Annotated in this window: 40 protein-coding genes (2 of these 40 only partly in view); 17 read left to right on the top strand and 23 right to left on the bottom strand. The window is 37.2% G+C overall.

The features are described from left to right. The 3 genes from QM524_RS01465 to QM524_RS01455 all read right to left on the bottom strand — a co-directional run. Positions 1 to 1,121, bottom strand: the start of a protein-coding gene (locus tag QM524_RS01465) for a TonB-dependent receptor (RefSeq protein ID WP_283343152.1). 1,417 nt of this gene lie to the left of the window's left edge; 1,121 of the gene's 2,538 nt are visible here — the first part of the coding sequence; its start codon is at positions 1,119 to 1,121; its stop codon lies beyond the left edge, outside the window. 352 nt (positions 1,122 to 1,473) lie between these two features. Next, positions 1,474 to 5,763 carry a T9SS type A sorting domain-containing protein gene (locus tag QM524_RS01460; RefSeq protein ID WP_283343151.1) on the bottom strand — a complete coding sequence of 1,430 codons (4,290 nt, stop codon included), beginning with the start codon at positions 5,761 to 5,763 and terminating at the stop codon, positions 1,474 to 1,476. 500 nt (positions 5,764 to 6,263) lie between these two features. Then, on the bottom strand, positions 6,264 to 10,577 hold the full coding sequence (locus QM524_RS01455; protein ID WP_283343150.1) for a T9SS type A sorting domain-containing protein: 4,314 nt from the start codon (positions 10,575 to 10,577) through the stop codon (positions 6,264 to 6,266). 655 nt (positions 10,578 to 11,232) lie between these two features. On the opposite strand from QM524_RS01455, the gene dinB reads away from it, so the two are divergent. From dinB to QM524_RS01440, 3 genes are all read left to right on the top strand, one after another. Further along, positions 11,233 to 12,387 carry a DNA polymerase IV gene (gene dinB / locus QM524_RS01450; RefSeq protein WP_283343149.1) on the top strand — a complete coding sequence of 385 codons (1,155 nt, stop codon included), beginning with the start codon at positions 11,233 to 11,235 and terminating at the stop codon, positions 12,385 to 12,387. Positions 12,388 to 12,447: 60 nt separating this feature from the next. Next, the gene (locus QM524_RS01445) at positions 12,448 to 13,107 is read left to right on the top strand and encodes a cyclase family protein (protein WP_283343148.1); all 660 of its coding nucleotides are present in this window, start codon (positions 12,448 to 12,450) and stop codon (positions 13,105 to 13,107) included. A 204-nt stretch (positions 13,108 to 13,311) separates the two neighbouring features. Beyond that, complete coding sequence (locus tag QM524_RS01440) at positions 13,312 to 14,487, top strand: MFS transporter (RefSeq protein ID WP_283343147.1); 1,176 nt, start codon at positions 13,312 to 13,314, stop codon at positions 14,485 to 14,487. Here QM524_RS01440 and QM524_RS01435 read toward each other — a convergent pair. Then, on the bottom strand, positions 14,484 to 15,095 hold the full coding sequence (locus tag QM524_RS01435) for a helix-turn-helix transcriptional regulator (RefSeq protein WP_283343146.1): 612 nt from the start codon (positions 15,093 to 15,095) through the stop codon (positions 14,484 to 14,486). The genes QM524_RS01440 and QM524_RS01435 overlap by 4 nt on opposite strands. A gap of 250 nt (positions 15,096 to 15,345) precedes the next feature. On the opposite strand from QM524_RS01435, the gene QM524_RS01430 reads away from it, so the two are divergent. Together QM524_RS01430 and QM524_RS01425 are read left to right on the top strand one after the other, a co-directional pair. Next, entirely contained in the window at positions 15,346 to 16,149 is an 804-nt protein-coding gene (locus QM524_RS01430; protein WP_283343638.1) for a sterol desaturase family protein, read from the top strand. 71 nt (positions 16,150 to 16,220) lie between these two features. Then, entirely contained in the window at positions 16,221 to 17,006 is a 786-nt protein-coding gene (locus tag QM524_RS01425) for a sulfite exporter TauE/SafE family protein (protein ID WP_283343145.1), read from the top strand. A 209-nt stretch (positions 17,007 to 17,215) separates the two neighbouring features. Here QM524_RS01425 and QM524_RS01420 read toward each other — a convergent pair whose 3' ends face one another. From QM524_RS01420 to QM524_RS01405, 4 genes are all read right to left on the bottom strand, one after another. Beyond that, the gene (locus QM524_RS01420) at positions 17,216 to 17,986 is read right to left on the bottom strand and encodes a winged helix-turn-helix domain-containing protein (RefSeq protein WP_283343144.1); all 771 of its coding nucleotides are present in this window, start codon (positions 17,984 to 17,986) and stop codon (positions 17,216 to 17,218) included. A 427-nt stretch (positions 17,987 to 18,413) separates the two neighbouring features. After that, the gene (locus tag QM524_RS01415) at positions 18,414 to 20,741 is read right to left on the bottom strand and encodes a glycoside hydrolase family 65 protein (RefSeq protein ID WP_283343143.1); all 2,328 of its coding nucleotides are present in this window, start codon (positions 20,739 to 20,741) and stop codon (positions 18,414 to 18,416) included. 319 nt (positions 20,742 to 21,060) lie between these two features. Beyond that, positions 21,061 to 21,711, bottom strand: coding sequence for a beta-phosphoglucomutase (gene pgmB, locus QM524_RS01410; protein ID WP_283343142.1), 651 nt, complete (start codon positions 21,709 to 21,711; stop codon positions 21,061 to 21,063). Between the two features lie 263 nt (positions 21,712 to 21,974). Beyond that, complete coding sequence (locus tag QM524_RS01405) at positions 21,975 to 23,879, bottom strand: glycoside hydrolase family 13 protein (protein ID WP_283343141.1); 1,905 nt, start codon at positions 23,877 to 23,879, stop codon at positions 21,975 to 21,977. Positions 23,880 to 24,338: 459 nt separating this feature from the next. Here QM524_RS01405 and QM524_RS01400 point away from each other — a divergent pair, with 459 nt between their 5' ends. From QM524_RS01400 to QM524_RS01390, 3 genes are all read left to right on the top strand, one after another. Next, the gene (locus QM524_RS01400) at positions 24,339 to 26,057 is read left to right on the top strand and encodes an alpha-amylase family glycosyl hydrolase (RefSeq protein WP_283343140.1); all 1,719 of its coding nucleotides are present in this window, start codon (positions 24,339 to 24,341) and stop codon (positions 26,055 to 26,057) included. Positions 26,058 to 26,163: 106 nt separating this feature from the next. Further along, positions 26,164 to 27,492, top strand: a complete 1,329-nt coding sequence (locus QM524_RS01395; protein ID WP_095164592.1) for an MFS transporter — start codon at positions 26,164 to 26,166, stop codon at positions 27,490 to 27,492. Between the two features lie 246 nt (positions 27,493 to 27,738). Then, positions 27,739 to 28,539: an N-acetylmuramoyl-L-alanine amidase-like domain-containing protein gene (locus QM524_RS01390; RefSeq protein WP_283343139.1), complete on the top strand. Its 801-nt coding sequence runs from the start codon at positions 27,739 to 27,741 to the stop codon at positions 28,537 to 28,539. Positions 28,540 to 28,665: 126 nt separating this feature from the next. On the opposite strand, the gene QM524_RS01385 is transcribed toward QM524_RS01390, so the two are convergent. The 7 genes from QM524_RS01385 to QM524_RS01355 form a co-directional block, all read right to left on the bottom strand. After that, positions 28,666 to 29,610: a universal stress protein gene (locus QM524_RS01385; protein WP_095164596.1), complete on the bottom strand. Its 945-nt coding sequence runs from the start codon at positions 29,608 to 29,610 to the stop codon at positions 28,666 to 28,668. A 181-nt stretch (positions 29,611 to 29,791) separates the two neighbouring features. Further along, entirely contained in the window at positions 29,792 to 30,223 is a 432-nt protein-coding gene (locus QM524_RS01380; RefSeq protein WP_095164597.1) for a hypothetical protein, read from the bottom strand. A 270-nt stretch (positions 30,224 to 30,493) separates the two neighbouring features. Next, on the bottom strand, positions 30,494 to 31,771 hold the full coding sequence (gene nhaD, locus QM524_RS01375; RefSeq protein ID WP_283343138.1) for a sodium:proton antiporter NhaD: 1,278 nt from the start codon (positions 31,769 to 31,771) through the stop codon (positions 30,494 to 30,496). A 36-nt stretch (positions 31,772 to 31,807) separates the two neighbouring features. Beyond that, entirely contained in the window at positions 31,808 to 32,059 is a 252-nt protein-coding gene (locus QM524_RS01370; RefSeq protein ID WP_283343137.1) for a hypothetical protein, read from the bottom strand. 148 nt (positions 32,060 to 32,207) lie between these two features. Next, positions 32,208 to 33,614, bottom strand: a complete 1,407-nt coding sequence (locus QM524_RS01365; protein WP_095164600.1) for an aldehyde dehydrogenase family protein — start codon at positions 33,612 to 33,614, stop codon at positions 32,208 to 32,210. Between the two features lie 111 nt (positions 33,615 to 33,725). Beyond that, positions 33,726 to 34,922 (bottom strand): MFS transporter, encoded by a 1,197-nt coding sequence (locus QM524_RS01360; RefSeq protein WP_283343136.1) that lies wholly within the window; start codon positions 34,920 to 34,922, stop codon positions 33,726 to 33,728. Between the two features lie 40 nt (positions 34,923 to 34,962). Beyond that, positions 34,963 to 35,358: a carboxypeptidase-like regulatory domain-containing protein gene (locus QM524_RS01355; RefSeq protein WP_283343135.1), complete on the bottom strand. Its 396-nt coding sequence runs from the start codon at positions 35,356 to 35,358 to the stop codon at positions 34,963 to 34,965. A 269-nt stretch (positions 35,359 to 35,627) separates the two neighbouring features. Between QM524_RS01355 and QM524_RS01350 the strand changes: the two genes are divergently transcribed. From QM524_RS01350 to QM524_RS01340, 3 genes are all read left to right on the top strand, one after another. Next, on the top strand, positions 35,628 to 36,209 hold the full coding sequence (locus QM524_RS01350; protein WP_095164606.1) for a TetR/AcrR family transcriptional regulator: 582 nt from the start codon (positions 35,628 to 35,630) through the stop codon (positions 36,207 to 36,209). 327 nt (positions 36,210 to 36,536) lie between these two features. Beyond that, positions 36,537 to 37,067: a molybdopterin adenylyltransferase gene (gene mog / locus QM524_RS01345; RefSeq protein ID WP_095164608.1), complete on the top strand. Its 531-nt coding sequence runs from the start codon at positions 36,537 to 36,539 to the stop codon at positions 37,065 to 37,067. A 119-nt stretch (positions 37,068 to 37,186) separates the two neighbouring features. Continuing rightward, positions 37,187 to 37,969 carry a response regulator transcription factor gene (locus QM524_RS01340; protein WP_283343134.1) on the top strand — a complete coding sequence of 261 codons (783 nt, stop codon included), beginning with the start codon at positions 37,187 to 37,189 and terminating at the stop codon, positions 37,967 to 37,969. Positions 37,970 to 38,037: 68 nt separating this feature from the next. Here the strand turns inward: QM524_RS01340 and QM524_RS01335 are convergent, their stop codons facing one another. Continuing rightward, complete coding sequence (locus QM524_RS01335; RefSeq protein ID WP_283343133.1) at positions 38,038 to 39,120, bottom strand: helix-turn-helix transcriptional regulator; 1,083 nt, start codon at positions 39,118 to 39,120, stop codon at positions 38,038 to 38,040. Between the two features lie 137 nt (positions 39,121 to 39,257). Beyond that, a complete protein-coding gene (locus QM524_RS01330; protein WP_283343132.1) occupies positions 39,258 to 40,880 on the bottom strand; it encodes a S8 family peptidase in 1,623 nt (540 codons plus the stop codon). 340 nt (positions 40,881 to 41,220) lie between these two features. Between QM524_RS01330 and QM524_RS01325 the strand changes: the two genes are divergently transcribed. Together QM524_RS01325 and QM524_RS01320 are read left to right on the top strand one after the other, a co-directional pair. Continuing rightward, positions 41,221 to 42,480 (top strand): MFS transporter, encoded by a 1,260-nt coding sequence (locus tag QM524_RS01325; RefSeq protein ID WP_283343131.1) that lies wholly within the window; start codon positions 41,221 to 41,223, stop codon positions 42,478 to 42,480. A gap of 225 nt (positions 42,481 to 42,705) precedes the next feature. Next, a complete protein-coding gene (locus QM524_RS01320) occupies positions 42,706 to 43,851 on the top strand; it encodes a MalY/PatB family protein (RefSeq protein WP_283343130.1) in 1,146 nt (381 codons plus the stop codon). A 121-nt stretch (positions 43,852 to 43,972) separates the two neighbouring features. On the opposite strand, the gene QM524_RS01315 is transcribed toward QM524_RS01320, so the two are convergent. From QM524_RS01315 to QM524_RS01305, 3 genes are all read right to left on the bottom strand, one after another. Beyond that, positions 43,973 to 44,695, bottom strand: a complete 723-nt coding sequence (locus QM524_RS01315; protein ID WP_283343129.1) for a sulfite exporter TauE/SafE family protein — start codon at positions 44,693 to 44,695, stop codon at positions 43,973 to 43,975. Between the two features lie 188 nt (positions 44,696 to 44,883). Continuing rightward, positions 44,884 to 45,333 (bottom strand): FixH family protein, encoded by a 450-nt coding sequence (locus QM524_RS01310; protein ID WP_205749709.1) that lies wholly within the window; start codon positions 45,331 to 45,333, stop codon positions 44,884 to 44,886. Positions 45,334 to 45,457: 124 nt separating this feature from the next. Beyond that, positions 45,458 to 45,910: a hypothetical protein gene (locus tag QM524_RS01305; RefSeq protein WP_283343128.1), complete on the bottom strand. Its 453-nt coding sequence runs from the start codon at positions 45,908 to 45,910 to the stop codon at positions 45,458 to 45,460. Positions 45,911 to 46,028: 118 nt separating this feature from the next. Here QM524_RS01305 and QM524_RS01300 point away from each other — a divergent pair, with 118 nt between their 5' ends. Then, on the top strand, positions 46,029 to 48,971 hold the full coding sequence (locus tag QM524_RS01300; protein WP_283343127.1) for a DNA polymerase III subunit alpha: 2,943 nt from the start codon (positions 46,029 to 46,031) through the stop codon (positions 48,969 to 48,971). Positions 48,972 to 48,995: 24 nt separating this feature from the next. Then, positions 48,996 to 50,120 carry a vWA domain-containing protein gene (locus QM524_RS01295; RefSeq protein ID WP_283343126.1) on the top strand — a complete coding sequence of 375 codons (1,125 nt, stop codon included), beginning with the start codon at positions 48,996 to 48,998 and terminating at the stop codon, positions 50,118 to 50,120. Positions 50,121 to 50,281: 161 nt separating this feature from the next. Here QM524_RS01295 and QM524_RS01290 read toward each other — a convergent pair whose 3' ends face one another. Together QM524_RS01290 and alaS are read right to left on the bottom strand one after the other, a co-directional pair. Then, positions 50,282 to 51,283, bottom strand: coding sequence for an aminodeoxychorismate synthase component I (locus QM524_RS01290; RefSeq protein WP_283343125.1), 1,002 nt, complete (start codon positions 51,281 to 51,283; stop codon positions 50,282 to 50,284). 373 nt (positions 51,284 to 51,656) lie between these two features. Continuing rightward, complete coding sequence (gene alaS / locus QM524_RS01285) at positions 51,657 to 54,293, bottom strand: alanine--tRNA ligase (RefSeq protein ID WP_283343124.1); 2,637 nt, start codon at positions 54,291 to 54,293, stop codon at positions 51,657 to 51,659. A gap of 360 nt (positions 54,294 to 54,653) precedes the next feature. On the opposite strand from alaS, the gene QM524_RS01280 reads away from it, so the two are divergent. Beyond that, positions 54,654 to 55,004 (top strand): MerR family transcriptional regulator, encoded by a 351-nt coding sequence (locus tag QM524_RS01280; protein ID WP_095164627.1) that lies wholly within the window; start codon positions 54,654 to 54,656, stop codon positions 55,002 to 55,004. A gap of 85 nt (positions 55,005 to 55,089) precedes the next feature. Continuing rightward, a complete protein-coding gene (dprA, locus tag QM524_RS01275; protein WP_283343123.1) occupies positions 55,090 to 56,199 on the top strand; it encodes a DNA-processing protein DprA in 1,110 nt (369 codons plus the stop codon). On the opposite strand, the gene QM524_RS01270 is transcribed toward dprA, so the two are convergent. Then, positions 56,196 to 57,671, bottom strand: partial view of a histidine kinase dimerization/phosphoacceptor domain -containing protein gene (locus QM524_RS01270; protein ID WP_283343122.1) — the 3' portion only. 327 nt of this gene lie beyond the right edge of the window; the window shows 1,476 of its 1,803 coding nt (coding positions 328-1,803); the start codon falls outside the window, past its right edge — the gene reads right to left on this strand; its stop codon occupies positions 56,196 to 56,198. The genes dprA and QM524_RS01270 overlap by 4 nt on opposite strands.

Raw genomic sequence — 57,671 nt, 5'->3', positions numbered from 1 at the left:
CTAAACCATTGCGTATCTGTCTTAAAACTGCGGTCGATATTTTCGGCCATCGAACGAATATTATAAGAATCTCCCGTGTTTTCGGTTGTCATATATCCACGCAGAATAAGTGACTTGTTTTTGTAAGTCAGAATATGCTGAGATACCCAATAGTTATCTAACCTAAAGCGATTGGTGCGTTGATAGATATTATTGAGATACCCCATTCTAAAGGTATAATTCAATTCAGAATTGACGCTCGGTTTGAAAGCAAATGTCAAATCTGCCTTGAGATTTTGGATAGAAAAATCAGCAATATCTTTTTCTGTATAGCCTGTACGCGCAACAGAATAGCGCTTGCCACCAAGTGTTAAAGTTTGGCGGTTAGACGATTCGTTACCGTAAGAATTAATGCCATCGTAAGCAGGATTGTCTAAACCAAGCAAGCCCAATGAAGCATTACCATTGGGATTCAAATCTTGGTTGTTATCCGAAATCCAATCGTATCCTTTCAAGTAATTGAGATTTAGCTTTATTGCCCATTGATTATTCCAAGCCTTTGCCCAACGCAGGGAAGTTTCTGTAAAAAGTTGGGCAGAAGCATTGGCATCGCCCAAATGATTGACCCCAGTTTTTTGTTGAAAAGAAAAACCTTGATGCTCAAAAGGGTTTTTAGATAAAATTTGTACCATACCATTCAAGGCATTCATCCCATACAAAGCCGAAGCCGTACCTGGAATAAGCTCGACACGGTCGATGTCCAAATCGGTGGGCGCCAAAGCACTACCAATAGGCGCACCAATATGAGGCGCTTGATTGTCGGCACCGTCTACCAATTGTACAAATCGAACATTGGTCGGGTTGGCAAAACCACGCGTATTGTACACCTTAAATCCTAAACTAGAGGTAAGTAATTGTACACCCTTCAGATTTTCGATTGCTTCAAAATAGCTTGGTGCAGGCGATGATTTTATTGCACGAACATCCAACAACTCTATACTCACTGGCGATTTCATGATAGACATCGGCAAACGAGAGGCTGTCACAACTACCTCAGAAAGGTGCGTTGTGGTGTCTTTGGTGGTTTGAGAGAATGTTTGATAAAAGCATAGTAAACTAATTATGGTAATCAGTTTTTTCATATCATTATAGTTTTGAAAATATTTCGATGAAAATTTTTTATCCATAATACCTATGATACGAGTACTATGTTAATGTCGTTTAGAATTCTTGCAGGAACTTACTTTTTCAAAAGATAATGAATCAAAACGTTATGTTTTGAAGAAAATAGCGATGTATCAAAAAAGAGCCTTTATCAAAGGCTACTTTTTTACAAATATAAAGAACAATTGTATTTTATCAAGGTAAAAAATAAATGTTCAACTGAATTTCATTACCCTACATTTTCGGAAAGAGTCTATTTATTTTCACTAAAAACAATAGACATTTAAACAAAAAAAATCCCGACCACTCTTCGTAATCGGGATGTAATATTTAGAATTTCAAGACTTTAAAAGTTCCAGATTTATTTCCTTTGGAAACTTTGAGATGATACACTCCATTTCCAAAACTTTGAAGGCTGATTTGATTTTTACCCGCATGAAGCTCAGTATCAAATACCGACTGTCCCATCATATCAAAAATTTCAGCTTTAACATTTGGTTCATCACTTGTGATGGTGATAAAATCACTAGCAGGATTTGGACCTACCAAAACGCCTAGAGATTGTAGGTCATCAATCCCTGTGATTACTGCAAGTTTAGCAATATTTTTAGCACCAACCGTTCCTAAACCACATTCACCATTGGCTACTTCAAATATTTGATACGAAGTACCTGCAGTAGCATTAACAGAGGCCACAAATGGTAAAGTATTGACGGTATATACTTTAGCTGTTGTCCATGTTTCGCTAAGACGCACGTAGAACGGTGTTTTACCCGATAAGTTCACTTTCAGACTAACAGGTTTGTCGGTTGTGAAGTAATATTGCGTGGTGTCAAACTCTGCTTTGATGATCGAGCTTAGCGTCAAAGGCATCGTTGTTGAACTACTAGCAGTATTAGCTTCCGAACTTATAATCTTAACATGATAGTCGCTTCCAGCAGGCAAATCAAATGGTACTGAAAAGCTTAGCGTATTTGGCGTTGAAGAAACGATATCTGAGCTTATGGTTTTAAAATTTTGTCCATTTTTATCAGAAATTTGAACATCAAATTTGGCATTTGCTCCAAATGTTCCCTTGGTGTTATATGAAATCACATAATTCCCGCCTGCGCAAACTTTTGAAATTACTTGCTTATTCACTAAGATATTGTTGGTTTCAATCGTCTTATCCGAACTTGCATTCAACGTAATAGTGGCTGAACCACTCACAACCCCTACACCACATTGGTTACTTACTTTGGTCACTGTAAAGCTTTTCGTTCCTGTTACAGTTACAGGAATCGCTCCAGGTGATATTGCTGAATATTGAACTGTTCCTTTCGTGCCATCATTCAATTCGTAGCTAACCGTTTGCAAATAAGCATCGTTGATAGAAGCTACTTGTGGCTTGATATACAAATAGGCCGTTTGAGACGGATTCAAGGTTGCAGTACCAGTTAAAACTAAAGCAGGTGTAGATGACAAATTCACTGATGTAGCGGTATTGGTACTAGTAATAGTGCCACTTTGGGCTGTCAAAACTAAGCTATAGCGACCTGCATCCACACTTTTGGGAATCGTTACCATTTGAGGTCCCGTCTTGGTCGTTTCAAAGATAATCTGTTGTAAAGCACCACTATTCATGATAAGTGAATATTTATTGCTCACATTTTCACTGCCTTGTGCATTAATATTTACTAAAAACGAATCGCCATTACAAGCATTAATTGATGTATTGGCCAATGAAGTACTCCAAGTAATTTTAGGATTTACCGTCACATTCAAGGTTAATCCATTATCGCTTGTTCCACACTCATTATATAAAGTATTGAGTTTGTAAGTACCCGAACGAACAGGAGTAAATGTTTTATAATATTGAAACTCCAAAATACTTGTGTAATAATTGTTATTATCAACCCAGAAACCATCAAAAGGAGTAGCATTAGGATTATCCACTTTCAATTGGATACTTTCACCATAATTAAGATTAAAGTCTGTTTTACCTGTACTCGTGGTTATCTTGAAATTAGGCACTCTATTATAGACAATAACATCATTGTCTGTCATTATCAAGGTATCTTGTTCTTGCACTAACCTAATAAAGTTCGATCCGTTCGGGGTAGTTGTAGGTAGCACTACACTAAACTGTGATTCTGAAATTCCCGTTTTAACAACAGTACGGTTTAAGAAACTGATACTTGAGGATATTTCTAAGCGATAAGTTTTAGGCTCATCTTTGAATGTTGGCGTATAATTAACTACATAATAGTTTAATGAAATACTTTGCCCTTCACACACTCTTTGAGCTTGAACTTCTGAACTTTTATTAAAAAATACTTTTTGAGTAATTACCTTCAAGTTGTAAGTCAAACTCGGTGTGATTTCTCCACAAGTATTAGAAATCGACTTTACTCGATAAGTAGTAGTGGTATTACCTGCCAAGGTCAATGTAATATTAGAGGATCCATAAAACTTAGCATTATCGGCAAAAGTAACCACCGAATTAAGTGGAGAAGAGGTAAGTAAATTGAAAGTAGCTTGCCCTGGCGATGACAAGGTATAATTGACTACGCTATTGCCAGTGTACTGTGGCTTTTTACCAATTTTAACTCTTAATTTATCACCAATTATGGTAGATGAACTTGAACTCACCTGCAAAACCAGTGTGCTAGGCAAACTTGCATCGTCTGGCACAGTCCATTGTAATTGGTTGTTTACAAACTCACCCACAGAGGATTTTACGGCTACGCCTGCTTCATTCAGATAATTTAGATAAAATTTAGTATCTGTTGGAATACTTACGCTACTGCCGATATTCAATGTATAGCTTGAACCTACACATAATTCCGCCTCGTTTTTAAATGGCGCCGATAATGTAATTACTGACGGACTAGCAACTGTGATATTTAACGTATTTGAACCTATATTTGAAATACCGCAACTATTTGAAATACTTGTAATACTGAAAGCTGTATTCTTGTTGATATACGTTTGTCCAAAAATCTGCCCTCCCAATAATTCAGACGGCGAAAACTGTGTTTCTCCTTGCGAAGTTGTAAGGTTATATGGACCGCCACCTTTTACATTTACCACATAACTAAAGCTTCCTTGTACAGCCAACGTAGTAGCGATATTTGATGGACTTATTGTACTAACTGAAGGAATTGTGCGTAAAATGGCAGCTCTTTCCAAAAAAGTTTTAGTTGGTAAACTACTCGTAAAGAGCGCTAAAGCAAACACTTGTGCATCTGCCGAAATAGTTTTTGGCAACATAAATAATGCTACACCCGTACTGAGGACTTTTCCTGATAGAATTAAATCGTTTGATGAAACCACATCTCCTAAACGAAGATGGGCACTTATCTCTGAATTCACACTAAGGCTAGGAGAACTTGTAAAGTTTACGACCAACGAATCACCAGGACAGTAGGCCGTTTTTGTCGTTTTATCTGCCATCAAACTTGCATTGGCAGTCACAGCGTATTGTCCTGTACCAACTCCTGTACCACAGGAATTTGAAAAACTACTTACTTTGAATGTCTCTGAACCAGTAACTTTTTTATTGTACTGGGCCGTTGATGTAAAAGAATTTACTACAACTTTATTACCATCAGACATGGTAATTGTCATGGGAAAAGCACCTTTTACATTCATTGTCATAAAAGCAGACTCTCCCACGTTTAAAGTCTTGCTACCAGACACTAACTCCACAGAAGATTCGTCACGTATCAATACTGAGTTTACAGTCATTGATGAAGTTTCTGGGCTTGTAGCATATATTCTTGTAGAATAATATTTCTCTACCACAATATCGTCTGGCAGTTTGGCTGAAACAGTATTATCTTTCAAGGTTGCTTCCAACTGGTAGGATTTCGTTTCGTTGAGTTTGAGCTCAATATAAAACTTATTGTTATTTTGCCAAGTACCGAAGGAATTTACACTAAATGAAATATTACCACCTTTACAAAAAGTCTTTGGTCCAAAACCAGCGTACTCCAAAATATTTGGTGTACTTACAATATCAACGCTTCCTGTAATTTTGCCAACACCACAAGCATTTTGTACCGACTTAAATGAAAACGCACCCGTCTTTTGTGGATGCATATAGGCAACATAAGCTCCAGGATTTCTCACACTCGTCATTTCAAAAATCTCATTTTCGGAACTCACAAAAGTCATCGGTAAAGGTAAATATGGGCGTCCTTCGATTGAGATACTGGCTGCTGCTCCTTGTAGGGTGTATATCTTTGCTGAACTTACTGTCAACACTGGCAAAATGCCAATATTATAGTTTGAAGTACTAGAAGAATTAACTGCTGGAGAACTTGAAATAATGCGAATTTGGTAAACTGGTGTAAAGGGACCAGATAAATTTTCCTCAATTGAAGCAGGAATTTTACCCACCAAAAACCCTGAAGAATCTTTGGTTTCCAAGTTTATTGATGTGTTAGAAACAAGCTGAATAGTAAACTTATTATCTGCGTTGAAAGCTCCGTTTGTATGGTAAGCAAGTACGACATTCTTGCCTGCACATAGATACTCCTTGGATGGCTCAATAACAGCATCTAAGCTTACACTTTGTGTCCATGCTGTGAGAGAAAGCAAGCAACAAAGCATTACCGAAAGTAGATGTTTAAACATAAGATTGAGTTTGTAGTAAATGTGAAATTAGAACAGTTAAATTGAGAGGAAAGCGTGTAGTAAAACCTCTAAAATAAGCCATGAATAAGGCGAAATAGTCGGAGAAATAGGTTTGAACGACATTCGTTTGCTGTATTTTAAAGGTGTGCAAAAATTACAGAAAGACTTTCCACTTTTAATAAACTTAGAGATATTTAAGTAATCGTGCAGAATAAGATTTAAGTTATGTGTTTTAGGTATAAGGCAACAGGCACAAGGCACAGAGTGTTAAAATGTTTTAACGATCACGGACATGCATTTTTCCCATAGCCCACCGCCGAAAGCCGATACCTGAAAGCTCAAAGCACAATCTTAAACTTTATTTTGCTTACTAACTTAATACAAAATAAATGAAAATTATCGAAACCCAAAAAATCAATGATTAAATAGAAATCTGTTTATGACTTCTGGATAAAAATCTCCAATATAAAGCCATAAACAGATTTCCTTCGGGTCAGTTTTTAGTTCGTTTTTATGAGTTTAAACACAGCAATCTTGTTTGCTTTAGAAATTTTAACATGGTAAACTCCACTATTAAATTTCTGTAAACTTATTACATTGGTACCCGATTGTAGGAGTTGTTCCGATACTTGATTTCCAAGCATATCAGTCAGTTCGCACTTGATATTTGGTTCATCACAGTTGATGGTAACATAGTCACTAGCAGGATTTGGACCTATTACCACACCTAGAGATTGTATATCTTCTAAACCTGTCACTAGCTCCAGAGTTGCTATGGATTTTGCTCCTACCGTACCTTCGCCACATTCGTTATTGAGTACTCTAAATATTTGAAACTGTTTTGCTGTACTTGCCAAAAATGGGATTTCAAACGGGGAGCTGCTTATTACATAGTACTTTGAAGTCAAGCCATCAGGACCAATATAAACACCTATTGGAAATTTCCCTTTGGCATTAACTTTTAAATTTACTGGCTTATCTGATGATGAGTAAAAATATTTTGTCGTATCAAACTCAGCCATTATCACAGAAGCTACCGAGAGAGGACTCATAGTCGATGCTCCCGTCGAATTTGCTTCGTTACTAATCACTTTGAAACGATACTCATTACCTTCAGGCAAGTCTACTGGTAAAGTCGCTAACAGGTAGTTAGTAGCATTCGGAATCGGAGCAGAATTGATTGTTTTATAATTCAGTCCATTTTTGTCAGAAATCTGTACCTCAAATTTGGCATTGCTTGCAAAGCTTCCTGTTGTTGAATACATAATTTCAACTTTACTTCCTGCACACATCTTTGTTCGAAAAGGCACAAAATGTTCAATTTGTTTACTCGACTCTGGATTGACAGTTACTTGTGCGCTTCCTTTCACCTCTCCTAGTCCACACATATTTGATATTTTGGTAAACGTAATATTTTGATAAGTTCTCGGAGATACTATTACTGAAAAGCTTGAATAATTGTAGTTCGTGAAAGTTCCAACAGCACCATTACTCAATGTATAACTAAAAGTTTGGTAAGGATTAATTGGCGTAATTTGAGGAACAAGCGTCAAGTTTCCTGTTTGACCATAATTAATCGTAATATTCCCCAACATGTTCATCATTGGAGGAGAATTCACATAAAATGAACGCTGTGAATCAAGGTTAGAAACATCGCCCTCTTGCACTATCATTTCTAGTCTGTAATAGCTGTAAGGAATTGTTTTAGGAATTTCTGCCCATTGCCAACCCGTTTTTGTCGTTTCAAAAATATCAGTTTTTACTCCCGTCTGATTTGATAAACGCAAGGTATATTTATTACTAGCAGTAGGGTCGGTAGAATTCACATAAAACAGTATTTTCGTACCTGTACAAACACTTTCGTTATTGATAACAAGATTACTTCGCCATTCTATAATGGGAGAAACTGTCACTTTAATGCTAAGAGGATTGTCAATCTTACCACATTGATTTATTGAGCTACTAATCTTATACACTCCACTAACTCTTGGCGTAAACCCGCTTCGATCACCTGTGGCATTCATTAAAAAGCTATACCCCTGTTCATTATAGACATACTCTTCTGTAGTCGGGTCTTTTTTAAGAACAATACTCTGATTCAACTTAATAGAATATGCAGTTTGTCCATCAATTGTTGAAACAGGAGTCGGTGGTAATTGATAGACAATCAACTTAACTGGCGAAGAAATCGCTGGAGTTTGCTCATCTACCAATCTCATGTAGTAATTACCAGCTTCCAAGCCTTCTGGCATTGACACACTAAGTTCTGTTTCAGCAATATTATTTTTGATAACAGTAGGATTAGAAAAACTACTTTCTCTTGAAATTTCCAACCTATAATTAGGCGTAGTTACAGGGTAGTCACTCGAAGCATACGATTCGTAGTATTTCACATTTAATTTTTGTCCTTTACAAAGTGTTTGTTTGAAGCTATTGTCATAATTTCCTTCGTAAAAGCCCACGTATTTATAGATATAGCTGATATTAAATTTCACATTCAAATCTGTAGTCCCGCACTGGTTACTAAGCGATGTAACGGCAAAAGCTGTACTTTTTTTGGTATCCACTTCAAAGTAAACAGTACCAAAACCATTACTTGTAAATGTGTTTCCATTCGATAATTTAGCAGTATAGTTATTGGCATTATCACAAATTATCGATGGAGTTTCGTTATATCCTCCCTTGGTATAATTAAAGTTAAAGGTTGTCTGACGTGAATACTCTGGCTTTTTTATTGTTGCTACGGCAATCTTCTGCGCTATCGTGTAAGGGCTCGTCGCACGAACCTGTAAATATGCTTTTTGTGGGTAAAAGCCATTGGACGATGCAACATTCCAAACGGTTTTATTATTAATAAATTCGGCTACGCCCTCCTTCAATACATATCCACTTTCATTCACCAAATCCAAATAAAACTTACAATCTGCATTGAATGTACCAGTAGTCTGTATTTCCAAATTTATTTTGCTGTCTGCACAAATCTCAGCTCCATATTGAAAAGGTGTTAGCAATCTAATTTTATCGGGATTCTTAACAATGACCGTGAAGACGTTACTAGGCGTGTTGTTTACTCCGCATAAATTAGACACTGAAAGAATTTGGATAGAAGTAGTTTCCTGATAGAAATTATCAACAGCACTACTATTCAGTGAATTCAATGTGAATGTTTGATTAAGTGAGTTACGATAGGTTACCATATCTCCACCCGAAAAAGTAGCTCTGTAGGTAAAAGTACCTGATTTATCTAAAATCGGGATAGCATAATCCGCTGCAAAGCTAGTCACAGCGGGTATCTTATTAAGCGTAGCGACGTCTTTCGTAAAAAGAAGATCTTGAATACTAGTATTGTTTGCTGTCAGTGCCATAGAAAATGCCTGCGCAACAAAGTCAAGACTTTTAGGTAGCATAAATTCGGCTACGCCATCTTGCTTAACCACCCCCGAAAGTTCTACATTTGTATCAGGATAACCACTCAATTTGATCACTCCTTTAATCGGTGTTCCCTTTATTAAAGTTTTACTACTTACAAAAGTAGCTCTTAGTGTATCTCCAAGACAGTATTTCTTACGTTCTGTGCTTTTCACCACTATGCCCTCTTTTACAGTTACCGCAAATTCGCCTAAACCGACTCCAGTACCACATACGCCACTTACGCTCTTGAATTTGTACGTTTGCGAGGTTTGAGGATTTACGGTTATTTCAAAAGAGTTTCCATAAGAATTTATAAGCCTTCCTTTTGTACCATCAGACAATTCAAATAAAATTGGAGAAGCTCCTGTAACTCCAACATTCAAAACAACACTCGTCCCAAATGTAATAGAGCTTTCACCGACACTTCGAAGCGTCAACTGCGTGGCATCAAATATACTAATGGTATAAGTAGCAGTTGCAGCTTCAGGACTTGTGGTATACACCCTTACAGTATAATTGCCCGTATTCAACAAGGTTGGCACTTTGCCTGTCACTAGACCATCTTTTTCGGTAGCCTCTACGGTGTAAACCGTACCGCTAAGCTCGCTGGTCAATTCAATAACATACTTATTGTCGGCATTCCAGTTACCAATCTTATTAATAGGCAATTGCATATTTGCTCCTTTGCAGAAAAAACGATTATCCAAAGAAGCAAACTGTAGAGAGTTTTCGGTTACGACTGCCTCAATTTTGCCACTAATCTTACCTATACCACAACCATTTTCAATCGTTGAAAAAGTAATTGTTTCAGATTTTTGAGAACTTAGCACCATTTGAGTCTCATTGATTCCACCCGGACCATAATTCCCTGATGCCACAAATTTTCTCCCATCCGAAGTAGTCAAAGTGTAAGGCGCCGACCCTCTACCTCTCAGAGTGACTGTTGCAGAACCATTCTGAGGCATATAAACCTTGCCAACTTGCTTAATAGTTTGGTCAGGAAGCTCTCCTACTGGAAGATACCCACTACTCCCACCCAATGTGGCTGAGACTACTGGAGAACTAGAAACTACACTCACAGTATAATATGGAGTCTCATACTCCTTCATATATTTTGTAATTGAAGCAGGAATTTTGCCGACCAAAAAGCCAAGAGAATCCTTAGTTTCTAGTGTTAATACCTCTTTGGTAGAGTTTAGATAACTATCATACTCAAGTTGAATAGAAAATTTGTTATCCGCGTTGAACGCTCCTGAGGTTAGATAGGCAACTACCAAGTTTTTATTAGGGCATAGATAGCGACTTGAAGCAGGTTCGACAATACTAATGACAGAGATGTTCTGACCAACAGAAGTGATTATGGAACAACACCATAATGAAATTAGGAGTAAAAGACGGTACATAAATTTAATTGATTAAAGCAATTTCTAGGCTCAGAATATCTTTCCAACAATTGATAAAATAAGTGTGTTTATACAAATTTAATTTACACATTGGTGTAAGATAGTTTCATCGTTGTCTAGATTTTAGCAATATGAACATTACAAGTTATAAGTTCAAATCTATAATAAAAAAATCCTATAAACAACGGTTATCCTTGATTTTCTGACATTCATTGAAACCAAGCGGAGTCTATTGCTTTATAATTACTACATGCTAATAGTCTAGTAAGTTAGTGGTAAAAACAAAATTAATTTTACCCGAAATAGGCATTAATCTATATGCTGTAAGCACATGATAAAAGTATTTCTAATAAAATCCTGACTACATTTTTTGACTACAACCTAAAGCGCATTAATGCCACATTATACAATACACAATCATTTTTATCCAGACTTTTATCCAACCTCCAATTTAGAAATAGACGATTCACTTTACCACTATTTTTCTGCAATGCTACATCATACTCTCCTTCTTATCTTTCTGTACTTCAGTAGCATAAATTTTAGCTATATTTTTTATTTTAAAATAAAAAATATAGCTAAATAGGCTTTGATATATATTTTTAGCTTACTTTTGTATTCAAATTAATCTGTTTGAATATATTTTGTAGCTAAAATGGAGAGAGCTATTGTACACATGGACCTTGACTGCTTTTTTGTATCTGTAGAAAGATTAAGAAATAGTCAGCTAAATAATAAACCTGTTATTGTGGGTGGTATGTCCGATCGTGGTGTTGTATCAGCCTGTAGTTATGAAGCTAGGCGCTTTGGTATACATTCGGCTATGCCTATGCGTATGGCACGACATCTCTGTCCTGAGGCTATAATAGTCAGAGGTGATTATGAATCTTACTCTCAATATTCAGACATGGTTACTGAGGTTATTGTGAGCAACGCCCCGCTTGTTGAAAAAGCATCGGTCGATGAGTTTTATCTTGATATGACTGGTATGGAAAAATTCTTTGGAACTTTTTCCTATGCTCAAAAGCTCCGCAAAACGATTATTAAAGAAACAGGGCTTAGTATTTCCTTTGGATTGTCTACGAACAAAACAGTTTCTAAAGTAATAACCAATGAAGTAAAACCTGCCAACTTTGACCTTGTACATATTGGAGCAGAAAAGGGATACTTAGCTCCTCTTAATATTAATAAACTTCCGATGGTTGGCGAAGTGACAGCTCAAACATTGCGAAATATGGGGATATCTAAAGTAGGTACTTTGGGAGAAATGCCCTTTAAGGTACTTGAGCGCACTTTCGGCAAGATGGGGAAAGTGCTGTGGGAAAAAGCCAATGGAATAGATTTAACACCCGTAATTCCCTATTCTGAACCCAAAAGTATGTCCAAAGAAGTAACTTTTCAGCAGGATACAACAGATATTATTTACCTCAGATCTGTTATAATACGTCTTACCGAACAATTAAGCTATGAGTTACGGCAAGAGGGATATTGTACCGCTTGTGTTACGGTAAAACTGAGATATTCGAACTTTGATACACATAGCAAACAAATAGTCATTGCAAGTACTTCTGCCGACCATATTCTGATACCACTAATCCTACAACTTTTCGAACAACTCTATGAAAAACGTCTTTTGATAAGACTAGTTGGAGTGCGTTTTACCAAATTGGTTCGGGGTGTCCAGCAACTCAGCTTGTTTGATCAAAGTGCCAAAATAGCACCGCTATATACTGCTATGGATAATATTCGTAGTCGATATGGAATAAAAGCTGTTGGAAGAGCAATGGGACAGTCGCCCAAACGTGAGTAATTTGGTAAACTTTTCCGTACATTTATTCTTCAATGTTTATCAAATTTTACTTTACTGCTCATGAAATTCATCGACTTAAGCCATACCATCGAAGATGGTACTGTTACATACAAAGGACTTCCTGCACCAAAAATTTGTGATTATTGGACTCGTGAGGAATCTAAAAATTGGTACGATGAAGACACTTCATTCCAAATTGGAAAAATCGAAATGGTCTCGAATACAGGAACTTATATCGATACGCCATTTCACAGATATGAAGATGGGAAAGATTTATCCGATATTTTAATAGAAAAGACAGCTCTCCTCGACGCTGTCATAATCAGAGTTCCCTATCAAGAACGTAAAATGATTGATGTCGCTATTTTCAAACAATATGACATCCATAACAAAGCTGTATTGGTACACACAGGCTGGGATGAACTTTGGGAACAGGAAGCATATTATTCAGAAAACCCTTATTTAACCGCAGAGGCTGCCCAATATCTGGTAGATCAAAAAGTGATTTTGGTGGGGATAGACTCGTACAATATTGATGATGTATCTGGAAAAACTAGACCAGTCCATACGATTTTACTCAAAAACGAAATCTTGATTGTCGAACATCTCTGTAATCTAAAGCAAGTTCCTGATGGAATATCAATAAAATTTTGTGCAACACCACCGAAGGTTAAAGGAATGGGAACCTTTCCAGTTAGAGCCTATGTAGTTGTGGAATAAGTTTGTGCTTGCATTAGGCTATAAGCTCTATGCCATAGGCTTTATACTTTCGGTATCAGCTTTCGGCAGTGGGCTTTGGAAAAAGGCATGGATTGGGTTATTAAAAACATGTTAAAACTCTTTGCCTTGTACCTGTTGCCTAGTGCCTGAGCATTTTAAATCTTATTTTGCATGATTACTCATTAGTATTTGAGAAAATAGACTATGTTAAATTTTATAAAAAATCCTAAGACCATAACGCCAATAGTGGTTTTTGCTCAATTTTCGGGAACTTCTCTTTGGTTTGCAGTCAATGCCATTTTAAAGGATATTCAACCGCTATTTCCGCAAAACAATCATTTTTTAGGCAACATGACTTCAGCTGTGCAATTAGGTTTTGTTTGTGGTACTCTTTGTTATGCCATTTTGGCAATTAGTGATCGATTTTCACCCAAATGTGTATTTGTTTTCTCTGCACTTTTAGGGGCACTAATCAACCTTCTTACGCTTAGGAGTATTGGAAACATGACCTTGCTTTTAAGCATAAGATTTGGAGTAGGATTTTTTCTAGCTGGTGTATATCCTGTTGGCATGAAAATCATGAGCGATTGGCATCAAAAAGGATTGGGGAAAGCCTTAGGATATCTGGTAGGTGCGCTGGTATTGGGTACTGCCTTTGGTCACTTTTTAGCAGCAATACAATGGCATTTTGATTGGCAAACTATCATTATTGCAGCATCTGTCTTATCGTGTAGTGGAGCTTTATTGATAGCAGTAGGAATAACGGATGGACCCTATCGTCAGAAAATAGGAACTTTTAGCCCAAAAGCTATATTTGAAGCATTTGCCAATCCCAATTTCAAACAATATGCTTGGGGCTATTTTGGACATATGTTCGAGCTATATACTTTTTGGGCTTTTGTGCCAGTCATTTTACAACACTATCAAAGCCTGCACCAAGAATCGTTTTCTATTTCAGCATGGTCATTTGGCATAATAGGTATGGGTATTTTGGGATGTATATGCACAGCAGAACTCTCCCAACAACGTTTCACAAGTCATCAGTTAGCGTACTTTTTCTTAATTGTTTCTGGATTTTGTTGTTTACTAAGCCCTTTTATTTGGCAGTTACCATTTGGAATTTTTATAGGCTTACTATTAATTTGGGGTTTCAGCGTAGTGGCAGACTCACCTCAATTCTCGACGCTTATTTCACAAAATGCGCAACCTGTATATCGTGCTTCAGCAATAACCATCGTCAACAGCATAGGCTTTGCTATCACAGTTATTAGTATCATGCTTTTGCAAAATCTACAAGCCATAATCGGGATTGAATGGCTATTTTTTCCACTTTCGCTTGGTATGATTACTGGCATCATTACAAGAAAAAGAGGTAACTAATTTTTGGACTTATAGGAGTACTCCGTTTTAAACTTGCTCTGAACGAATTTTATCAGTTCTCTTTCGTTTGGCACCGACAGCTTTTGATAAATATTCCGCTTATGCGTGTTTACAGTATGGACACTAATAAACAGCTTTTCAGAAATCGACTTGCTAGACTCTCCTTGCATAACATAAGCGATTACCTGAGCTTCACGCAGAGAAATTCCATATTTACTAAAAAATGGTGTTTGATGAATTTCGCTAATTCTTTTCTGAGAAGAGTTTATACTCAAAGCATTCAGTTCAGCAAGTAAATCTTGCAATCCATTATTCATCTGGAAAACTTTGGTAACCGAAGAAGGATTGGGAAACCATTGCTTTCCTCCTATCAAAAAAGTAGCTGGTTTAGTATTTTGTACAGACAAGTCATCAAGAACATTAGCTAATTGCAAATGATACTGCTGACAATCAATCAATAAAACATCTGGCGCAATAGACTGGATACTCTGTGCAGAAACTTGTTCTAATGAAAGTAGACTAACAGATAAAATACTAGGGTTGGGCTCAAGAATAACTTTAAGGCCATCAGCCAATAACTGATGCTCATAAATGATTAATAAATTCATATAATTAAGGCTAATATTAGTGATAAAACTTTATTTTGAGTGATTAACACAAAAGTAAGCTTTGTTTAAAAGTGGTGGTATTAGTTTTTATTTTACGGAACAAAGATATGATAATCGTTGATTTTCATACACTATTGCATGATTTTTTTAAAGTAAAATTTTATAATTTAATCACGAATAAGACAACTTAAAATAGATATATTTATATTAATAATCTTTATTCAAAAAAATCTTGAAAAAGTATATTAATATGGAAAGGCTCGTAAACTATTTTTCTACTATTCCTTCATCACATCGCTCAGTAATTTTGGTGGGTGGCATCACTTTTTTTTGGTTGATTGAATCAACCTTACCACTATTCAAATTTTCCTATCATAAATGGCGTCATGCTGGTGTTAATATCTTTTTTACGATAACAACCATCGTGGTCAATTTTATTTTAGCATTTATTCTTCTAAAATCTTCAGATTGGGCAGTTAGTAACCAGTTTGGTATCATTAACTGGCTTCCTGATATTCCTCTCTGGATATATGCTATTTTGGGGTTGTTATTATTGGACTTTATAGGCGCTTGGTTTATCCACTGGCTTGAGCATAAAGTCAAATGGATGTGGCGATTTCATATTATTCATCATAGCGATATGCAAGTAGATACCACTACTGCTAATCGACATCACCCTGGAGAGAGTGTTTTTAGATTTGTATTTACAACCCTTGCTGTAGTAATTACTGGTGCACCTATGTGGATTGTGATGATGTATCAATCTTTGTCGGTGTTGCTATCACAGTTTAATCATGCCAATATTACTTTGCCTTCGAAAGTAAACAAAATCTTAAGCTGGCTCATTGTCACACCCGATATGCATCACGTACATCATCATTATGTACAACCGTACACGGATTCTAATTATGGAAATATTTTCTCTATTTGGGATCATTTATTTGGTACATTTTCAGAAATCAACCCAAAAGAGATTGTCTATGGAGTCGATACCCAAATGAATGCGTCCAAAAATGACTCTATTACCTCTTTACTCAAAATGCCCTTCGAATGATTTGGGTGTAGTTTGAGAAAAATCTGAAGAGTTTGAGCTAATTTTGTAAAAATCATCAACCCTAATTGCTCATGCTTCTTGACGATATTAGTCTTCAAACTCTTTCTTTTTTACTAATTTTTGCCTTCTCTGCTGGATTTGTTGATTCGATTGTTGGTGGTGGAGGAATGATCCAACTACCTGCATTATTGATTTTTTTACCGCAGTTTTCTATTCCTACTATTATTGGCACACACAAATTAGCATCTGTGTCAGGTACTTTAGTAGCAGCCTCACAATATATAAAACAAGTTAAGGTGGATTGGAAAGTGATGCTGCCTGCTGTAGCCTTCACAGGAATATTTGCCCTGATGGGTGCTCGATTAGTCAGTTCACTTGACAAAGAAACCCTACGCCCCATTATTTTGGTGTTATTGGTATTGGTTTTAATATATACTTTGGTCAAAAAAGATTTAGGAACGCATCATGCGCCCAAATATCATGGTAAGGTATTTTTCTGGGGAGTCATGCTCACTGGAGCTGTTTTAGGATTTTATGATGGCTTTTTCGGGCCAGGTATGGGAAGCTTTTTGATATTTACTTTTGTATCAATCTTTTACCTAGACTTTTTACACGCCTCCGCTTATGCCAAAATCATGAATTGCGCTTCTAATGTGCCTGCTATTATCTATTTTATGTCATCGGGGGATGTGTTGTACAAAGTAGCAATTCCATTGGCGATTGCCAACATTCTTGGATCAATAGTTGGAACTAAATTAGCGCTTAAAAAAGGGAGTGCTTTTGTAAGAATCTTCTTTGTGGTCGTTGTAATAGGTGTGATTTTACGCTTTGGCTATGATATATTCTTTAAGCATTGAGTGAGGTGGAGGTTTAGTGAATTAGTGATTGTTTGCATTAATGCGGAACCACAAAATAAAAGACAAATAACTAAAAATCAAATAATTAAACTATTCAAAGTCAGTTTTTTTCCTTATAGGATACGATTTAAATCGTATCCTATAAGGAAAAGTATAGTCTATGACCTAGCACAGGAAAGGTTCATGCTTACAAGTATGATTTTCGAAGCTTAGTAAGAAGTGCTTATTTCTGAAAGAATCTGTTGAATTCGTTTTCTTTTTAAATCAGGATCCTCGACTTGCTTGAATTCTAAGCCTGATAGTAGTGTTCTAGAATCTCGATTCTGCTTTGGCTCAAGTGTTTCGATGAGTAAAACTTGCATAGTTTCAACAATATCTTGAATTGAAATTTCTCGATTTGATTCCTGAACTGAAAATATTGTACCTTCAAAATCTGGCTCATAAATACCGAACCACGAAAAGCGATTCCATCTTCCTTCAAGATAATCATTAGTATGACCAAATAATTTCTCTCCAATCGTTTCTTCTATTGCTTGCCCTACATAAAGAATATTTGGACCATCATTAAGTATGTAAATGCCTTTTTGTTCCTTAAAGTTAGTTATCGAGTTAGTTTCTAACTGCGTACCATATAAATCAGGTCTTTCATTCCAGAATACTTGATTCCTATGCCAGAACATACCATAGGAATTTATTACAGAAGTATAACTAATTTCGCTCTTTTTAAACTTTTCCTTAGAAGTATTTGATCTTTCACGCAAGGTAAAAGTCCCCATCGCTACTTTAATAAAAATTGAGTCGTCCCCAAAATCACGAATGTCATTACTGATATACGCATTGACTGTGGTAGCAGGTGTGGAACCAACGGATGATCTGTAACCATTTTCAAGTATTTGCTCTGCAATCTCTGTGTAGTGTAGTGGTCTACTATGTTCTTTAAGAACACGCTCAATCGCTTCAATCCATTTTAATTCTCTCATATGAACTTATTTTAAGTGTATTAAAACTATAAGTATAGCAAAAATAATGCTACTAATAAATAATGGCATCTCTTTTTTAAGTGTAGATTCCATTGAGCTAATCTAAGAGTCGTAATAATAGCAAAAATGGATGCTATTGGAAAATATGCCTATTGATACAGTTTAAACTTTCATAAATTGCTTGATAAGCAATGAATTTATCCTGTTTGAAGGCAGCGAGGTAGAACGCCACTCCGATTATAAATTCTCGATTTTTTGTGGCAACCGATGCCTTACTTTTTGTTTTTAGACGGGAAAGTATAAAAACAAAAAGTAAGGCTAGTAATTAATCAATAAAATATATTTTTGAAAAGTTTAAAAAGCTTCATAAACAAAAAGCTAGCCACCTTTTACAAGGAGGCTAGCTTCCAGGAGTATTTTTTTACCATTACGCCAATTCCGTAGCGCCTAAGGCAACCACAACCGATGAAGTAGCTTTTACCTCATAAGCTTCTGACCCAACATTAATAGTAATATCTCCACCTTCAAGATTTTCGATGGTTACATTGTCGGATGTCGTAATAATATTTAGGATATTATTTCTGAATCTAATTTTGAAAGCGAATGATTTCCAATTTTCTGGAACAAATGGATTCAAGAAAATTTGACCATTTCTCACACGCATGCCTCCAAATCCTTTGATAACAGACATCCATGTTCCAGCCATTGAAGTAATGTGCAAGCCATCTTCTGTATCATTGTTGTAGTCATCCAAATCCAGACGAGCCGAACGCTGATAGAATTCATAACTACGTGGTTTATCTCCCAATTTTGCGGCAATGATTGAGTGTACACATGGACTCAATGAAGACTCGTGTACAGTCATTGGCTCGTAGAAATCATAGTTACGACGGATGGTTTCGATATCAAAATCATCTTCGAAGAAGTAAATTCCTTGCAAAACGTCTGCTTGTTTGATGAAACAAGAACGAAGAATTCTATCCCAAGACCATTTTTGGTTGATAGGACGGTCTGAAGCTGCAAGGTCTTTTACTTGAATTAATTCTTTATCTAAGAATCCATCCTGCTGTAAATAGACGCCTAATTCTTTATCTTCTGGCAAGTACATATTGTCGATGATGTGTTGGAACTTACCAAATTCAGCCTCCTCATTCAAACTCAACAGACCAACAAGCTCTGCAAAACGAGCACTGTCAGTAGATTTGATATATTCTGCGGCTTCTTTGGCATATTTCAAACACCAAACGGCAATGTAACTTGTGTACCAGTTGTTGTTTACGTTGTTTTCGTACTCATTTGGTCCAGTAACGCCCAACATAACATACTGCTTTTTAGCAATTGACCAGTTGACACGTTGCGCCCAGAAACGAGCAATACCTAACAATACTTCAAAGCCATATTCAGCTAAGTAAGCTTTATCGTCAGTATAGTTGATGTAATCGTAAATCGCATAGGCAATAGCTCCATTTCGGTGGATTTCTTCAAAAGTGATTTCCCACTCATTGTGGCACTCTTCTCCGTTCATCGTAACCATTGGGTATAATGCAGCACCATCTTTAAAGCCTAGTTTACCAGCATTTTCGATAGCACGACCTAATTGTTTCCAACGATATACCAACAAGTTACGAGCTACTTGAGCATCAGCTGTAGCCATGTAGAAAGGAATACAATAAGCCTCAGTATCCCAATAAGTTGAGCCACCGTATTTTTCACCAGTAAATCCTTTTGGACCAATATTCAAACGAGCATCCTCACCAGAGTATGTTTGGTTCAATTGAAAAATGTTAAAACGAATTCCTTGTTGAGCAGCTACGTCACCTTCAATTACGATGTCGTTCATGTGCCATTTTGAAATCCATTTTTCTGCTTGTTCAGCCAGCATGGTATCGTATCCTTTGGCTGCAACTTTAGCCAAATACGCTTTTGCTGCTGTAAGAAGCTCTTCTACAGCATAATTTTCTGAAGAAAGATTACAAGCATATTTAATCAACGTAGTTTCTTGACCCGAAATAACGTCTAAGCTTACTTGACTTGCAACGTATTTTTCTGCTTTGATGGGGAAACTTTGAAAATCAACCGATTTTCCGTCCTGAAGAATTTCAAACTTCTGACCAGTTACCACGTGGAAGCCAGTCTTTTTAGTACGAAGTTCGATATAACCTTCTGCAAAAGCAGTTTCGCGATGGATTTCATCCCAGAACTTTTCGTCGTAATTGGCATCCTTATTCTTGATATCACCATCGATATATGGCGTCAAGGTAAGTTTACCATCAAAATTCAATGGCGTAATCGAGTAGCTAATAGCACCCGATTCGTCGTCCACAATTGAGTTAAATCTTTTTGTATATACTTTGATTTGTTTTCCACTAGCCAAAGTTGCGATAAACGAGCGCTCCAAATATCCCTCTCTCATATTGAGCACACGACGGAAGTCAGCTACCTCGCAACGATTCAAATCTAACTCTTCTCCATCGATTTCGACTTTGATACCAATCCAGTTGGCAGCGTTCAATACTTTTGCGAAATATTCAGGATAACCATTCTTCCACCAACCCACACGGGTTTTGTCAGGATAGTACACACCAGCTACATAATTTCCTTGAAGAGTCTTTCCAGTAAAGGTTTCCTCAAAGTTACCGCGTTGGCCCATACGTCCATTTCCTAGTGAGCATACTGATTCAGTGATTTCGTTGTATTCACGGTGAAACCCTTCTTCAATTATGCACCATTCGTCATGTTTTAAGTAGTTTTTCATTGTATTATAATGGATGGTTAATGGCAATGTATCTAACTATTTCCAATACTTCAATACTTTAGTATATCTTTTTCACGCAAGTTCTTGGAAATGTACAATTCCTTAAGTTGATTATTTTATTAGCCTGCTAAATTACTTCAATTCATGAAGATTGTCTTTGCTGTGCTAGGGTGTTTTTTTACGATTCAAGAAAGTAGATTTAGCCTAAATCGAAGCAAAATTATCCTAAAGTCCTGAAAATGAAATAGGGTAGCCCAAAAGGCTACCCTTACAAAGACTTTTAGGTTGGTAAAAACCAAGTAATATATAAACCTAAAACCTATATCTGTGCTAATTTCTCAACTGAAAAATCTTCGAAAGTAGCAATAACAATATCTGCTTCTGTCAAAATATCTGCCGAACCTACACCAACGGCTTTCATGCCACCCGCTTTGGCAGCTTGAACACCCGCTACAGCATCTTCAAAAACCACACATTCAGACGGTTGTGCACCTGTTGCCTCTGCTCCCATCAAAAATACTTGTGGGTCTGGCTTGCCTTTAGTGATATTATTACCATCGATGATAGCATCGAAATAATCAAGCATTTGAATTCTTTCTAAAATCAACTTTGAATTTTTACTTGCCGAACCCAAAGCGATTTTGATACCATTGGCACGGAGAGACTTCAAAAACTCAGGTACACCAGGCAAAACCTCGTTAGGTGTCATTTGCATTACTAAATCCAAATACCATTGGTTTTTCTTGGTCGCCCATGCTACTTTTTCCTCCTCGGTAAGTGTAACACCACCCCAATTCAAGATCAATTCTAGGGATTCCATACGGCTGATACCTTTCAACTGCTCATTTTGGTGTTCTGTAAAATCAAAACCCAATTCATTGGCTAATCGTCTCCAAGCTTGAAAATGGTAAACTGCTGTATCTACGATTACGCCATCTAGGTCAAAAAGGCACGCTTTTACTGTTGTCATTGTTTGAAAGTTTGGTTAATGGAAAAAAGAGAGGTTGGGAAAAATAACATTCCCAACCTTTTCTAAAGATTTATTATCACAAAGTTACAAGTAGTATCGATTAGAAAGACATCGAGGCATGGAGAATATTTCAGAGGTTGGATATTTGATTTCGGATTTGTGAAAAAAAATCTCATTAAAAATCAAAACTTAAGTCTTAATTGTAACATTGAAATTTTATTATACCCAATTCCTTCCCTTCACTTCTTCATTCCTACAAAAAACTACTTTTTCAACTCAATTACTTGAATTGACATGGCTGGAACCTTGATTTTTTGCAAAGAAGAAATAGTATTCCCTGAGACAACCTCTTTACCAAAGGTAAAGCCTCCCATAATTTCAACAAAACGCTCAGTCGTGAGTTCTTTATCATCTTTATTCTGACTCATAACAATCATAACCGTTTGTTGTGCATCGTATCTGAAATAGACATACATACCATCTTGTGGTAAAAACTGCATCAATTTTCCAGTAGTTAGTGCTGAGGAGTTTTTACGGAAGTTAGCTAAGGTTTTTACAAAATTAAAGGCCTCATTTTCTTTCTCTGTGCGTCCATTGGCAGTAAATTTATTCACTGTATCATCAGTCCAACCGCCTGGAAAATCTTGACGAACCTCAGCATCTGAAGGATTTTTGAAGTTTTTCATCAATACTTCTGTTCCATAATACAAATGTGGTGTACCTCTCGTCGTCAATAAGAATCCTAGACCTAATTTGTATTTGTTTAAATCTTCGCCAATTACAGAGAAATAACGGTCTTGGTCATGGTTATCGACAAAAGTCATGTTTAAATCAGGATTTTGATATAAAGCATCCATTGATAAAACCTGATAAATACGATTGAAGCCTTTTCCCCAATCAAAATTTTGATTCAAGGCATCATTGATAGCCGTTTGCAATACAAAATCATTTGGTGAAGGCAAGTTACTTTTGAAAGGCAAATTGATATTGTTTCTCACATGGTATGCCTGACTGTAGATATTCTGAACAGCATTTTCACCCGTAATAAACATATCTGGATATTCTGCAAAAAGAGCCGCATTACAACGATTCATAAAAGGCAAATCATTGTACTGATACGTATCTACTCTCCAACCATCAATACCAAAATATTCGACCGTCCAAAGTGCATGTTGAATCAAGTAATTGGCCACAAAAGCATTATTTTGATTTAAGTCTGGCAAAAAGGGCACAAACCAACCGCTCTGCTGAACCTTAAAGTCAGATTTATTTCCGTGCAAAACATCAACAACGGGCTCATCACGATACGAAGTATTGGTGTAGCTATCCCATTGGTTCAACCAATCTTTTGAAGGAATATCTTTTAGAATCCAGTGGTTAATTCCCACGTGATTATACACCGCATCTTGTATTACCTTCAACCCTTTTTTGTGAGCTTCAGTAACCATTTCCAAATAGGCGGCATTGCCTCCCAAACGACGGTCAACGTTATATTGGTCTGTAAAACCATAGCCATGGTAAGCAGAACGCATTGCACCACCCTCGTTAGTTTGAGGCTGGTCATTTTCAATAACAGGATTCAACCAAAGAGTCGTAGCGCCTAACTCTTTGAAATAATCAAGGTGCTGGGTCACCCCCTTTAAGTCTCCACCATGACGAGCAAAAGGATTTTTACGATCCGAAACCTTATCGGCCATATCCTCAAACTTATCATTACTCGGGTCGCCATTGGCAAAACGGTCGGGCAATATCAAATAAATAAAGTCTTTAGAATTGACAGTCTGAGGCTTTTTATCACGAACACGCAATTCAAAAGGTTGAGTCAATTTCACGATTTGATCAACCGTTTTTTTCTTCCCCTTCTGAACCTGAATTGTTTTGGTCATTTCGACATTCAAAGTTCCTGCTTTCGTTTCAGGGGCAATCGTTAAATCAAGGAACAAATAATTGGGATTATCGACAGTATTTACTTTTTGAAGCGTAACGCCAGGGTAATTGATTTTGACATCAGCGCCTTTTAAGTTCTTACCATATACCAATAATTGCAAAGATGGGTTTTTCATGCCCACCCACCAGTTTGTTGGGTTTACACGTTGGATACTTGGTGTCTGAGCAATACCTAAAAAAGTACCTCCCAAAAGCATCAAGGATAAAATTGTTTTTTTCATGTTTATAAAGAGATGGTTAATGGAAAATGAATCATTAAGCAATTGGATATGAGTGATAAGGCAAAAATGTAAATCCAATTATACATACACAAAGTACAAAAAAAACGATGCATGTAGGTTAATGATAACTTTAAAAGTTTGCAATTTTTCAAATAAAATGAGGAAAATCCTAATAATAAAATCTTAAATTCGAGCAAAATTTTCACAAAGCTACTTAGCATAAAAAAGAATTGAATCTGTGCTAAACTGTGCTAATAGCCAAATATTATTTTAAAAATGTATAAAAAACACTTCATTTTCATAACAATATTGGGAAGCCTTTTCATGAATTTGGCTACCTTCTCGCAAACTAAAAAATCAACTAAAACTCAAGTTTTGGTCAACAACAATAATTCTAGTAAATTAAAGAATAAAGATAAATCCCTGACAAAAACTAAATCAAGCGAGAAAAAGAAAATTATGACCCAGAAAAACGACAAGTTAGTAATTCTACAGATGATGTTCCATCTATGGGGCAATACCAATTCAACCAATAAAATGAATGGTTCTGCTGCCGAAAATGGTGTGACTAAATTCAAAGACATCAACGATAAGGCGTTGAAAGAATTGAAAAAATTTGGCTACTCACATTTGTACATGACTGGTCTCATTGAGCATGCTACGATGGAAGATTTAACGGCGTTGGGTATTCCAAAAGACCATCCAGATGTAGTAAAAGGTCGCTCAGGTTCACCATTTGCTATCAAGGATTATTATGATGTAAACCCATTTTTTGCCACTGACCCCAACAAGCGCATGGAGGAATTTGAGGCAATGGTGGCTCGTGTTCACAAAAATGGATTAAAGGTAGTAATGGACTTTGTACCTAACCACGTGGCACGTGTATATCACTCAGATATGAAGCCTGAAGGTATACGTGATTTTGGGCAAGATGATGAAGTAAATAAAGGCTTTGACCCACAAAACAATTTCTACTATCTCCCTCATACTCAGTTCCAAATTCCTGATGGAGTAAACCCTCCTGTCAAACCAGAAGGTCCATATATCGAGTCGCCAGCTAAAGCTTCGGGTAACGATGTATTTTCGGCAAAACCAACCATTGATGACTGGTTTGAAACGGTAAAATTGAATTATGGTGTAGATATTCTTAATGGGCGTAGCCGTCATTTCGACCCAATTCCTTCTACTTGGATTAAGATGGTTGAAATCTTAAAATATTGGTCTGCTAAAGGTGTTGACGGTTTTAGATGTGATATGGCCGAAATGGTACCTGCAGAGTTTTGGCAATACGCCACTTCAGCGATTAAGAAAGAGTATCCTGACATGGTATTTATTGCTGAAATCTATAATCCTCGCGAATATTATAACTATATCAAGGTTGGTGGTTTTGATTATCTATACGATAAAGTTGGCCTGTATGATGGACTAAGAAGATTGGTTGAAAATAAACATGAAGCAACTGTCGAAGATATTACACGAGTTTGGCAACATGAATCGGGTAATATTTCAGAACACATGCTACGCTTCTTGGAAAATCATGATGAACAACGTATCAATACGCCTGCTTTTGCCAAAGGTAATCCATTTGCGGCAGTTCCTGCGATGGTAGTAACCGCAACCCTTCACACAGGACCTGTGATGATTTACTTTGGTCAAGAACTGGGCGAAAAAGCTGATGGAAAAGAAGGCTTCAATCAAGCGGATGACCGTACTACCATGTTTGATTTCTGGGGAGTTCCTTCCCATCAGGCATGGATGAATGGAGGTAAATTTGATGGCGCAGGCTTGACCGAGGAACAAAAGAATTTACAAGCATTTTATAAAGGTTTGTTGAAATTTGTCAATGGTTCTGAAGCAGTACAAAAAGGCGCATTCTTTGACCTTCAGTACATTCAGGGACACGATTATGACCGTCGTAAGGTATATTCTTATTTAAGATATAGCGAAAATCAAAAGCTTGTGGTGGTTTGTAATTTTGACCATTTCCAAGAAAAGAACATTAACCTTCATATTCCTGATGGCGCTTGGACGGCAATGGGACTGGATCCTCAAGGAAATTATACCTTGAAGGGTGTTTATGAAGCTAAAGGCTCTCAAAAAATCAATGCAAAGGATAACATCTCTATCAAAGTTGCGCCAAACTCGGCGGTAATTTATGAGATTTCTTCTAAAAAATAGTACATTTGAAAGTGTAGAGTTTAAGATAGCGTTTCTTGAAAACCAAATTTCTTGATGCGATAATCAAAACTTTACACTTTCACCCAACAATCCATTAACCATAAACATGAAAAAAATTAATAAACCTTCCTTGAGTCTAACGCAAATTATCAATATGAGCGTTGGTTTCTTGGGTATTCAATTTGGCTTTGCTCTTCAAAACGGCAATGCCTCGCGTATTCTTCAAACTTATGGTGCCGACGTAGAACACCTTTCATGGTTTTGGTTGGCAGCACCACTCACAGGAATGATTGTCCAGCCCATTATTGGACATTACTCAGATACTACTTGGGGACGCTTTGGTCGTAGAAAACCTTATTTTTTGGCAGGAGCTATCTTAGCCGCAGTTGCTTTAGCATTTATGCCTAATGCTTCTTTTTTGGCAGGTATCCTTCCTGCGGTTGTATTGGGAGCAGGTTTTCTGATGTTTATGGATGCTTCCTTCAATATTGCGATGGAGCCATTCAGAGCATTAGTTGCTGATAACTTGCCAGATGAACAAAATACTACAGGTTTTTCGGTGCAAACTACCTTGATTGGTATTGGTGCCATTGCTGGAGGTTTTCTTCCTACGATTCTCAATAAGGTATTCAACGTATCGAATGAATCTATCAATGGAAACGTACAAGATAATGTCCTTTACTCTTTCTATGCAGGTTCGGTTATTATTCTTGTAGCTATTCTTTGGACTGTTTTTACCACAAAAGAATATTCTCCAGCTGAAAGAAAATCATTTGGTTTCGAAGATGAATCACACGACCAAGCTAGTTTAAAAGATATTTTCAAGGACTTTGCTCAAATGCCTACAACAATGAAGCAATTGGGTTTGGTGCAGTTTTTCTCGTGGATTGCCTTATTTTCGATGTGGGTTTACGCTACACCAGCTATCGCACACCAGGTATATGGCCTACCATTGGAAGACCATAGTTCTAAAGCATATAATGATGCTGGCGACTGGGTGAGTTCTTTATTTGGAATTTATAATGGAGTTTCAGCGCTATATGCGTTGGCATTACCCAAAATTGCGGCACTTTTTGGCAAAAAAACTACCCATGCGTTCTCTCTAATCTGTGGAGGTTTGGGTTTAATCTCTATCTTCTTCATCACTAATCCTGACTATTTAGTTTTGAGTATGGTGGGAATTGGTTTTGCCTGGGCGAGTATTTTAGCAATGCCATACGCAATTTTGGCAAATAGCATTCCTATTCACAAAATGGGCGTGTATATGGGTATTTTCAACTTTTTTATCACCTTCCCACAAATTGTCAATGGTATTTTTGGCGGTATGGTTGTAAAACATATTTATGGATCTAACTCAGTTTATGCGTTGTTACTTGCAGGTATTTTCATGATTTTAGGAGCAGTATCTGTGATGTTTGTAAAAGAAAAACAATAATCGGATTTGCAATAAATCATATACTTGAAAATTGTCAACAAATCAATTACAAACTATAATCCATTAATAACTAGAGCATTACACCAGAATCACTTAAATCTCAATTCTGTAACAACTCTAATTAGACAGGATACATTTTAAATAAGAAGTTTGAATATTGCGTTATCAATAAAAGAACGTAATTATTTTAATACTATTACCGTGTCAATATTTCATAAAGCATATCAAAATAAAGGGTTTAAAGCATTGACTTTAAACCTTTTGTTTTGTGGGATTAGTTGGGCAGGAATCGCCCAAGAATCAGACCAGCGTATTTTTGAAGCTACTATTCAAAAAAAGTATAATTCAGAACAAGGTCAAAGGGTGATTGAAATTGCTCAGACATTTTTGGGTAAACCCTATGTAGCTCATACCTTAGAAGGGAAAAAAGAAAATTTAGTCGTAAATCTGAGAGAGTTTGATTGCTCTACCTTGGTGGAATCCGTGCTAGCAATTGCGATGTGTAAGAATAATTCATTTGATGACTTTACCCATAACCTCGAAACGTTACGCTATCGTTATGGGCACGTCAACGGGTTTGGCTCAAGATTACATTATTTTACAGATTGGCTGAAGGAAAACGAAAGAAAAGGTCTCATCAAAGACCAAACACAAGCTTGCGCTGGAAAACCCTACAAGAAAAGTGTGTCGTTCATGACCTCTCATTTGCCGCTTTATCCTCAACTCGAAGATTATCGAGCGCTTGAGGCGGTGAAAATGGCAGAAATAGAATTGATGCGTAAAAGTTTCTTCTATATCCCTAAAGCTGAAGTGGCCAAGAAAGAGTCATGTATTCAAAATGGTGATATTATTGCTATCACAACCTCAAAAAGTGGCTTGGATATTTCGCATCAGGGCTTCGCGATTGTTGTCAATGGGCGAGTGCATCTATTGCACGCTTCACAAGATTTGAAAGAGGTCATTATTTCACCAGAGCCACTAGCAGAATACTTGGCAAAGCACGCTAGTCAAACAGGCATTATGATTTCAAGATTAGTGAAAAAATAACATAAAAACCTCAATCGGGAAAGTGAGATATAAGTTCATCTATCATATTTCCTGATTGAGGTTTTGCTATTGACAAAATTTGATTGAATATGTTTCAAATCATTCCCATTTTGTCTGGCTCAACTATTAGAGCACTGTACCTGAAAATGGATATCCGTATCCAAGATTTTCCAAAATTTCTTCTGGAGTAGCTTCACTTTCTTTGATTTTAATCGAAATATCAGGGCTTACCGACAACACTGGTATTCTTGAGTGATTTACCACTTGTTGAGAATAACTTCCTGCCAAGTATTTAGCAAAAGACGTAGTAGTAGAAGTTGTCATTACAATAAGGTTTACACCCTCAGTATTAGACATTTCTAGCACTTTTCCTGCTAAATTTTCCCCAGCGTAATTTGACAACTTAAACTGCTTGTTTTGACTTGTCAAAAACTGAGTAAACTGTCCTACAAATTCCTCTACCTTTGCTTTATCATCTGGCTTTTCGTGATCATTCAATCCCACTAATAACCATTCAGGATTATCTGAAGGAGACAATAGTGCTTCTGTGATAGGATATTTGTCCAAAGCACCCAAAACCGAACGAATCGGGAATAGTACTTTGTGGATTCCTTCCCAGTGATAATGCGTTGGAATAGTCAAAACTGGGCATTTCGCACGTTTTACCACACTGTAAGCATTGGTTCCCAAAAGGTCATCCAAGCTTGTTTCAGTACCATGACTTCCCATCACCAACAAATCTGCCTCGATTTCCTCTGCTGTTTGTACAATCAAAGGAGTTACCTCACCATGTTTCACTACACTTTCTACCTCCCAATATCCTTTACCTTTGAAACGGTCATAAAGTTTTTCTAAACGATGTTCATGTTCTTTATCAATACTATCTGAGGTAATATCAAAAATTAAGCTACCATCTTGAGCAAACATCAATATTCCTGGCTCAATAATATGTAGAAGGTAAAGTTTAGCCTGATGTTGTGCGGCAATTTGAATTGCAGCTTTTAAAGCATTTTCTGAGGTTAGGCTGAAATCAATAGGTACTAAGATTTTTTCGATTCGCATACGTTCCATAGCACATAAGGGATTTAATTCAAATACTAATTACAAAATACTAACGAAATGAAATTACAAAAAATACAATCTGAAATAATTAAAGTTCTATTAAAAAAAAATTAGAAGATTTTAAGAAAAAAAACGCCCTCCTGTAAGCTATACAGGAGGGCGTTAAAACATCTATAAACGTAAAGAAAATCTATCTTCTTCTTTTTCTTTTAGATTTAGTTACAATTTTTTTGCTAGCTGCCGATTTGTACTGAGACTCTAATTCCGAAATACGAGCCTTGGTAGCTTCAACTTGTTCTCTGTTTGACTTGTCCAAAACCTCATAACTAGCTGAAAGTTGGTTATAGTCAGTCAACAAACGATTGTAGCGTTCCGACAAGCTTTCCATGGTTTCTTTACCATCTTCTTGGCATTTAACGTAATCTTCTGTTTTCTTTTTAAACTGACTCTCAAGACTAAAGCGAAAACTACTAAGTTCTACATTTTCTTCTCTTTCTTTCTTCAAAGTATTTTCTAATTGAGCAGCTTGTTGTTGCAAAGCAACTAATTGTTTCGATTCGGTACAAGATGTGAGTGCCAAAGCAATAGCACCGATTGAAAGATATTTTATAGAATTATTCATAATCACTTAGAGTTATGCGTTTAATACTGGATTATAGTTGAAAAAAGGGAATACGTTCAATTCGAATCCCTAACCTTAGCAAACCAAATAAATAAAATAAGGTTCTACAAATTTACAATAATGTATTGTGATAACCTTAATTTGCCGATTTTTTGGTACTGAATCCGAAAAAACACCAAAATTTAAAAAATATTCGTGTTAAAAGTACTACACTTTACAAGAATTAACATTTTGTTATCAATTTTTTCGTTCAAATCACACTTTTTCTGCTTAGTGAGTAAATGAGTACAGCGCCAAATAAACAGCAGCACCTGCTACATAACCCAACAAAGCAACAAAGGATATTTTCTTGAAATACCACATGAAGTCGATTTTTTCCATACCCATTACTGCCACACCAGCCGCTGAACCAATAATCAGCATACTACCTCCTGTTCCTGCACAATAGGCCATAAATTCCCAAAGTTTCGAGTCGGTTGGAAATGCCTGAAGGTCATACATACCCATAGAGGCAGCTACAAGAGGAACGTTATCAATAACAGCCGAAGCAATACCAATAATGAATACAATCAAATCTTGATTACCCAGAGTTTGATTCATCCACTCGGCAAAATGATGCAATTGTTCAGTACTTTCTAAAGCAGCAATTGCTACCAAAATACCTAGAAAAAATAAAATACTAGGGGTATCTATTTTTCTTAATGCATGTACAGCCGAATACTTCGACTTCGTTTCTTCATCTTTATCCTTGTGAATTAACTCAGATACCAACCAAACAGCTCCTAAACCCATGAGCATACCCATGTAAGGAGGTAAGTGCGTTACCGTTTTGAATACTGGAACAAACAACAACGCGCCCAAACCTACTGCAAACATCAAATTTCGTTCGGCATTAGGCAAGGCCATCGTGTTTTCAAGTTTGGCAGAAAACACATTTCCTTTTGGCTTTAAAGTAAGATGAAGATATATCAATGGAACTATAAGCGACACCATACTTGGAAGTAATAATTGGGTAATTACCCCCATAGCCGAAACTTGCTTCCCAATCCAAAGCATGGTGGTTGTGACATCGCCTAATGGAGACCATGCTCCACCTGCATTAGCTGCTATTACAACTAAACCAACCATTATTTTTCGGGTTTCACTCGATACCAAGATTTTTCTCAACAACGAAACCATCACAATAGCCGTTGTCAGGTTGTCCAAAACTGCTGACATAAAGAATGTTAGAAGTGCGACAAGCCACATTAAAGTTTTGATATCTTGAGTTTTGATTTTTTGGGTGATAATTGCGAAGCCATCATGCGCATCCACTAGCTCAACGATGGTCATGGCTCCTAAAAGGAAGAAAACTATTTCAGCAATATCGCCAAGATGATGCGACAATTGCTCTGAAACCAAATGGACATCTGTAGCATTTAGCGCATAGACAACCCAGCACAAAACACCTGTAAGCAAGGCTGTGGCTGTTTTGTTGATATGGATATTATGTTCGAGTGTGATTGCTAAATAGCCAATCACAAAAATGAGAATCATCAATGTGGTCATTATGCACTAGTTTAGTTGAATGAATATTGTAGGATATTAATGAGAGGTTGCTTCCTGTGAATTCTGAATGGATACATTAAAATGCTCCTGAAGTCGATTTTTCTGGGAAATAATAGAATCGTTTAATATTTTATCATGCCCTAATTGTTGCGAGCATGAATTACTTGATAGAATAAAGAAAATATTGACAATAACAGATAAAAGCAGAAAGGCACTCAACACAATTACACGAAAAGGTGTTCTTTGTGGTGCAGCTTTCGTCATTTTGGTAATCAGTTTGAGTTGCATACAATGTTATTTTTTGAATAATTATGTTTTACAAAACAACTCAACAAGCTTCAACAACTCATGAAGAATTCCTTAGAATTTCATTAAATCGTTGAAAATAAACATTTTTAAACAAAAATGGCGTAAGCTATTCCACTTACGCCATTTCCTATGATTTAATCCAACCCGTACCAAAAGGTTTGTGGGTATTGATAATAAACGTTTTCTTTCTAAAGAATTTTTTATAATTCGAAAAGGTACCTTCAAACTCCAATGTTTCTGGTGTCATTTGTGGATGTTGCCCTACTTGCAAAACCTCCTCTAACGCAATATCATTAATCGACAAATAGGGGATTGAAAGTTTATCACCCAATGCGATTGCTTCATTGGCTGTTTTAGAGAAAATAGCTCCCGAGTGTGCCTGTGTGATTCCATTTACCCACTCGCAAATTTCTTCTGTATCTTGGTAAGACATCACTGGCAAAATAGGCGCAAGCGTTTCTTCATTCAGAATTTTCATGCTTGGCTTTACATTGGTAATGATGGTTGGTCGACAGTAATAGCCTCCCTCCCATTTTTCACATTGTCCTATACCTGTCAATAATTTTGCACCATTTTCGAGGGCTTCCCACAGTTGACCGTTAATGATATTGATTTGTGGTTCGGCAATGATGGGACCGATTTGTCCAGATTCAGTAGTTGGGTATGCCAAACGTATAAGGTTAGCTTTTCCGACTAATCTTGATAAAAATAAATGATAGACATTACGGTGAACATACACTCTTTCAATTGAAGAAGAAGATTGTCCTGCGTTCCAAAAACCACCTAGTAAAATGGCAGAGGAGGCATTTTCTAAATCGGCTGTTTCGGTAACAATAACCGTATTTTTCAAACCGTGTTGGATAGAGGATGGCTTGAATAGTTTATGCGCAATATCAGACACTTGTCTTGCTTCGGCAGCCGTACCATTATAACAAACAAAATCTGCATTGGAACACAATGGCTCCAAAATATCGTCTGTACCTTCTACAAGAGAAAGTACTTCTCTGAGTCCTCTGGTACGATGAATAGTATGATTAAGCGTTCTGACAAATCTTGGAGTTACACAACTTGGCTTAGCAATTACGGCACTACCTGCCAATAAAGCAGGTATGATTTCTTTCATCAGATGTGCAAAAGGGAAGCACCAACCACTAATGACGCCCACCAAAGGAAAAGGCTCATAGTGATTTTGGAGTTTTAGCACAGGAATAGAAGTAGACAAACTCTCTGGCTCGCGCAGAATCTTCTTGGCAATCTCACACCAACTATCAATGGCACGAAGCACATAATTGAGCTCTTTTTCAGATTCAGTCTTTCGACCTGTATCATCTATTAAGGATTCCAGTAAATCCGTAGAATAATCTTCAATTAATGTATGCCATTGTTGAAGTACCCTTACTCGCTGTTCGATTCCTTTGGCCATCCAACCGGGTTGAGAAGCCCTCAATGAAATCGTCCTTGAACGCACACCGTTTGCATCTACAGGTTGAATCGAAAAATCAAATTTGCCAGTTCTGGGGTTTCTTATTTCCATAAAATTACTATGCTAAAAATTGGGCTTCTGGACAAAACTAAGCGGTTGCTTCGTCACAGTCTTCTGACAAAATTAACTATTTAGATTTTCCTCTTGAGAAAATCTATGAAATTAAACTTTCTTTTTTCTCGAAAAAACAACCAACCCTACAGCGATAATACACAAAGCTAACATGACTTCAAAAGAAGTATTGTACGAACCCGTAGACGCACGAAGCTGTCCGATAGTTCTGATGCCAATGCTTCCAGCCAATGTGTCAATCATCGTAAAGACCCCTAAAATTAGGCCATACGATTTGCCAGCATAGTGCTCAGCAATGAGAAGTTGTATCATCGTAAAAGCTCCCGAGTAGCCTACGCCCAACACAATGGCTGCTATGGTCAGCCATGAAACATGCGCCAAACAAGTTTTTAAAAGCAATATGCCCAAGCCCAACACGACAATCGACCCAAGCATTGCATCATTTTTCCGAATTTTGTCACTGACAAATCCAAATACGATTTTTCCAATGATACTACAAAAGAAAAATGACGAAGCGAAACTTGCCGTTTGCGATGGTGTTAGTTGAAGGTCGGATAAAAATAAATCCTTATTGAATAAAATACCATTTATGCAAAACCACAATGCTCCAGTAGCAATCAGTAAGGTATAAAATGTTGGTTGGCGCAGTGCTTCAGATAAGGTAAAATCCTTAGTAGAATTTTTCTGAGGCATTACTTCACCCTGAAATTCCTCTTCCTCAGGACGATTCTTTAAGAGCAACTGTGCCAAAATAATAATGCCAACCACAGGAAAACCCACATACGTCGCTGCGGTACGCCACCCTCCAGAGGCTAAAAAGTAGCCCGCAGGTTTGCTCAATATGGTGGCACCAAAACTAGAAGCATTCAAAAACAACCCTAGGGCAATACCTCTATGTTTATCGAACCAGCGACTAATCAAATATACACTCGGAATTACTCCTCCTAGACTTAATGCTACTCCAAAGAACACATAGTACCATTTTAACTGTTCAAAAGTATTAATGAAGGCCAATGATATAAATAATACAGACATTATACTGGCTGCCACACCGAGTATAATTCTAGGAGCAAATCTATCCAATAACCACCCACAGAAAGGCGAACAAAAGGCCAATACCAGATACATGTTACTCGGAGCCTGTGTAATGACACCTTTGGTAAGGGCTAGTTCCTGAGAGATACTTGGGTAAAACAGCGGTAATGTATAAATACCAAATCCGTTTGAACCGATATACATCAAAGACAAACCCAATAAAACCCACCACCCACGATAGAATTTATTCATTCCTGTAAAAAACTTAAATCAATTAATATTTTTTTCAAAATTAGTCCATCACTTTGGCATAAAAAGTAGGCAAATCTTTACGTTTTGGCAACATTTTTGAATTATGGAAGCCTACAGAGCGTAAACCGTTTGAATCTTCGTTCGATGATGTCAATAAAATTGTTAAATTTTGAGAATTTGTATTTAACTTAATTTTTAGTGGCTCATAGTCCTCGATTTCAACCACCAAAATGTTTGAGTTATTTTCGGTACGAAGGCTAAATTTTCCTTTGATATCCGAAAGTGTCGCACGTTCGGTACCACCTTTAACGGTTATATTTACCCCTTGAATTGGTTGTTGGGTATCTCCGTCTAAAATACGACCTGTTAAGATTTTTTGACCAAAACCAGAGCTCGCAAGACAAAGGAATGAAAATAGTAGTAGGAGTTTTTTCATAAGACTAAATATTTTGAAACTTATTGTAAAATTAACAGTCATTAAGGCGAAAGTAGCCAATTTAGAAAGAATAATTCGAATCCATTGTATATATAACTTACTTTGTTGGATGAGCCAAAGCCTAGTTTGGGTCTTCTCTCGCTCAACAAATGTCTACTAATCAACTGTTTTACAAATAGTTGATTCCTTCAAACCAGCTCTACGCCAATTTAAGACAGAAATTAACATTTGTGGGACATTTTGATAAAACAAGCGTGAACTAAGTAACGATGACAAACATTACCAAAGAATTTGATAAAAAAGAAGCTATTTTGAACGCAACCCTTGAGCTAATATCTAAGCATGGTTTTCATAGCTCCCCTATGTCTGAAGTGGCCAAGCAGGCCAATGTAGCAGCAGGGACCATTTACCACTATTTTAAGAGTAAAGATGAATTAATTTGTGCGTTGTACGTAAGTTTGAAAGAAAGAACGACCACTCAACTACTCAAAAACGATGATGCTTCCAAAAATTACAGGGATAGGATTCGGGCGTTTTACCTTCAAAATTTTCATTACTTTACTAAAAACCCTAAAGAATTTTACTTCTTGGAGCAGTTTTCTAACTCTCCATTTTTACAACAAATTCCTAAAACAGATTTAACTAAACTAGAACAGCCTATATACGACTTTTTACGAAAAGCAGTTTTTACGCAAGCAGTTAGAGATATCCCTCCCAAAATTATGATTTCGTTCGTGATGGGAAGCGTTGGCTCTCTGATCAAATTACAGCTATCAGGAGAATTCCAACTGACAAGCTCAGACCTAGAGCTAGCCTTTTTTACTTGTTGGGATGGTATCAAAAAGCAATAATAAAAAGTCCTCCGTTCAAATAATTGGACGGAGGACTTTTTAGTTTGATAGGCTATTTCAGAGCATGCTTGCAGCTTCTTACAAAATTTAAAACTCAAGACATATCGTCTAATGATTCTTATTAAACTTTTTCATTGCAAAATATAAACCCAAAAGAATCAGACCGAAAAACACAAATGTCATGATTTTTTCCAAGCCATCTGGTAACTTTGATTGCAGATATAACATATTTCTGGTTGTTGAATGTAAAGGAAATTGTATACATCAAAAATACATAAGCCAGCTTCAATAACCATACATTATCTTTTAAAACATTACTTTATACTCATGGAACCAATCAAAATTGGCGTAATCAATGTTTCAGACCGTGCAAGTGCAGGTATTTATGAAGATATTCCAGGAAAAGCCGTTGTCGAAACATTAAAAGAATATCTGGTTTCTGAATTTGAGACTGTTTACAAGGTCATTCCTGACGAACAAGACCTTATTTCAGAAACGTTAAAATATATGTCAGATACTGAAGGTTGTTGCTTAATTGTAACGACTGGCGGTACAGGACCTGCCAAAAGAGATGTAACTCCAGAGGCAACCGAGGCTGTTTGTGAAAAAATGATGCCGGGTTTTGGCGAACTAATGCGTACTGAAAGTCTAAAATATGTTCCTACGGCTATTCTTTCCAGACAAACAGCTGGAATCAGAGGGAAATCGCTCATTATCAACTTACCTGGCAAACCAAAGGCTATCCGCCAATGCTTGGATGCCGTATTCCCCGCAGTTCCTTATTGCATAGATTTGATAGAGGGTCCTTTTTTGGTATGTAATCAGGAGGTCATGAAAGAATTTAGACCTAAGTCATAAACCAAATGAGTCTATATTACAGATAAATTATACCGCAAATGTGGTATTTTTACTGATAAGGTTACGAGGTATATTTGTATATATCGATACCAACTATCGATATATACAACTTTCACACCATGAAAAGTACAACCTTTACCCTTAATACCACGCAAATTAATAGTTTTTGGCAACCCACTCTGGAGAGTTCTGAAGCCTTGAAGGGAAGTTATTTTAATTTGAATAATGCATTGCTTAATGAGGTACTCAAAATTCAACAACTGGGACTAGTCATTTGGAGTCCAGATAGCAATGAGTATGGCTTATTATTGGGGGAATTACAAAAAGTTTGCGGATGGTCAAATGAACTTCTCAAAAAAATGGGTCCAGAGAATTTTCTTTCCCATTTGGTTTCGTCAAGCTTCACAGGTTTGTGTTTGCTCATGAAGCATATGAATACCTATCTTACGAGTATTCCCGAAAATCAACTTCATGATTTCAGAGCAATTTATGATTATGAACTCGTAGGTAACGATGGTCATATCAGGCGAATCTGTCAGGAAAATAGCATTTTAACACTCGATAAAAATAGCAAAGTACAGTATTTTCTCTCATGTATTTCCAATATAAGCAATGTCAAAAGAGATGGTAAACAACATCTCTTTTTGACTGGCTCTTCAAAGGAAATGCTTATCGAGATCGATCAGCTTACCAATGTTTGTACGGAGCTTCAACTCCTTACCACACGAGAACTTGAAATAGCTAGATTTATGGGTAAAGGGCTACAAAGTGAGGAAATCTCGGAGCTTTTAAATATTGCGCTGACCACAGTATATAAACATCGTCAGAATATTCTTCAAAAATTAAAAATGCAAGACACTAGTGAGGCTTTGCATTTATTAAAAATACTCAAAATGATATAAAAATAGCCCAACCGTTTGGCCGAGCTGTTTTCGTTTTTTTTGAAAAATCTTTATATCCTTACTTTGTTCTAAATTCTTCCTAATTCAGTTTTCAAATCCTCAACTAAATCCTTTATACGTTCTAAGGAAGGTTGTGGTTCAGGCATTTGGTAACTGACAAAAGCCAAGCACTCCCAAATTTCTTGAATATCTTTCAGGCTCACTTCTTTACTCGAAATATTAGCTTTGTCTGAACTCAACAATAAGGTACCTTTAATTTTTGCCTGACTGTAGACACGTCGGTATAAAATACCGTTTTGAGAAGAAACAATGATGTAATGCTGACCGTCCTTTATGTCTGACCAATCTTTGATTTGGCTACCGACAATAATCGAGTTGTCCAACACAAAATCATCTCCTGACTCAAATGCACGGCAATTATTTGAGGGTATATTAGGCAAAAGCATACTAGGTAGAGCCCCAATAAACTCCTGTCGTTGACAATTCGCAGCATAATCTTTTCCAGCCTGTTTGGTAACCAGTCGAATAGCTCCAGCCAAAGTAGGTGATTTGGGCGACTCTGCGTGGGTGTTTGTTCGTGGAACAGGTATTGAAACAGATGGGGCAATAGAATTGACAAACTGCTTGTCCCCTTCTACAGAGTGATATTTCTTCGGAACAACTCTCTGTGAAACCAAATTTACTTGGTTTTCAGTACGATAATATTTTTCGACTACCTGTTGAATCGGCAATGATGGAATGACAACCTGAGGCTCGGTGGGCGTTACCGTAGGACTACCTTGATAAAAACTCTGAATAGGATTAACAGAGGAAGTACTTGTCGGAAAGGTATTGGCAATAAATGCACCAATCGAACTTGGCTCAGAGTCATTGGGGGGAGCAGCCGTTTTGTAGGGATTTGTAGCACCCGACGACATCCCTGCAATACCAGGCGTATCTCTAATTTTACGAATATCGGTCTTGATGAGAGCATCAACTGAAGTACCAAATACCTGAGCAATCATTTTGAGATTTTCCAAATTTGGATTGGCACGAGCCTCCTCATAAGCACCCAATAAAGAACGCTTAATTCCTATTCGACGAGCAAATTGCTCCTGAGTAAGACCGTTGAGTCTACGAAGATATTTGATATTATTACTTACAATCGACATGATTTTTTCCTTTCTGCACGAATAAGCCGTTTCCTTGAGATAAATACTTTTGATGGAAATTTACGATATTATTCGAAAAAATTCCAGTAATTGCCCTTTTATCCCTTAAAAAACGTGTGATTTAGCTAAAGCTCATTCTAAGGCTGATGACCATCTTCCAGCAAACGAATAGCATTATAAGCGTTTACTACGCCACCGGTAATGGATAGTTTACTAAACTCAACCAAATCGCTTGTACCGGGCTGAGTTACTTTGGTATGAGGCATTTTTGTTGCCGATTGTAGGATTACTTTCTTGATTTGTTTTGAAGAAAGTTCAGGATAATAACTTTTAATCACGGCGGCCAAACCAGTTACCACTGGCGCAGCCATACTCGTACCACTCAAATCTTCATATTTAGAACCTACCACTGTCGATTTGAGATCAACACCTGGTGCAAAGACATCTACGGTTTTTCCTCCATAATTAGAAAACTCTGCGATAGCACTTGGCGGTTGAAGCCAGCTAGTAGCTCCTACTTCAATCCAGTTTTCTGCAATTTTTCCATCCAAATATCTTTTTGAAGGAAAGTTATCATTTACATCTATATTTTCATTTTCGTTACCCGCCGCATGAATCAATAAAACATCTTTTGATTCTGCATAACGTACAGCCTCGTCCACAGCAGATTTTTGGGGAGAAAAAGGCTTTCCAAAACTCATATTGATAATTTTGGCGCCATTGTCCACCGCATAACGAATAGCATTAGCAACGTCTTTGTCTCGCTCATCGCCTTCAGGTATAGCACGCAAAATCATCAATTTCACATCGCTTGCAACCCCCAGAATGCCCAAGGCATTACGACGGTTGGCGGCAATAATTCCTGCTACGTGTGTACCATGACGAGCATCAGGGCCTTTTACTTCGTTGTTTCCGTAATTTCTATCAGCAATATTATTTACATCATCACCAATAATTTCTTGACGAGCATTATAATTCATATTGACGCCAAACTTCATTTGTGCATCATAATAATCAAAACCTTCCTTGAGTGATGCCTCATCTTGTCCGACCTTAGCGAGTACCTCGTACATTCTTTTGGCTGCCTTCACCTCTTCTGGCGCTGTAACGCCAATTCTGGTTAGTTCAGCATTTCCTACTTGATCTGAAGCGGTGTAATCCAAAATAATTTTTTTGGCCTCTACAAACTTATTGTAGAGCTTTATGACAAATGCCCCCTGCTCATTAAGTTCTTTTATTTTATCGTCGTATTTAAGTTTTACTTTTTTGTAAATATCATACTCCGCTTTTTGTTTGGACGAAAGACCTGCAATATCTCTATCTCGAAAACTCCCATACTTTGCTTTCAAGCGCACATACTCACGCGTAAGCTCCATATTCTCACGTTCCAAATCCTGACCTTTGGCATTTCCCAAAAAATCCCATCCATTTACATCATCGACAAATCCATTGTGGTCATCATCTATTCCGTTGTTAGGAATTTCGTTGGGATTGACCCAAATATTGTCCTTCAAATCCTCGTGATTAGTATCTACTCCTGAATCGATAATGGCGACTATAACGGTTTTAGATTTCTTTTTATTGAGAATTTCACGGTAGGCACGCTCTGTACTTATTCCCAGCACACCATCTTGCTGAAAATCCAAATTAAACCAGTTATCGGGAGCTTTATTGAAAGAGTTATCGAGGTACTGCGCAGATGCAGAACCTATTATTGAAAAGAAAATAGCAGCAGTTAAGGCAATCTTAGATTTAATCATAAACTAGTACTTAATGGAGTCTGTGATGCACTACTTAAAAACGGCTTAGTAAGGTTGGATAACGAAATTCTAAGGTCTAGAGAAGTATTTTATCAAACGTCGCAAACAGCTCCCAAACTAATACGAACACGGTGTTTGTATTTTGACGATAACAAACAGCTAGAAGTGCTCAAAATAAGTAGGGTAGTTTTATGCAAAACTAAGAAAATATATCCGATTCTCAAGATTTTGAAGGTTCTGTATTAAATAAATCGAGCAATCGGCATTTCAGGAACTTGAAGATATCATTTTTTGTATTTAATGTATATACAATAAATTTCAACATGCTCAATTTGTGCCCATGAAACATCTTTTACAGCATTGGTGGATTCAACGATATTACCCTTTCCTCATTTGTTTTGCAGGTTTGTTGATTTTGGTAGTAATCAATGGTCTTACGTCAACTACCATTTCAGTATTCGATAGAGTGTTGTTGGATGAATTTCAATGGTCGCGTTCGGAGTTAAAATTGAGAGATTCGATACCCAATGCCACGGCTTTTGCTTTGATATTTTTTTCAGGGTTATTGATAGATAAATTTCGGGTAAGAAGATTACTATTGGTAGGAAGTTTAATCCTAAGTATAGCATTATATTCTTACAGTCTGATTCATACGAAATTCGAGGCTTATTTCATTCACTTTTTATTTGGTGTTGCATACACTCTTTCGGGGTCTGTGTCGGCGATTATTCTGGTTTCTAGTTGGTTTCATAAACACAAAGGCTTGGCGCTTGGTATTACCTTGGCAGGAACGAGTCTGGGCAGTTTTGTATTTCCAAACCTTATTCATCATTGGTTAGAACTGTGGGGCTGGAGAAGTACCTTTCAACATTTGGCCATTTTTCCCCTCATATTATTTGCTTTTATTTTTCTATTTATCAAAAGTTCCCCTTCCGAACTCAATCTCAAAGCATTTGGTAGTGAAGAGCAAACTGATTCTTCGGGTAATAATTTAGCAGAACCTTTAGCCGAAGGTTTAAGCTTTGAGCAAGCCTTACAAACACCCACTTTTTGGCTGATATGCCTTTGTGGCTTTCTTACTTTTTACGGTTTGTTGGGAGTGGTCGCCAATCTGTTCTTGCATATTACTGATTTAGGTTTTACCGCCAAAGATGCCACTTTTGCCTTGACCTTATACTTTGGGGTAGCCTTCGGAGGAAAACTACTTATCACTTCTGTATCAGATTATTTTAATACTTACCGCGTTTTTACGCTTTGTTGTACGTTGATGACCGTTTCGGTGCTAGGATTTACCACCATGGAAAAAGACCTAGTTTACTGGGCCACTGCAGGAATGGCGTTGAGTTGGGGCGGCATCTATTCGATGTATAATGTCCTAACTATTCGAACTTTTGGCCTAAAATCGGCAGGAAAAATCAATGGCACTATCAATATGTTTGAGTCTGCTGGCGCATTTTGTGGACCGATTTTTACAGGATTCATCTTCGATAAAACTCACTCCTATCAGTTAGCTTTCTTAATTATCACTTGTATTATGGGTTTTGCCACATTGCTTTCTTTTTTATTTTCTGCTAAAAAACAATCACCTTCCCAAGCTTAGATTACAGTGTTTTCAAAATAAAATCAAGATAGTCTAAACCAGTTTTTTATCTTTGTTACTCATTTAAAAACTGAAGGTATAAGCTTTAGGCATTAGGCAAAAAAGTCTAAATTACTTCTTGAGAAATACTTTTAACTTTTTGCCTATCGTCGCATATGGCCTAGAGCTTAAAGCGGGTAAAATTGACTTAATCTTACCCATTACCTTAACAATCCAAAGACTATTATGTTCAATTTTGACGAAATCATCAACCGACACAACACTGACTCTACCAAATGGGATTTTAATAACGACCCCGAAAATGTGATTCCTATGCCTGTGGCAGATATGGACTTTCGTTGTCCAGAGCCTATCATTCAGGCGATGCTTGAGGTGGCAGAACACGGAGTAATGGGTTATTCTTTTGTACCAAAAGAGTTAAAAAGCTTGTTTACTCAACGTATGAAAGACCTCTACGATTGGGAGATTCAAGAAGAATGGCAAGTGTGGATTCCGGGTTTAGTGCCGGGCATCACGACAAGCTATAAAGCGGTGGGACAATCGGGGGATGAAGTCATGACAACAATTCCTGTATATGGTCCGTTTCATTTGGCACCAACTTGGGCAGACAGAAAACTAGTCACTGTTCCTTTGCTACTCGAAGGCGAACGCTGGGTGATGGATTTTGAAGCCATCGAAAAAGCGATGACTCCAAGAACAAAGGTCTTTATGCTTTGTAATCCATATAACCCAGGAGGTACAGTATTTACACCAGCAGAACTTACCAAATTGGTAGAAATATGCCAAAGACATAACGTTGTGATTTGTTCTGATGAAATTCACTGTGACTTAATTTTAGATGAAAATCTTCGTCATACTCCAACAGCCAGTTTGAGTCCTGAGGCTGCACAAATGACGATTACGTTGATGGCTCCAAGTAAGACCTTCAATATTGCGGGCTTGGGTTGTTCGGTAGCGATTATTCCTAACAAAGAATTAAGAGATAAGTTTATTTTTGCGAAAGCAGGTGTTTTTCCAGAACTCAATCGCTTTGGTATCCGTGCGGCGTATGCTGCTTATAAAGATTGTGAACCATGGCGTAAAGAACTTGTCAAGTATCTAAAAACCAATCATGATATTTTGCACACCGCCATGAATGCCATTCCGGGCTTAAAAATGAACAAGTTAGAAGCTACCTACTTAGCTTGGGTAGATGCAAGAGAAACGGGCATTGAAAATTTAGCTGAGCATTTGCTCAAACATGGTATTCGTGTAGTTGACGGACCTGTTTTTAAGGGTCAAGGATTTTTTAGAGTAAACTTTGGTTGCACAAGAGCGACTTTAGAAGAAGGTATAAAGCGAATTCAAGAAGCGTTTGCTTCAGTAAATTAGTCGAACGATTGCTGATTTGGGATTTTTGATTTCGGAAATAGATAATTATTGATTTTTTCTAAAATAAAGAGATTTAGTGGTTGTGTAATATTAAAGGGTTACACGCCACTAAATCTCTTTACTATTTATTCATACTTTGCCCGTGGCAAATGGGTATTTCTTTCGAATCAGGATTTTTGTCAAAATGTGGGCTCAGATATGGAATACCCAGATTTAATCCTCGCACCACAAAAAATATGGCAAGCACAAAGGTATAAATAGGAACAATTTTCTGAAATTTTAACCGAAAAGTCCCTTTCAGCAAATGTGGCAAATAACTCACCAAAAGTAAGGCGGGAACTGTGCCTAGACCGTACATTAACATGTAAAGACTACCTTGAAATGGCGTAGATGTTGCCGCAGCACCAGCCAAGGCAATATACAATATTCCACAAGGCAGATAGCCATTTAGCAACCCTAACGTTCCAAAACCTACCAACGATTTCTGCTGAATTACTTTTGAGGCCGTTTTTTTCAATTTCCCCCACAAGCCCTGCATTGCTGATATACCCAAATTATGCTGGAAAAACACTAAGGTCAACATCATCAAACCTATCGCAATAGATAACCACTGTTGCATACCTGCCCAGCGAACACCCCAACCAAAATATCCAAAAACGTATCCTAAACTCATGTAGGCAGATAGTCGTCCAACATGATAACTCATTCGTGCCATTAATGCCTTGAGCGGACTCATTCTCCCTATAGGTAAAGCAACAGCAATTGGGCCGCACATACCAACACAATGCAAACTTCCCACAAAGCCTGTAATTAATGCGACCGAAAATAAAGTTGATGACAACATGCGTGTGAGTGATGAATTAGGAGTGATGAATTATGGGTTGTGAATTGTGAATGTAAAATATTGATCAAATTTTATTTTGAGCAATTACTCCCATATTTAATATATATAACTTTCAATATATGGCAAATGCAATACATTGGCTATTCGTATTCTACTACCTTCGCACTAATCAGCCAACAGCAATTACCTTACTTTATTACGACCTCGTCTTCTAAATAATATTCCTCACGACCATCCGTCCATGTCGTTTGGATTTTCCAAAGTCCTTTTTTGAGATTCGTTGTAGGAATGGTCACCAACGAATTACTTTGGGCTAAAACAGGCACCGAAAAATCGAGATTTTTATCAGATGGTCTGAAAAAAGTCACCTCCCCTTTTTTGACCGATGTCGGCAAGGCGATTCGAATGATTTGATCTGGAACTGAATAAGTCATTGACGATTTTTGCTTTAATAGTGAAGTATGTTGTATCCTTTCTATCTGTTTTTGATATACTTCTTCTTGTTGATAATAATTATCTGCCACAAGGTCAACCCTCTGAGAAATCATTCGGTAAACCATTGTGCCTATAAATCCAGCAAAAACTACAAAGGACAGTACAATTGCGCCACCCCAATTAATTGTATTAGAACGTGTCATAACTCGTGAGTTTATATCAGAAAATCAAAAAGGGTAATTATGAACCTTTTGATTCAAAATTACCCTCTGAAATAGCTAGAAATAATGACAATTGTTAGCTTTTAAAATGAGTTTTCCTCAAAACTTACTTCTTTATTACCTTCAACTTCAAATCTCCCAAATGTTTCTTATTCACTATCAGCAACAAAAATGGACGCATCGTAAAAGTGAGCTTTTTGCCCCATTTTTCTTCATAAGTTAAGAGCAATTTTTTAGGTGCTGTTTTTGTCAAACTTATTGTTTTGTAGCTCAAGTCAATATCAGAAGCTTTTTGAAAAATAGCAATCACAAACTCCTTCTTAAAATCAATGTTCGTTGGAGCGCCTTTGGGTCCCATAACCGTTGCCATTCCAAATATTTCTGAAAACTTCATTGCATCTGTAATGATAGGATTGGCAAGTTGATCCTCAGTTACGGTATTATTAATAAAGTAATTATCGCCAATGCGGTAAGGAACCTTTTGCGTCTGAGCAACAGCTCCAAGCCCCGACAGTAATACAACAAAAAGAGATACAAGTAATTGAATTTTGTTTTTCATACATTTTTTTGAAAAGAGTGAAAAATAGAGACTAACCTTTGAAAGCCTGATTTGCAATTTATACGTATTTTTAAAGAAAAGTAATTCAAGCTAGAAAACTAATTTTGTCAACTGCAGTATGTATCTCAACTGTCATACATATTATAGCCTACGTTATGGCACCATTGCTATTCCGCAATTGGTAGAAAAAGCTGTATCACTGGGTGTAAAACAGTTGGCAATTACTGACATTAATCTGACTTCAGGGGTTTTTGACTTTGTAAAAGAATGTCAGAAAAATGATATTAAACCCATTGTTGGAGTTGAATTTAGAAACGACGACGAGTTGTTATTTGTTTGTCTAGCAAAGAATCACGATGGTTTTGCTGAAATTAATCGCTTCCTAAGCAAGCACAAACTTCAGCATTTACCTTTTCCCGAAACTGCCCCAAAGTTTAGAGATGTTTTTACAATTTACCCCTTTAAAAAGAAGCATTTAGCCAAACCCCATGATTGGATTGGGGTGGGTATCAGTGAAGTAAATAAGCTATGGCAATATCCTGATAAGCTGAAGCAGATAGTAATATTACAACCTGTTACCTTTTTCGACAAAGTTGGCTACAACACCCACAGATTGCTTAGAGCTATCGACAAGAATATATTGCTAAGTAAATTAAACCCTGATAGTCAGGCTGATATTAACGAAACCTTTCTAACTCCTGATTATTTACATACCATTTTCAAAGACTTTCCAGCTATAATTGATAATACCAATTCTTTACTAGAGGAGTGTAATTTTATCTTTAATTTTTCTAGTAATAAAAACAAACTTCTTTTTACAAACTCAAAATTCGATGACCTTAGGCTATTAGAAAATTTAACTTTAACAGGTTATAAATATCGATATACCGATAATCCTGCGGTATTAGAAAGAATTAGTAAAGAACTAATCGTTATTTCTCAGCTCGATTTTAGCGCCTATTTTTTATTAGCTCATGACATCATTCAATTTGCCAAAAGTAAAGGATATTTTCACGTAGGACGTGGTTCTGGTGCTAATTCGATTGTTGCCTATTGCATTGGAATAACCGATGTAGACCCCATCGAGTTAGACTTATATTTTGAGCGATTTATCAATCCACATCGCACAAGCCCACCAGACTTTGATTTAGATTTTTCATGGGACGAACGCAATGATATTATTTCCTATATTTTCGAAAAATATGGAGAGGATTATGTATGCTTGCTTGCCACCTATGTTACATTTAAGCAGCGTTCTGCCTACCGAGAATTAGCCAAAGTATTTGGGCTTCCCAAACATGAAATAGACGCACTTATCAATCCTGAAGGTAGCGATTATGCCAATGTAACAGCAGACTCACTTGGCGAATGGGGGCATTTAATTATCAAATATGGCAACCTAATACAGGACTTTCCCAACTACCTAAGCATACATGCGGGAGGTATCCTCATTTCGGACAAGCCACTTTATTACTACACAGGTTTAAACCCCGTTCCGAAGGGTTTTCCTATTTGCGAATTTGATATGTATGTCGCCGAAGAAATTGGTTTCGCCAAATTTGACATATTATCACAACGAGGTTTGGGACACATAAAAGAGTGCGTAGATATAGTGAAACAACAACGGAATATCGATATTGATATTCATGCCATTCAAGCGTTTAAACAAGATGAAAACCTCAAGCAGCAACTACGCAATTATGAAACTATGGGGTGCTTCTATATCGAATCGCCTGCTATGCGTCAATTGATTTGGAAATTGCGTTGCGACAACTACTTGACCTTGGTGGCAGCCAGCTCGATTATTCGACCTGGAGTGGCAAGCTCGGGCATGATGCGTGCCTATATTGAGCGATATCATAATCCAAACTCATTTGACTATATACACCCAAAAATGAAGGAGTTGCTAAGTGAAACCTTCGGAATTATGGTGTATCAAGAAGATGTAATCAAGGTTGCACATTATTTTGCTGGATTGAGTTTGGCCGAAGCTGATATTTTGAGGAGGGGAATGTCAGGGAAGTTTCGTTCGAAATCAGAATTTCTTAAAATAGAAAATACCTTTTTTACAAACTGCAAAAATTTAGGTTATGATGAATCTATCACTAAGGAAGTTTGGCGTCAAATAGAAAGCTTTTCGGGTTACTCATTCAGCAAAGCCCACTCTGCCAGCTATGCTGTGGAAAGTTATCAGAGTTTGTATCTCAAAACCTATTATCCTCTCGAATTTATGGTGGCGGTTATTAATAATTTTGGAGGCTTTTATAAGACCGAATTCTACCTACATGAAGCTCGAAGATATGGTGCTCATATAGAAGCTCCTGCGCTCAATTATTCAGGATATATGACCAGATTGGAAGAAAAAACCATTTGGATAGGTTGGATTCATGTAAAAAGTTTGGAGAAAAAAGTTGTTGACCTGATGCTTGCACAGCAAGGAATAAAGCCTTTTCAGAGCTTTGAAGATTTCTACAGGCGAGTTCCTATCTCACTCGAACAAATCATTATCTTGATTCGCTTAGGCGCTTTTAGATTTCTTGATAAAAAGAAAAAAAATCTGCTTTGGCAGGCTCATCATCGTCATACACAAGGAAAAAAGAAAGGACAGTCAAGCGCCTATCTTTTTGAGGTAAAAGAAGAAACCCTAGAGCTACCCCATTTGGATTATCATGATATCGAGGATATTTACGACACGGTCGAACTATTAGGTTTTTATCTTGAGCCTCCATTTTCAGTGCTTAGAAATCCTATAGAAATACCAACACGAGCTAAAGATTTTCCTCTACATCTTCATAAAACCATTACGATTTTAGGTTATCTTGTCAATGTAAAATTTACGAGAACAAGTACACAAGAACGTATGGCCTTTGGGTATTTTATCGATGAAGATGGGGCGTATTTTGATACTGTTCAATTTCCCAAAATACTCAAACAATATCCATTTCAAGGCGCTGGTATCTACCTCTTAAAAGGCAAGGTCACCGAAGAATTTGGACATTTTGCATTACAAATAGTATCAATGGAAAAACAACATTTGGCATTTGACCCAAGGTATTTTTAATAAAACTATTTAAGCTGCACAGCGATGATACACAGAAAAACCACATTATCAGAAAATATAGTAGCCTTTTGTAGATTTCTCAGAGAACATGGTTTTTCTATAAGTGTACAAGATGAAGCCACGGCTTTGGAAGCACTTTCCTATATTTCATATCAAAATAGGCTGGATTTTCAAACAGCATTAGCGATTACACTTGTCAAAAAAGTCCAACAGTTAGAAGCATTCAATCGACTATTTGATGATTATTGGAAAGAGCTTGAAAAAGCACTAGATTCAAAAATAAAAGATGGGAAAAGCAAGTCTAATCGCCCTGTTAAAAGCGAGGAACAAGCTTTTAATGCCCTAAAATCTTGGCTCAATGGCAACCGACAAACGCAAGAAGAACAAATGGCTTCTTACAGTCCACATGAAAGTTTAGGACAAAAAAACTTTGCCAATATTCCTTCTGATGAGATTGCCGAAATGATGACAAGCATTCAAACTCTCTCCCGAACTCTGGCGAGAGCCGTTGCACGTCGCGAACGATCGACTAGGGCAAGAAAACAATTTCATTTTGCAAGAACGATCCGAAAAAATATGCGCAGTGGTGGAGAATTGATAGAATTGGCATTTAGAAAGCCTAAAAAAAATCGTTTAAAATTGGTATTGCTTTGTGATGTGAGCAAGTCGATGGATTTGTACTCGAGTTTCTTTATTCAGTTTATGTACGCTTTTCAGAAAGTATATCAAAAAATAGAAACCTTTATCTTCAGCACGCATATAGCACGTATTACAAACGAACTAAACACTACTCATTTCAACGAAGTAAAGGCTAATTTTTCAGAAAAAATCAATATCTGGTCGGGCGGAACCAAGATTGGCGAGTCATTGACTCAATTTAATCTACAATTTGGAAAAAGATACATCAACCATCAAACAGTGGTCATCATTCTATCCGACGGTTGGGATACAGGAAATCCCGAAGTACTGAGCGATGCTATGGAAACACTTCACAAACAAGCACATAAGATCTTGTGGCTAAACCCGCTTGCAGGCAATCCAAACTTTCAAGCAAATACCGTAGGGATGCAGGCAGCAATGCCATTTATCAGTCACTTTGCTCCTGTGCATAACCTCGAAAGTCTCAAGCAATTGGGGAAGATGATTTGAAGATTGGGCGTTTTTAGAAACTCTAATTGAGCGCTTGAGTGATGGAACGAATGAGTGATTATTTTTAATAGATATTTTGAAATAATCACTCATCCACTCAATCACAACTCACTCAACTTGGCATGACTCATGTCGTACCATTACGATTATGAAACAAAAAGCTATTTTGACAAATAGACTTTATCTATTAATTCTTGGTATTCAGATTCGGCATTGGCAGAAACCGTAATTCCTCCTCCGCTTTTAAAAAGCATTCCTTGTGGTGTATTCTCGATAAAACGTATCATGACAGAACTATCCAAATTTTGCCCATCAAATATCCCAAAAACGCCTGTGTAATATCCTCTATCATACCCTTCTGCCTCCTTGATAATCTCTAAAGTTTGGGGTTTGGGCGCCCCTGTGATAGAGCCCGCAGGAAGCATTTTAAATAGTAATGAACCTATTTTTTGAGCATAATTCTCTGGCAATTTTCCACAAATTTCTGAACTCACTTGCAACAAATCGCCTTCGTTGGTAGCAACTCTATCGATATATCTAAAACGCTCTACCCATACTTTTTCGGCTATAATACTAATATCATTTCTGATTAAATCCACAATCGTAGCGTGTTCCGCCAACTCCTTTTTGTTCTCCAAAATAGTTTTTTCAGCATCAGGAATATTAGCAGAGATAGTCCCTTTCATCGGATGAGAGGAGATGATGCCAGACTTAATCTGAACAAAAGTTTCGGGAGAAAATAAGACAAACTGATTTTTGAATAACAATTGATAAGTGGCTTCACTTCGTTCAAATATCTCTCTCAAGGATAAATTTACCCGAATAGGAGTCGGTTTAGTGAGGTTGACAAGAAAACTATCTCCTCGCTTCAAATGATTTTGTACTAGTGTAAATGAATGTTGATATTCCTCAAAACTGATTGGGTATTTCTCAAAAACTACCTCAGTGATTTCGGAAGTTTTTTGCTTAAAATGATAATTCGTTTTATCTCCAATTTTGTAGAATATTCCGTGCTGTGAAACCTCCTCCAAAGGAATTACCAAGGGCTTTTGCATCAGGTAATCAATCACAAAAAAGAAAGGTTTTTGTGATTGACCTAACTGATTCATTCGCTCTATCGCAACCAAAGCAGCAGGAGGAATTGAATGTTTTTTATAACTCATGTTTGAGACTGACTGATGAAGAAAAACAGGGAATTAAGTGTATGTTTGAAAATTTTATTTGGCATTTGTTTAAAAAACAAAATTTCCAATCGACATTCTTTACTTTTCTTGTCTTGACACAAGAAAAGTAACCGCGCGGCGGCCGCAAAAGAAAGTCAAGAAATCCTAAACTCGCCTACGGCTCAAACAGTAGGATTTCATAAAAAGAAATACAAACCTTTCCATTTTTAATAACTTATAAAATTTAAACATGCTCTGAGAAATCATTTTAATCAAAACACAAAAATGCAATTCTTTTCTCCCTGTTTATGTAAAAAAATCACCCCTCAAGAAAGGCTCTTGAGGGGTGAGAGAACTTATATTGTTAACAAGCTTACGCGTTTACAAAAGTTTTACTTTTTTCTATCGCATTTGCCAAACCACTCACGTCAGAACCTCCCGCAGTTGCAAAGAATGGTTGGCCACCGCCCCCACCTTTCACTTCTTTGGCCAATTCACGAATAATTTGTCCAGCATTTAAGCCTTTATCTGCTACCAAATTATCCGCAATCATTACTGCTAATTGAGGTTTACCAGCAACTTCGGCACCCAAAACGCAATACAAATCACCAACTTTTGCTTTTAATTCATAGGCCAATTGTTTCAAGGCATCAGCCGAACCAACTTCTACGACCTCAGTAATAGCGTTGATGCTACCGTAAGACACGATTTTGTTCAACAAACGTTCTTTCGTTGCTTGGAGTTTTTCTTGTTCAAAAACCTCGATTTTCTTCGCCAAAGCATTTTTCTCTTCCAACAATGACGCTACTGCTTTTACTAGGTCTTTTGGCGCTTTCAACAATTGATTCAATTGGTCAAGAATAGCCTCTTGTTCACGAAGAATTTCGAATGCTTTTTCTGAAGTAACCGCCTCAATACGACGAACACCTGTCGCCACCGAAGTTTCAGTGATAATCTTAAACAAGCCAATATTACCTGTTGCAGGTACGTGTGTACCTCCACAAAGTTCTACCGAATAGTTTTTATCAAAAGTAATAACGCGAACGAAATCACCGTATTTTTCACCAAACAATGCCATAGCACCACGTGAAGTTGCTTCAGAAATAGGAACGTTGCGTTCTTCTACCAAAGGAATATTTTCACGGATTTTTTGGTTTACAATCTCCTCAACCTGAGCAATTTCTTCGTCAGTAACTTTCTGGAAGTGAGAGAAGTCAAAACGTAAAATTTCGTTATTTACTAATGAACCTTTTTGGTTTACGTGGCTACCCAATACTTGCTTGAGTGCAGCCTGCATCAAGTGCGTAGAAGTGTGGTTGTTGTTAGTCAACTTTCTACGTGCTAAATCAATACTTGCTTTTACTGGTTCGTCAGAAACCAAAGATTCAAAACGCTTGTCGCTGATAAAATGCACGATAAGGTCGTTTTCTTTTTTGGTATCAAGCACTTCAATTGCAACCCCTCCAAAACTGATAGTACCCTTATCTCCAACCTGACCACCTGATTCAGCATAGAAAGGCGTTTTGTCCAACACCACTTTGTACTGTGTTCCTTGTTTGTTTTGAACTTTTTGGTATTTCACTATAGAAGAAACCGTTTCGAATTCGTCATAACCCACAAATTCAATTTTGTCTACTTCTTGCAAAATCACCCAGTCCTCAGCAGATGTTGAAGCATCCTTGCGTGAACGTTCTTTTTGTGCTTGAAGGGCAGCTTTGTATCCTTCTTCGTCGATTGATAAACCATTTTCACGAGCGATAAGGGCTGTCAAGTCAACAGGAAAACCGAAGGTATCATTTAACTCAAATACCTGCTCACCATTGATAACAGTTTGATTATTAGCTTTTAAATCAACCGTAATTTTATCTAATAATTTCAAACCATTTTCAAGCGTACGCAAGAAAGAGTTTTCTTCTTCTAAAATAACTTTTGCTACAAAATCTTGTTGAGAAATCAATTCTGGAAAAACGCCGTCGAACTGCTCTGACAACAATGGTACAATTGAGTGCAAAAACGGCTCACGGAAACCTAAATAAGTATAACCGTAACGCACTGCACGACGCAAAATACGACGAATTACATAGCCAGCTTTGTTATTTGAAGGCAATTGACCGTCAGCAATCGCAAAGGCAATAGCACGGATGTGGTCAGCAATAACACGAAGTGAAATATCCGTCCACTTGTCTTGACCGTATACCTTACCAGCTTTGTCTGCTATAAGTTTGATGGTACCTTGGAAAACATCCGTATCATAGTTGGATTGTTTGCCTTGGATAGCCATACACAAACGCTCAAAACCCATCCCTGTATCTACGTGCTTCGATGGAAGTGGCACTAACGAACCATCAGCCATACGCTCAAACTGCATGAATACGTTGTTCCAGATTTCAACAACCTGAGGGTGGTCTGCGTTTACTAGCTCTTTTCCTGATTTCAAGGCAACCTCTTCAGCATCACGCAAATCGATATGGATTTCCGAACATGGCCCACACGGACCAGTTTCACCCATTTCCCAGAAGTTATCCTTTTTATTTCCTAGAATAATACGCTCTTCTCCAACGATAGCCTTCCAAATATCCCATGCTTCTTGATCGAACGGTACGCCATCTTTTTCGTCACCTTGAAATACCGAAACATAGATACGGTCTTTCGGCAACTTGTATACTTCTGTCAATAACTCCCAAGACCAAGCCAAGGCTTCTTTTTTGAAATAGTCGCCAAATGACCAGTTACCCAACATCTCAAACATAGTGTGGTGATAGGTATCAAAACCTACATCTTCGAGGTCATTGTGTTTTCCTGAAACTCTCAAACATTTTTGGGTATCTGCAATACGCTTTGAGGGCGGAGTTCCGTTACCTAAGAAAAAATCTTTGAACTGAGCCATACCCGAGTTGTTGAACATCAAGGTTGGGTCATTTTTGGCTACTAATGGAGCTGAAGGAACAATTAAGTGACCTTTCGATGCAAAAAAGTCCAAGAACTGTTTTCTAATTTCTCTGGAAGTCATTGGTAATTATATGGTTATGTTTAGGGCTAGAATGACTGACAAATGTCATTCCTCACACTAAATATTTTTTTGTACTAAATAGATTCCTGATTTTTCGATAAAAATTTTATCTTTGCTTAAAATCATTTTTTGCAAAATTAGTTGTTTTCAGGCTCAAGAACGATAATGTTGAAAAATCATTTTAGCTAATTATCTCAACTTACCACTCAATACTATTATTAATAGCTAATTATCAAACACTTAGCCTTCAACTAAAAACCAACACCCTCATAGTTTTGTAATAAAATTTTTACTTTGGATTGGGAGAACACATACTATTTTGAGTATAAGGTCCTAGGTTTCTCTCGATTTTTGAATATTATGCAGCAGAATCTAACTAAACGTTATTATTCCATATCAGAGGTAGCAATCATGTTTAACGTAAATATTTCAAAATTACGTTACTGGCAAGAGCAATTCCCAACGATAAATCCTAAGCGTGATCGAGCTGGGGATAGAAAATACACACAAGATGATATTAACCAAATACGTGAAATTTTCATTTTGATAGAGGAAGAGGGTCACACTATTGAAGGAGCCAAAAATGCCTTAGAAAAAAGGAGAGCTCGTAAAAATGCCAATCAGGAGGTAGTAAGAACTTTGGTTGGGTTACGTGATTTTCTAAAAAAAGTACGAGACTCCCTCGAGCAGGGAGATGATAGTTCATTGTAATATCCCTAGAGTACCATTCACACACCTGAAAATCTACACTTGAAAGCTCGGTTCGAGTTATTTAATCTTTTTCTATACCATCATTATGCAATTTACCTCAGAAAAGGTATATCAGGTAGGGTTATCACTTATTCCAAAAATCGGTGACATTTTAATTAAACAGTTGGTAAGCTACTGTGGCTCAGCTGAAAATGTATTCAAAGCTCCCAAAAGTAAACTTCTTAAAATTCCCAATATCGGGGAAGTACTTGCTCAAAATATCGTTCAACAAAAGGTACTAACGCTTGCCGAGGCTGTTGTAAAACAAGCTGAGAAGGAAAAAGTACATATTCTTTTTTATTTAGATACCGACTACCCCCGAAGATTAAAATCTCTTTACGATGCGCCTTGCATTTTGTATTATAAAGGCAATCCAGAGGTATTAAACCCTCAACGAAGCATCGCCATTGTAGGAACTCGTCAAATGACCGATTACGGGCGCGTGGTAACAGAGCAGATTGTTGCACAACTCAAAACCTTCAACTGTGTCTGCATCAGTGGATTGGCGTATGGCATTGACATTTGCGCACATAAAGCAAGTGTACAATATCAAATTCCAACGATTGGTGTGATGGCGAATGGAATAGACAAGGTATATCCTAGTCAGCACAAGCAAACTGCCATACAAATGCAGCAATTAGGAGGAGTTATGTCTGAGCACCCCTTTGGTGTAATTCCAGAAGCGCCATATTTTCCTAGAAGAAATAGAATCATTGCAGGTATGTCCGATGCCACGATTGTGGTAGAAGCCGCCATCAAAGGCGGGGCACTGATCACAGCTGAGTTTGCCAATAATTATCATCGTGATGTTTTTGCTGTGCCGGGACAGCTCGGCAAGAGTCATTCAGAAGGGTGTAATTTGCTTATCAGGAAAAATAAGGCGCAGATCTATACGCAGGTAGAAGACATTGTGGAGTCCTTAAATTGGGACTTGGTTCAGACCAATGAGTCCTTAGCCAAGGCTATTGATTTTTCTGGATTAAGTACAGAAGAGAGCCAAATTTTGGCATTACTTCACCAAAAAGGGCCATTACAAATTGATGAGCTTAGTTGGCAATCTCAAATTGTAATGGCTCGTTTGGCTTCTCTCCTTCTGCATTTAGAGTTTCAAGGATTGGTAAAAGCATTACCGGGGAAAAAGTTCTGTTTGGCCTAGGCTGCCTCTTGGTTTGGAGCAATGGCAAGTTCAAAAACCGCTCCCCCATCATTTTCTACTTTGTACTGACCAGAAACTTGCTTACTCAATGAAATAATGAGTTGCTTTCCAAAAGAACGACGACCTTTACTATTCCATTTGTCCATATCGATACCTGCGCCATTGTCTTTTACTTTTAAATAGATACCGCCTTCTGTTTTGAACTTGATTTCTAAGGTTGGATCAGGAACTTGTTGATAGGCATATTTAAACGAATTTGTGACCAATTCATTCAAAATCAACCCGATAGGGATCGCTAAATCCACATCAATTTCAGTTTGCTCAATGTCTAACAAAAGGTTGAAATTTTGGCGAGTGTATCCATAGCTTTCCATTATATTTTCAACCAAATCAGTAATGTACTCCTTGATATTCAACGCTGTAGTATGACTAGTCTGATACAATTTTTGGTGAATCAGCGACATAGCCTCTACCCTCTTTTGACCTGTTTGCACTGCTTTTATGGCATCTTGGTCGGTAAGCCCATACGTTTGAAGATTGAGTAGACTTGCCACGATTGACAAATTATTCTTAACACGGTGATGCAGTTCTTTCATCATCAATACCAATTTGTCTGACTGTTCCTGAATTTTATAATTTTGACTCGTCAACAAATCGTTGTTTTGATGAATAATTCTGTTTTTACGAATTAGCAAGAATCCAGCTATAACCAGTACCGCAATTAAAATAAGGCCGAAAAAAATAATATTTTGTTTAGCAGTGTTCTGAAAATTGAGCTCCTTAATTTGAGTCTCTTTTTCAATCGTTTTATTTCGCTCTTCAAGTTCAACAACTTTCGACTTGATTTCTAAATTGGTGATACTGTCGTTTAGGACTACATGGTTTTTGTAAGCGTAATATGCTTTATCCCATTTTTTTTCTCCTTCATAAAGCTTTGCCAAAACATCATAGGCATCTGCTTGGAAGTATTTACGTTCGGGGATATTATTAGCATATTCAATTCCTTTTTGTGCCGAAGTAATACCTTCTTTATACGCTTTTTTGCCATTGTATGCCCAAGCAAGATTTATGTAAATAGCAGCTAAACTAAAGACATCCTTTTGCGTGATTTCTAAACTTAAAGCTTCTTGATACTTTTGAATCGCTTTATCAAATTGCCCTAAATTTTTGTAGTGAATACCAATATTAACTAATCCAGAAAGATAATCATCCGACATCTCGGCTGACTTAAGATACTTCAACCCTATAATACTCAAATCCAAGGCTTTTTGAGATTGACCTCTTTTATCGTAGATAATACTAAGGCTATTGTAAGAGTAAGCAATGAGTTTATCATTGTGTAAATCCTTTCCAATTTTCTGAGTCAACACATACATTCGTTCGGCTTCATCCAGTCTATTTTGACGTTCAAACACGTTGCCTAATTGAATATAGGTTGTTCCTACCCAGTAGAGATTCTTTTGTTCTTGAAA

Source organism: Flectobacillus roseus (assembly GCF_030056595.1).
Lineage (GTDB): Bacteria > Bacteroidota > Bacteroidia > Cytophagales > Spirosomataceae > Flectobacillus > Flectobacillus roseus.
This window is presented reverse-complemented; position numbering and strand designations above follow the sequence as displayed.

Coding starts and splice junctions, on each gene's coding strand:
- QM524_RS01460 (WP_283343151.1), bottom strand. CDS start 5,763: ATGTTTAAACATCTACTTTCGGTAATGCTTTGTTGCTTGCTTTCTCTC.
- QM524_RS01455 (WP_283343150.1), bottom strand. CDS start 10,577: ATGTACCGTCTTTTACTCCTAATTTCATTATGGTGTTGTTCCATAATC.
- dinB (WP_283343149.1), top strand. CDS start 11,233: ATGGAGAGAGCTATTGTACACATGGACCTTGACTGCTTTTTTGTATCT.
- QM524_RS01445 (WP_283343148.1), top strand. CDS start 12,448: ATGAAATTCATCGACTTAAGCCATACCATCGAAGATGGTACTGTTACA.
- QM524_RS01440 (WP_283343147.1), top strand. CDS start 13,312: ATGTTAAATTTTATAAAAAATCCTAAGACCATAACGCCAATAGTGGTT.
- QM524_RS01435 (WP_283343146.1), bottom strand. CDS start 15,095: ATGAATTTATTAATCATTTATGAGCATCAGTTATTGGCTGATGGCCTT.
- QM524_RS01430 (WP_283343638.1), top strand. CDS start 15,346: ATGGAAAGGCTCGTAAACTATTTTTCTACTATTCCTTCATCACATCGC.
- QM524_RS01425 (WP_283343145.1), top strand. CDS start 16,221: ATGCTTCTTGACGATATTAGTCTTCAAACTCTTTCTTTTTTACTAATT.
- QM524_RS01420 (WP_283343144.1), bottom strand. CDS start 17,986: ATGAGAGAATTAAAATGGATTGAAGCGATTGAGCGTGTTCTTAAAGAA.
- QM524_RS01415 (WP_283343143.1), bottom strand. CDS start 20,741: ATGAAAAACTACTTAAAACATGACGAATGGTGCATAATTGAAGAAGGG.
- pgmB (WP_283343142.1), bottom strand. CDS start 21,711: ATGACAACAGTAAAAGCGTGCCTTTTTGACCTAGATGGCGTAATCGTA.
- QM524_RS01405 (WP_283343141.1), bottom strand. CDS start 23,879: ATGAAAAAAACAATTTTATCCTTGATGCTTTTGGGAGGTACTTTTTTA.
- QM524_RS01400 (WP_283343140.1), top strand. CDS start 24,339: ATGACCCAGAAAAACGACAAGTTAGTAATTCTACAGATGATGTTCCAT.
- QM524_RS01395 (WP_095164592.1), top strand. CDS start 26,164: ATGAAAAAAATTAATAAACCTTCCTTGAGTCTAACGCAAATTATCAAT.
- QM524_RS01385 (WP_095164596.1), bottom strand. CDS start 29,610: ATGGAACGTATGCGAATCGAAAAAATCTTAGTACCTATTGATTTCAGC.
- QM524_RS01380 (WP_095164597.1), bottom strand. CDS start 30,223: ATGAATAATTCTATAAAATATCTTTCAATCGGTGCTATTGCTTTGGCA.
- nhaD (WP_283343138.1), bottom strand. CDS start 31,771: ATGACCACATTGATGATTCTCATTTTTGTGATTGGCTATTTAGCAATC.
- QM524_RS01370 (WP_283343137.1), bottom strand. CDS start 32,059: ATGCAACTCAAACTGATTACCAAAATGACGAAAGCTGCACCACAAAGA.
- QM524_RS01365 (WP_095164600.1), bottom strand. CDS start 33,614: ATGGAAATAAGAAACCCCAGAACTGGCAAATTTGATTTTTCGATTCAA.
- QM524_RS01360 (WP_283343136.1), bottom strand. CDS start 34,922: ATGAATAAATTCTATCGTGGGTGGTGGGTTTTATTGGGTTTGTCTTTG.
- QM524_RS01355 (WP_283343135.1), bottom strand. CDS start 35,358: ATGAAAAAACTCCTACTACTATTTTCATTCCTTTGTCTTGCGAGCTCT.
- QM524_RS01350 (WP_095164606.1), top strand. CDS start 35,628: ATGACAAACATTACCAAAGAATTTGATAAAAAAGAAGCTATTTTGAAC.
- mog (WP_095164608.1), top strand. CDS start 36,537: ATGGAACCAATCAAAATTGGCGTAATCAATGTTTCAGACCGTGCAAGT.
- QM524_RS01340 (WP_283343134.1), top strand. CDS start 37,187: ATGAAAAGTACAACCTTTACCCTTAATACCACGCAAATTAATAGTTTT.
- QM524_RS01335 (WP_283343133.1), bottom strand. CDS start 39,120: ATGTCGATTGTAAGTAATAATATCAAATATCTTCGTAGACTCAACGGT.
- QM524_RS01330 (WP_283343132.1), bottom strand. CDS start 40,880: ATGATTAAATCTAAGATTGCCTTAACTGCTGCTATTTTCTTTTCAATA.
- QM524_RS01325 (WP_283343131.1), top strand. CDS start 41,221: ATGAAACATCTTTTACAGCATTGGTGGATTCAACGATATTACCCTTTC.
- QM524_RS01320 (WP_283343130.1), top strand. CDS start 42,706: ATGTTCAATTTTGACGAAATCATCAACCGACACAACACTGACTCTACC.
- QM524_RS01315 (WP_283343129.1), bottom strand. CDS start 44,695: ATGTTGTCATCAACTTTATTTTCGGTCGCATTAATTACAGGCTTTGTG.
- QM524_RS01310 (WP_205749709.1), bottom strand. CDS start 45,333: ATGACACGTTCTAATACAATTAATTGGGGTGGCGCAATTGTACTGTCC.
- QM524_RS01305 (WP_283343128.1), bottom strand. CDS start 45,910: ATGAAAAACAAAATTCAATTACTTGTATCTCTTTTTGTTGTATTACTG.
- QM524_RS01300 (WP_283343127.1), top strand. CDS start 46,029: ATGTATCTCAACTGTCATACATATTATAGCCTACGTTATGGCACCATT.
- QM524_RS01295 (WP_283343126.1), top strand. CDS start 48,996: ATGATACACAGAAAAACCACATTATCAGAAAATATAGTAGCCTTTTGT.
- QM524_RS01290 (WP_283343125.1), bottom strand. CDS start 51,283: ATGAGTTATAAAAAACATTCAATTCCTCCTGCTGCTTTGGTTGCGATA.
- alaS (WP_283343124.1), bottom strand. CDS start 54,293: ATGACTTCCAGAGAAATTAGAAAACAGTTCTTGGACTTTTTTGCATCG.
- QM524_RS01280 (WP_095164627.1), top strand. CDS start 54,654: ATGCAGCAGAATCTAACTAAACGTTATTATTCCATATCAGAGGTAGCA.
- dprA (WP_283343123.1), top strand. CDS start 55,090: ATGCAATTTACCTCAGAAAAGGTATATCAGGTAGGGTTATCACTTATT.